We start from the raw sequence: 57,671 nt of genomic DNA, 5'->3' as shown, positions 1-57,671 counted from the left end.
CACCTACCGAGAGATGGCGGAGTCCGTCGGCGACCACGTCTGCGAGGTACTGAGCGTCGAGGAACCGTGCCGGACGGACGAGGTCCCGCTCCCCGGGAGCGCCGACCCCTCGGCGCTCGACGAGTACATGGACGAGTTCGACCTGCGCTCGCCCATCGCCCGCAGGAGCGGTCAGCGACTCGGCGACCGGGCCCCCGAGGTGCTCGACATCGACGGGCCGAACCCGACGCTCTGCGAGTGCGAGGCCGTCACCCGTGCCGAGGTCAGAGACGCCATCGACCAGGTCGGCGCGGACCTCAACGGGGTCCGCCTCCGGACCCGCGCGTCGATGGGGAACTGTCAGGGCGGCTTCTGTAGCCATCGGCTGGGAGCCGAACTCTATCCCGACCACGGAGCCGAGGCCGCCCGCGACGCCGTCGACGAACTGTATCAGGAGCGCTGGAAGGGCCAGCGTCACGCCCTCTGGGGCGAACAGCTCTCGCAGGCCATGCTCAACGCCATGCTCCACGCGACGACGATGAATCACGACGCGAACCACGTCGTCGGCGACGAGGACATCGAGTACCGCGCCTTCGACGGGGGGCGGACCGCGGTCCCGGAGGGCAGCCATGGCGATTGAGAGCGACGTGCTCGTCGTCGGCGGCGGACTCGCCGGGATGGCGAGCGCGGTCGCGGCCGCCCGCGAGGGCGCGACGGTCAGACTGGTCTCCCACAAGAAGACGACGCTCCGACAGGCGTCGGGGCTGGTCGACGCCCTCGGCTACGTGCCGTCCCGGGACTCGGCGGTCGAGGGGACGGACTACGTCTCCCAAGAGCGCGCGGACTTCCGAGAAGTGCGGTCGAACCGGGACGCCTACCGGGGACCGCTCGTCAGACCGACCGACGGATTCGACGACCTCCCGGCGGACCACCCCTACTCGCTCGTCGGCGAGTCCGCCCTGCGAGACGGCCTCGCGCTGTTCGACGACCTCGCGGGCGACGCGTATCTCGGCGGCCACACGGAGCGAAACGCGCTCGTGCCGACGTTCGGCGGCGCGGTGAAGCCGACAGCGCGATACCCGCGCGCCGCGGCCGCGGGGCTGGCGAGCGACGACCGCCCGATGCTCGTCGTCGGCTTCCGGTCGTTCACGGACTTCGACGCCCGCATGCTCGCGGACTCGCTTGAGGCCGCGGGCGTCCCGTTTCCCGTCGCCGGCGTCGAAGTCGAGTTCGCCGAGGAGTTCCGGGCTGACGCGCCGGTGACGCGAATTGCGAAGGCGCTGGACCACGACGAGCGCCTCGACGGGACTCCGGCGAGGCGGGCGCTCGCGGACGCCGTGAAACCGTACGTCGACCGCGCGGAGCGCGTGGGCTTTCCGGCCGTGCTCGGCGACGACCGCGCCGACGCGGTTCGGGCGGCGCTCTCGGAGCGACTCGGCGTCGACGTGTTCGAGATTCCGATGGGACCGCCGAGCCTCCCCGGCCTCCGGCTGGAGGACCGGCTCTACGACGCGCTCGACGCCGAGGGCGTCCTGTACGAGACCGGGAACCCCGTCGTCGGCTACGAGACCGACGGCGACTCGGGGCACGTCGACGCGGTGCTCGTCGACCGGAAGGGCCGGGAGGTGCCGTACGGGGCCGACTCGTTCGTCCTCGCGACCGGCGGCCTCGTCGGCAAGGGCCTCGACTCCGACCGGACGGCGGTCAGAGAGCCCGTGTTCGACTGCCGCGTCCCCCAGCCGTCGGACCGCTACGACTGGTTCGTCGACGACGCGTTCGGGGCGCATCCCTACGCCCGTTTCGGCGTCGAACCGGACGCCGAGATGCGGCCGCTCGCCGCCGACGGAACGCCGGAGTTCGGGAACCTCTACGCCGCCGGCGCGGTGGTCGGCGGCGCGGACGCCGCCCGGGAGAAGTCCGCCGCCGGCGTCTCTCTCGCCACGGGCGTCGTCGCGGGACGCAACGCTGCGAAGAGACTCGGCGACTGACGGCGAGTCGACCGACGACGGAGACTGGACGACCGAACCGGACCGACCGAACGACAACAGACGGCCGAACGACAACAGACGGCCGAACGACAACAGACGGCCGAACGACACCGGACGCGACCCACCACACGAGACTATGACAGCGACCGACGACGGAGACCGAACGACCGAACCGAACCGGACGAACAGCCGCGACCAGGCGACCGAGAGAGGCAGAACGGCCGAGAGAGGCAGAACGGCCGAGAGAGACAGAACGGCCGAGAGAGACAGAACGGCCGAGAGAGACAGAACGGCCGAGGAGGGGAAACAGCGACGGACCGACGGGGAACGACGAGTCACCGACGGCGGCGTCGCGGCCGCGTCAGCCCCCGAGAGCGCCGAGTACGACACCGACCCGGAACTGACCGACGTGTTCGAGGAGGGTGACCTCGACCTCCGCGCGGGCGCGGACGACTGCTACAAATGCACCGCCTGCGACACGTCCTGCCCGGTCGCCGAGGTCGACGACGAGTTCCCCGGACCGAAGTTCCAAGGGCCGGAGCAGTGGCGACTCAAGCGCAAAGAGGACGCCGACATCGACGACTCCGTCATGTCGTGTTCGAACTGCATGCGCTGTGACTCGGCGTGCCCGTCGAGCGTCCCGCTCAGCCAGATGCACAACGAGGCCCGCGGCGAGTACGTGAGCGAGCGGATGAGCGCGCTCTCGCGGGAGTACGTCCGCAACCGCATCCTCGCCAACTACCGGACCTCGGCGGCGGTCGCGTCGGCGGTTCCGCGACTCGCGAACTTCGCCATGAACTTCGGACCGGCGCGCTGGGCGATGGAGAAACTGCTGGGCGTCACCGCCGAACGCGACTTCCCCGAGTTCGCGTCGCAGACGTTCCGGGAGTGGTGGCGCGAACGCGGCGGAGCGCGGGTGGAGAACCCCGAAAAGCGGGTCGCCTACTTCCACGGCTGTTACGCCAACTACAACACGCCGGAGGTGGCGAAGGCGATGGTCCGCGTCTTCGAGCAGTTCGGTTACGAGGTCCTCGTCCCGCCGCAGGGGTGTTCGGGGACGCCGATGTTCGCGAACGGCATGCTCGACGACGCCCGCCGACACGCCGAGACGAACGTCGAACACCTCGCGGCCGCGCTGGCGGACGGCGCGGACGTCATCGCGTCGTGTACCTCCTGTTCGCTGTCGCTTCGGCAGGAGTATCCCGAACTGTTCGACATCGACGGTATCGAGGACGTCTCGGACAACACGTTCGAGGCGCTGGAGTACCTCCGCATCCACGAGGACCTGCGGGGTGCGCTGGCCGACGCCGAACTCGACGGGGAGTCGTTCGGCTACCACGGACCGTGCCACGCTCGCAATCAGGGGCTCCACCGGCAGGTCGTCGAACTGTTCCGCGACGTCGACGGCGTCGAAATCGAGGACGTCGGCGACTCCTGTTCCGGTATCTCCGGCACCTACGGCTGGAAGGAAGAGAAGTACGACAAGTCGATGAAAATCGGCGAGGAGATGTTCGACCATATGCGTCACGCCGAGGGCGACGCGGGCATCACCGAGTGTCCCACCTGCGCGATGCAGATGGAACACGGCACTGGCTACGAGATTCGCCACCCGCTCGAACTGCTCGAAGACGCGCTCGTCGAGTGACGGTCGGGGGAAATCCGACGAAAAATGACCGGGATTTATGTGTCCGCGTGCGGGGGTTACGCACGCATGGTGGAAGCAATCCCGCTAGACGTAGCAACGCAGTTGATCGAAGCGGCCGAGGCCCGGGCCGACGAAATCGAGAACCCGATGGTCGTCACGGTCGCCAACAGCGAGGGGAACCTCATCGCGCAGCACCGGATGGACGGCGCGTGGCTCGCCTCCGTCAGTATCTCGCGCAACAAGGCGTACACGTCCGCCGCGCTCGACATGCCGACGCACGAACTCGCCGAGGCGTCCGAGCCGGGGAACTCGCTGTACGGGCTGGACACGCGAGACGACGGTCGGATGGTCGTCTTCGGCGGCGGCTACCCGCTCGAACGCGACGGCGAAGTCGTCGGCGCGATCGGCGTCTCCGGCGGCGCCGTCTCGCAGGACCGCGACGTCGCCGAGGCCGGCGTCGAGCGCTGGACCGAACTCGTCGAGGCGAACGCGGTTCCGAGCGACGACTGAGCCGTTCCGAGGAAACGCGGGCGACTGACGACTGACCGCGGGAGCGACCGGACTCGGAGGCCGACACCCGACATCGAACGCGACCCTGAGACGCGACCGGTCCGAGTCGTGACCGCGGGTCGAGAACGCTCACGCAGGCACCCACGGGGCGTCTGTCCCGCCTCGCTTTTCGAGACCGCCGCGGCGGCGGTTACAGTCCACATGTCGATATTCCGAAGGTTTTAGACCGGGTGCGAGCGTAGTGGACGTATGGCATCCGTGACCGTATGGAACGAGTACGTACAGGAGCGAACGGACGAGGAAGTCGCCGCGGTCTACCCCGACGGCATCCACGCGGTGCTCGCCGAGGCCCTCGAATCGCGGGGTCACGACGTGCGTGTCGCGACGTTCGACGAACCCGACCACGGCCTCACCGAGGGGGTGCTCGACGACACCGACGCGTTGGTCTGGTGGGGCCACAAGGCCCACCAAGCGGTCGAAGACGCGGTCGTCGAGCGGGTCTGCGAGCACGTCTACGACGGCATGGGGTTCGTCCCGCTGCACTCCGCGCACTTCTCGAAGGCGTTCAAGCGACTGATGGGCACGCCCTGTTCGCTCCGGTACCGCGAGTCCGGCGAGCGAGAGCGGATGTGGGTGGTCGACCCCGGCCACCCCATCGCCGACGGCCTCGACGAGTCCTTTGTCGTCCCGGAGACGGAGATGTACGGCGAACCGTTCGCGGTCCCCGAACCCGACCGTCTGGTGTTCGCGTCGTGGTTCGAGGGCGGCGAGGTGTTCCGCTCCGGCTGTTGCTACCGGCGCGGTAGCGGTCGGATATTCTACTTCCGGCCCGGCCACGAGACCTACCCGGTGTACGAGGTTCCCGCCGTGCGAGAGGTGCTCGACAACGCGGTCAGGTGGGCGGCCGCGGGCGTTGACGAGGCGGTTCCGACGGCGAACCGCGCGGTCGACCCGGTCGAGTGAGCGGCGCGGCCGAGGGTGCTCGGTCGTCACGGGATGGAACGGAACGAGACGGAACGGGACGAACCGAATTCGGGAAGGAACGACCGCCGTCCGAGGTTTTTTCTCGCCGTGAACGGATAGCCGGGTATGGAAAAGCGCTCGCGCGAAGCAGTCGCGGTAGAGGCCGCAGAGACCGGGGCGGAGTACGCCTTCGAACACTTCAGAACGGACTTCGATATCGAACAGAAGGGCGACAAGACCGACCTCGTGACCGAAATCGACCGCGAGACCCAGCGTCGGGTCATCTCGACGATTCGGGAGCGGTTCCCGGACGATGCCGTCGTCGGCGAGGAGGAAGACGAGCGAAAGACCGTGCCGGAGTCGGGCTACGCGTGGGTCATCGACCCCATCGACGGGACGCAGAACTTCACCCGCGGGACGAACGCGTGGGTGACGAGCGTCGCCATCGTCGAGGACATGGAACCGCTGGCCGCCGTCAACGTCGCGCCGGCGACGGGCGACACGTACGTCGCGGCCGGCGGGGGAATCGAACGCAACGGTCGCCCGATAACCGTGAACGACGAACGCGACATCGAGGCGTTCATCGTCGCCTCGACGCTCCGGTTCGGACCCGAGGACCGCCCCGCGGTCGAGACGCTCGCCGGCGAGATATTCGGCCGGTTCGGCGAACTCCGCCGAATCGGAACCACGCAGTTGACGCTCTCGCGGGTCGCCGACGGCTCGATAGACGCGGTCGTCGGCCTCGACGAGCACCCCAACGCGTGGGACACGGTCGCCGGCGTACACCACGTTCGGCGGGCTGGCGGTGTCGTGACTGACATTCACGGAAACGAGTGGTTGCCGGGACGGCCCGGGCTGGTCGCGTCGAACGGTCGGGCCCACCAAGAGGTGCTCGAAACGGCGCAGGCGGCGTTCGAAGCGATTCACTGACGTCGAAGCGGTCGTCTATGCGGGGGCCGTTCGCGGTGTGCGGACTGGGAGCGGTAGTCCATCGGTGCCCGTCGGTCGAGAGCGGTCGAGTCTGGTGCGTCGGTCAGGTCTGGTGCGTCGGTCGAGTCGTCGTCTCAGTCGAGTCTCGCGGCCGGTGGGCGGGCGTCGATCACAGCGGCGGCACCCACGAGGTGTGCGGGAACACGCCGAGCGCCCCGAGGACCGCGACGAGGAACGTCCCGAAGACGATGGCCGCGGCCGGCGGGTCGAAGTGCGTGTCGCCGTGCGCGTAGAAGACGCGCTGGAAGAGTTCGCCGAACAGCGCGCAGACGAGGCCCATGCCCGCGCCGACGAGGACCACCTCGGCGAGCGGCAGCGAACTCACCGCCGCGCCCTCGGGGGCCATCGCGAAAACCGCCGTGCTCGCGGGGAGCGTGATGTGATGGGTGACGGGGAAGTGCTCCAAGCCGATGCTCAAGAAGATGAGCGAGACGGCGCTGATTCCGAACCCGAGGTAGACGCTGCCCGTCGCGTACCCGAGGTACGCCCCGAGCACGCCGACGACGAGTCCGAGCAGAGAGACGTTCAGCCACTTGTACTGCTGCGGCAGCCACGGTTCGACGAGGAACCGGGTCGCCGGCCCCGACTGCGGTTGCCCGCCGTCGGTGGCGGCCTGGGGCGCGTCGCGGAACCGTTCTTCGACGAACGGGCGCATGTTGAGCCGCCCCTCCGCGGACTGGCCGACGAGGTCGTAGCCGAACGCGACGCGGTGGAGCGCCGCCGAGAGGACGACGGCCATCGCGACGGGGTCCCACGGCGCGGCGAACGCGACCATGACCTGCGTCATCAGGTAGCCGGCGATACCGAACAGCCCGCCGACGAGGAGCACGTCCGGTTTCGTGCCGAACGCGTAGTTGATGTTCTTCGCGGGGTGGTAGTCGAACTCCGCGTCCATGTACCCCCGCTTGGCGGCGTAGGCGGAGGCGGCGGCCCCCGCGGCGAAGCTGATGTGCGGGCCGAAGACGGGACCGAACGCGACCGACCCGGTGAGGCCGAGCGCGCTCAGTTGCGCCGGGTCGGCGTTCGTGGCAGCGGCGACGGCCTCGGTCGCGAGGTTGCCGGCCTCGCCCGCGATGACGAGGAAGCCGGTGAAGATGAAGGCGGGTTGACCGCCGATTGCGGCGCCGAACGCGCCGCCGGCGAAGGCGGCGACGAGCATGCCGAAAGAGAGGAACGACAGGTCAATCATCGTATCCCCCTTTCACGGTGTCTTTGCCGACGACGGTCTTCTTGTTCGGTCTCGCGCCCGCGGACTGCGACATGTAGCGGAGGTCCTCCAGCGCCTCGACGCGCTCGTCCCAGACCGCGAACGTCGCCTCGTAGGCATCGGTGTACACGTCGTACCAGCGGCTGTACTGCTGGACTTTCTTCGGCCGCGGTTCGAACGACTGCGCGACGGACGACGTGGTGGCCGCCGCGCCGGGGAGGTCGTCGTAGGCACCCGTGCCGACGCCGGCGAGGAGCGCGGCTCCCTTCGCGCCGAACTCGGTTCCCTCCGGGATGATGATGGTCGCGTTCAGGCAGTCGGCGAACATCTGACACCAGAAGTCCGAGTTCGCGCCGCCGCCGCTGAGATACACCTCGTCGGCGTTCTGCGGGAGGTGCGTGAAACAGTCACGCATGGCGAGCGAGATGCCCTCGTAGACCGCGCGCACGAGGTGTGCCTGCGTGTGCTCTTGGTTCAGACCCATGAACTGCGCCCGCGCGTTGGGGTTGAGGAAGGGCGCGCGCTCGCCCGCAGAGCTGAGGAACGGGTGGTAGATGAGGCCGTCGGAGCCGACGGGAATCGACTCGACCTCCTCTTCGACGAGGTTGAAACTGCTCTTGTCCATAATCTCCTCGATGGCCCAATCGAGGTTCGGCGTGCCGGTCATCGAGGACATGAACTTGGTCCAGAGCCCGCCCTCGACGCCGAGCGTCAGCAGGATACCCGTCTGCTCGTCGTCGTCGGGTGCCTCGTCGAGAACCGTCTGGTTCACTGAGGTCGTCCCGACGATAGAAGAGCCGTCGCCCGGGTTCGCGGCCCCGCTTCCGAAGGCTGACGCGGCGATATCGATAAAGCCGGAAACGACGGGCGTCCCCTCGGGGAGCCCCGTCTCGACCGCCGCGTTCCGGGTGAGACCGCCGACGACGTCGGTGCCCGGAACGAGGTCGGGGCGCATCTCGCCGACCTCCGGCATTCCGACGACGTCCAGAACCTCGTCGGAGTACTCGGCGGACTCCGATTCGACGTACGGGAGCGACGCGTCGCTCGGGTCCGTGGTGAGCTCGTCGGTGAGCTTGTACTTCAGCCAGTCCTTGCAGTAGAAGACCGTGTCGGCCTCCTCGTAGCGCTCGGGTTCGTTCTCCTTGAGCCACCGGAGGATGACGAGGCTGCTCCCCGGGAACTGGGTGCCGCCGCAGATGTCGTAGACCCGCTCGGAGACTCCCGACTGCTGCCACGCCTGCACGACGGAACTCGCACGGCCGTCGGACCAGAGAATCGCGGGACGGACCGGGTCACCGTCCTCGTCGACGAGCCAACAGCCGTCGCCCTGCCCGGTGACGCCGAGCGCGAGGACCTCGTCGTCGTCCAACTGGTCTTCGACCTCGCTGAGCGTCTGTGCGGTCTTCTTCCACGTCGTCACCATGGACTGCTCCGCCCAGCCGGACTCGGGGCGGTCGACCGCGTTTTCGACGCTGCTCTTGTGTAGCTCCTCGCCGTCGAGCGAGAAGGCGACCGATTTAATCACTGTCGTACCGGCGTCTACGCCGATAATGACTTGCGCCATAATAGACCATTATCATTATCATTCTAATATAGGTTTGGATTGCTGTAGAATTGTGGGCGGGCGGACGCCGCGTTTAGTCTTTTCCCGGTCGTACTCGGTGTCGACACAGCATTCACTATTTCCGAATCGGCCGTGGGTGCCGGTCGTAACACCCCAACGTTGCGGGTATCGACGACAGACCCGGACACGGCGATTCAGAACCACCGGGCGAGAGCCAGCGGTTCGAGAGCGACGCGCTTCAGTATGAAGAAACGCGCACCGGCCCAGCGGCACCGATGGCGAGCGAGCGAATTACAGAGCTAATCGCGTAATCTTTGTCCGATACCGGGGCTCCCGCTCCGACTCGCTCCACTCGGTGGCACCGCACGCCGGACCGCCGCTGTCAGTGCTGTTCGGGCGGTAGTCGGAGTAGTCGTCCGGACAAATCGGCCGGAGCAGTCGGCCAGTTCAGGTCAGCGCGTTTGAACCCGAGATAGCCGATGACTAGTGGGATGACCGCCGAGAGGCAGAGGTGACTGGACCACCAACTCGACGTTCCCTCCGGTTATCGGGGCGCTCGCGTCGGGCATCGTCGGGACGGGGAGGCGGGGTTCAATCGATACCTCACTCCCACGACGGAGCACTGAAGGAATTATCCCGCTCGACGACAGAGGTGAGGTATGCAGGTGTTCGACGAACCGACGAACTCGCCCGGGAGCGAGGATGGGAGGCCCGACAACGGAGACCGGAACGAGGTGGTGCCGGCGTGAGCGGAGAACCGCTCCCCTCCGAGCACCACTCACCGCTCGCCACGCTCGTCGACGAGGTGCTCGCAGGCGTCGGATACGAGATGGCAGTCGCCACCGAACTCATCGACGACGCGGTCACCGGCTACGGCGGCCTCTTCGACCCCGCGACCACCCCGGCAGAGCTCCGTCAGGCACTCGAAGAACTCCTCTCCTCGGACCTCGGCCGTCCACCCGTTTCGGAGCCGACCGACCGCTCGTTCATCCTGTACGTCGATGGTAGCTCACGCGGCAACCCCGGTCCCGCCGGAGCGGGCGCTGTCATCGTGGACTCGGAAGAAAATCGGCTTGCTCGTCTCGGTCGCCCCGTCGGCTCGCGGGCGGGGAACAACACCGCGGAGTACGTCGCCCTCCAACTCGGTCTCTCCGAGCTGTTGGCCCGCTACGAGCCACGCAGCGTAGCGGTTCGAATCGACTCGATGACCGTTATCCGCGATGTCTGGGGCGGTAACGACCCGACAGAGCCCGGCGTCGAGACGTACAGCGAGGCCGTCGCCACGGCGCTGGCACGCGTTCCGAACCACTGGTACGAGCATCTGGCGGACAGCGACCCGAACCCCGCCGACGCGCTGGCGACGGTCGGTTCAGATATCGCAGCCTTCGGACCCTGATAAGAGAACCAGAAGAGAGACGCGCCCGGACGGGCCGAGCGCTCTCACAGACTCGAAGCGAACGATTGGTATCCCCTCGGCCGCATCGTATCCACAACACATGGACCCGCTACTCACAATCGACGGCGAGTTACTCACCGGAACTATCGTCGACCGACCGAATCGGTTCGTCGTGCGCGTTCGGTTCGAGGACGCGCCCGAACGCGTCTTTCTCGGAGACCCCGGAGCCCTCGAAGGTACGGTCGAACCGGGAAACGAGATTCTCTGTTTACCGGTCGAGGACCCGGAGCGAGCGACGGACTACGACGCCATCGCGGTCCGCGTCGACGGCGTGTACGTGAGCGTCCGCCCGGCGCTTGCGAACGACCTCTTCGAGCGTGCGCTCGCCCGCGATGCAATCCCCGCGTTCGACGGGTACAGTTGCCTGAAACGCGAGCCTTCGCTACCGGAGCACGGTCGGACGGATTTTCTCGTCGAGACGCCGACCGGCGAGACCGCCTTCGTCGAAATCAAATCCTGCACGCACGTCAAGGATGGCGTCGCCATGTTTCCCGACCGCCAAACCGAGCGCGGTCGGCGTCATCTCCGGAGCCTCGAAGCGCTCTCCGAAGACGGCCACGAGACACACGTCGTGTTCGTGGTGCAGCGACCTGACGTCGAACGCTTCCGCCCCTACCAAGCTGTCGACCCGGAGTTCGCCGAATTACTCGCCCGCGTACGGGAGACCGGGGTGGACGTACACGCGATTACGACCTCGTTCGACCCGCCTCACTACTCGCTTCGGAACGACGACCTGCCCGTCGACATCGGGTGACGAGCGGGACGCTCGGAATCCGAATAGCGTCCAGTTCGTCTGTGTGGAGATGGCAAAGCGATTCGTTCGGGTGCGACAGAATCGGAACCGACCGTCCGACCTCCGGGGGCGACTCGCCGAGCGGCGGACAGATTTGTGTCTGTAGCGAACTACACTCTGCGGAACCAGCCGTTAGTTCAGTTCACTACGACTCGATAATGTGTTTTCATCACAATACGTTTTGAGAAGACTCATGAGATGGCACCACGTCGTGGTGGTTTCTATAGAAAGAGAAGCGACATACCGTAACAATACATTTCGGGGGGTTTTGACCACTAATCGAGGGATAGTTTACGAGTACGTGGACCACATTCGCTTAAATCGACCCATCGTCTCTCAGCCGATAGTAGCGCAAGCTAATCTCAACGTAATAATTTGAATGAGTCGTTCACCTGTTTACCAATGAATCAATCTGAGCCAGCTATTATTGCACCATATGCACAGTAATAAATGGACGGTGATGCGGGCGTTGGAAGTCATAATATTGCATGAATCGTACTGTTTCATTGGTGGACAGTCGGTCGCGTGTGGCTGGACGGCGAGCCCTCCCGAGTTTCCTCGAAATCCGTCGCAAAGCACCCGGTGCGAACTCTGCGGTCGTCATGACCGATTCACTGGACGACCTGCTCGCAGTGCGATTCCCAAACCAGGTCACCTAGACAGTATATGCGTGTTTGACGGGGTCTCCCAGCGAGATTCCGCACATTTACACTTTACATGCAGGGTGCGAGTCCCCGGCGTGGGAAATCGGGACTTACACTCGTGACCGGGGGTGCGCGGTCGGAGAGGAGAGGAGAGGAAAGGGGGATTACGCGAGATCTTCCAGCCGGCTATCGCGGAGCACGGATTTTAACACGATACCAGTGTCCTGAACCAATCGATGCTCCAGATAGCTTCCTTCTCCCCTCCCACCACCCGTACGAGTCGACTCTACGACGCCGAGGAACGCCTGTTCCTTCAACAGTTCGTAGACGCGGTGTTCGCTCAGAACCTTCGCATCGACCGTCTCAGTCGTGTTCTTGTATCGCTTGTAAATTCGGCTCGTCGAGAACTCGTCTTCGTTCGAACTCTCCTCGGTCAGCAGCGCGAGTGAGTAGAGAATGAACTTAACTTGGGTCGTCGATCCGCGAAGTAACTCCTCGAATCGGTCGACTTCCGCCCACTCTTGGGCATCGCGGACGTGCTCCGCGACGACCTGGTCGGCGTTCTCTCGTTCAGCGAGTTCGCCCGCGTGTCGGAGAATTTCGATTGCCTTTCTGGCGTCGCCGTGTTCCTGCGCGGCGAGCGCCGCAGTCAGCGGAATGACGTCATCAGAAAGAACGCCATCGTGGAACGCATCGCGCCGATGCTTCATAATCCCACGGAGTTGATTCGCGTCGTAGGGTTGGAAGACGAACTCCTCTTCGCGGAGACTCGACTTGACACGCTCGTTCAACTGATCGCGGTACTCGATTTTGTTACTCACCGCGATAACGCCCAAGTGACAGTCGGCTTTCCCGGACTCGCGGGCCCGTGAGAGTTGCATCAGAATATCGTCGTCGTCGAGCCGATCGACCTCGTCCAGAATGATGATGACCGCATCGTAGGCGAGGTTCAGAATCTCCCAGAGGTAATCGTAATACTCACCACTGCCAATCCCCGCACGCGGGACGTCGAAATCAGTTCGCTCGGTCTTGTTGAGTTCCCGCGTCACTGTACGGGCAACGCGGGTCTGCGTGTTGTGCTGTGCACAGTCGACGTAGACAGTCCCGACCGAGACACCGTTCGATTCTGCGGCCCTGCGGGCACGCTCCGTAACATGGCGAGCGACCAGCGACTTGCCCGTCCCCGTCTTGCCGTAGATCATGACGTTGTTCGGCGGGTCGTCTTGCACGATGGGCCTGAGTTCCGCGGCGATGTCCTTGATTTCCTCATCACGGCCGACGATTCGGGCACTCTCCGGGACGTGACCGACCTTCAGAAGCTCCTTGCGAGTGAAAATATCGACCCGGTCGGGATCGTCTCCCTCGATATTGAACAGCGGATCCTCAGCCGGGTCTTCGTACCGGTCGTCGAAGTCGGAGAGTTGCGACGGGTCCTTAGCCATCGTTACAAGATATCCCGCTACCCGGCTACTTAATTATTCGCCCACCTCGACAAGAGTGTAAATCGTCCCGCAGCAGAGACCTACTGCGCAGTGCGTCCAATGTCAGTCGAGAAGGGGTAGAGGCTATCCAGAGTGAAAGACGACCCACCCGTGCAGGTGCTTCGCACGAGGGCACACCCCTCGTCCAGAGTGAAAAACGAACAGAAGCCAATATCTGGCCACCCCTCGTCCCGAGTGAAACGCCGCGATTCGCCGATTGCCTCGGAGGACACACCCCTCATCACGAGTGTAACTCAAACCGAGTCCAGACAATCGCACAACGCGGGACACGAGCGGCGTCTGACGTGCGGCAGACACCCCCCGTCAAGAGTGAAAACAGTCGTGAAGTGAGTCGACTGGCGGTTCGGGGTGGTTCCCATCCCCAGTCGGAGTACGGACGTAAATCACAGTCGTCAACCTCTATTCTGAACCAATCCCAACCTGAACCGATTTAACGGCTGTCGAGAATATTGAATATCGAGGGAATCATCACATTCAAATCACGACGAAATGAGACCCACCCACCCCTCGTCAAGAGTGAAACTGAAACGAAGAGAGCCCGGTGCTAGACGAGAATCGAACGACCGGACCGACTGAAAACGCCGTGAATCCGGGGCAGACGTAGGAACGCTGCTGTCGAACACTCGTAGAACCGATTCGAACCAGCAACTAGTCACATTCTTTAGTATGATATAGAAGTTTTATATTCTATAAACCCGAACAGTCCACTAAGTATATTCTACCTATTAAATAAGACGAATTATTATTCGTCTGTGTCTCGCGAAGCGTTACTCGTCTTTTTATCTACATTCTGTTGTCAATCTCCGTTTCAGGGGCTCTCTCCGTGGGTTCGTCGTTTTTCTCTCCTCACAAACCCCCGTTTCCCGTGGACAGTCCCCCCACCCTTTCGACCGTTTTCACTCTGGACGAGGGGTGTGTGTTCCCACAGGGTTCGTCTACTTCGGAGTTCGAGTCCAAGGACGTCGAGCGATATCATCTGGGCGACCGACGGGCTCTCGGAGGAGGACGTCCGTTGTTCGTTCTGGGGCTCTCTCGATTCCCTCCCCACCGCTGATTGTGTGACTCTCTCGCTGCGGGCCGGACTACTTGCTTTCGACGTGAGTGAATCTCGTATCAGGAGAGCGAGCGTTCGTAGATATCTCCCTCGTTGACGAATCGATACACATGAGCAAGACAGAGACGCTTCGAAACGCAGTCATCGGTGCTGTCGTCACAATCGTTCTCGCGTTCACCACTGTCTCGCCGGCGATTGGTGGGGCCGTGGCCGGCTACCTTCAGCGCGAACCTCCCGTGGGAGGTGCGAGTTGGGGCCATCTCCGGCGCGATAGCGAGCGTCCCGTTCCTCCTCGTACTCGGCCTTGGGGTCGCCGTGTTCTTCGGGACGGCTCCGGCAGGCGGGTTCGGTGCTCCGGGAGGTGTGGAGCTAGCCGTCATCCTGCTTTTCATCGTCCCTCTCGGCGTGCTCTGGAACGCCGGCTTGGGCGCGGGGGGTGGCTACGTGGGTGCGTACATTCGCGCGCACGCCGGTTCCGCGGAGTCGACGATGTCTGAACCCGGTCACGAGGCAAGATAGCACAGCTACTTGCTGGGGAGGTATACGGTGGTCAGAACGCTCCTGTGGCGTACTGAGCGCACCACTAAGTCCTCACAGTGCGATTACACTATATGGCTCCTTCGGAGAATATCGAGCGTTATCGTCGCAATCGGCAAGACGAACTCGACAGTGCGACGGTCTACGCGGCGATGGCTGACGCCGAATCGCAACCGCAGGTCGCAGAAGTGTATCGGCGACTTGCCGACGCGGAGCGAGCCCACGCAGACTTCTGGACAGAGAAGATTCGCGAGGCCGGTTCCGACCCGGGAGAAGCCAACCCGTCCCGGAGAGCCAGAACACTCGCATGGCTGGCCGGTCGATTCGGGCCGGGATTTGTGATCTCCTCGATGAACGCGGGGGAAGCCATCGGCGCGGACGACTACGCGACCCAACCGGAGGTCATAGGAACCGGGATGGCGGCCGACGAACGCTCGCATGATCGTCTCCTAGCGGCCATCGCGGAAGCTCCCGGGCGTGGTGCGCAGGGAGAGGTCCTCGCCCGACTCGAAGGCCGCCACCGAGCGACCAGTGGCAATGCCCTCCGTGCCGCAGTGCTCGGTGCGAACGATGGTCTCGTCTCAAATCTCAGTCTCGTAATGGGCGTCGCCGGCGCGGCATTAGATTCGACGGCGATTCTGATTACCGGCTTGGCCGGACTTCTCGCCGGGTCTGGGTCGATGGCGATGGGCGAGTGGCTCTCCGTCCAGAGCTCTCGGGAACTCTACCAACGGCAGATCGGAATCGAGGCCGAAGAACTCGCCGAAGTCCCCGAAGAGGAGGCAGAAGAACTGGCGCTCATCTACGAGGCGAAAGGGCTCTCGAAAGAACGCGCCAGAGAGGTGGCCGAGCAGTTGATCGCCGACGAGGAGATGGCGCTGGACACGCTCGCTCGCGAGGAACTGGGAATTAATCCGGAGGAACTTGGTGGCTCTGCTTGGGAAGCGGCCACCACGTCGTTCGTCCTCTTCGCGCTTGGAGCCATCGTCCCGGTACTTCCGTACTTCGTGTTGAGCGAACTGGTCGCCGTGGGTGCGAGCCTCGTGTTGAGCGCGGTTGCCCTGTTCGTCATCGGGGCGGGAATCACGCTCCTCACGGGGCGGTCCGTGCTCTTTTCCGGACTGCGTCAGGTCGGCATCGGCCTCGCCGCTGCGGTCCTCACGTACGGCGTCGGGAGCGTGATCGGGGTGACGCTGGTCAGCTGACGGGACCGAAAATAACTGTCATTTCGTACATGTCTCCTCGTATGGCAGCAGGAGTACGACGAGTCGACTGATGTGTTCGAAGCGATGACCGAGACCGTCCGCGGGACCGGTGGCGCGCTCACCGGGAGTATGTGATTAGTGACCAGATCTCTGACTCTGTCGGACCTGTTCACCGTTGACATTCGGAAGGACCTTCGTTCCAATTTATTAGACAGTGATGATATCCCCAATGAATGAGGTAATATGATGTCACGAGCCACTTGATAATAATGTCGTCATGGTTAGCAAAACACGGGCAGACCGAGCGCAGATATTCAACGAAAGTATGGGCGTTTTCGCAGATCAATCGACTGCCTGAAACAGTAGGGTATAACGTAGCGTATGCCCTCCTCGCTGTTGCAATTGCTCGCTCACGGCTAGATTTAGGCCTCGAAATAGAGAGTTTGATACAGATCTCAGCCACATTTAGTGCGGCGATGCTAACGAAAATGCAGGCGTCAGTCGCAGACGTCCTGCACGATTACGCCGTTGACAAAGAAAATCCTGAGAAACAACAGAACGCGACCGCAGTCGATGAAATCGGATACGAGAGTGCGCATACTATCCTCGTTATTGAACTCACAGCCGGTCTGTTTCTTTGGATGTGGGTCTCACTACAGACGTCGTCACTACTGTTCGCTACTGTCGGTGCCCTGTTTTCGATATCTGGGTTCGTATACTCATACCCGCCCCGAATTAAGGAGCGAGGGATACTGAACCACCTCGTAACGACGGGTACCGACGTCGGGTTCGTCGTCCTTCCGCTCGTCATACTAGCAGGAACTCCCTCAGTTGAGTATGCGGCTACCGCTCTCGGTGTTATTCTTCTCTATACGTTTGGGTATCATACACTGCATCAAGCCGCGGATACGTACTATGACCGGCAAGCAGGAGTACGGACGTTCACACAGAACCTTGGAGTGTCAGCGAGCGTATTACTGTCAGCGATCTGTACGGCCATGGCTGGCGTTGGTGCAGGCATACTCCACGCTCTGGGAGGTGCGTTTGCGATGTTTCTCGTTGCTGGCCGTTACGTGTGGCTCTACTATCGAGTACGAGAGAAGACCGAGAAAGAACAAACAGACATTACGGCACAGCGGTTCAATACGGCCTACGTTGCGACGTTCTTGAACGCAGCGTTCGCACTCAGTCTGTTAATATAATTTATTTGATGTCGGATATCGACTGCGCCAACCCTGACGTTTTAGTGTTGGCGAAATTTGACTTATAATTATCATGACTGGGTCGCTGGATACTAATCTCTCGAAGGTGCTTGCGAAGCGGTTTGAGATCTTACACACGCTTAACGAGCAACCGCAGCGGAAACCGGAACTTGTCGAGTCCGTCGACTGTTCGCGGTCGACCGTCGACCGGGCGATCACGGAGTTACTCCAGTATGACTGCGTCGAGTCTCATAATCGAGAATATCGAACGACCCCGCTCGGGCGAGCCTCACTAAATATTCGACAGGAGTATCTCGATAAGATACACGACGTGCAGCGTGCTAGCGATATACTAAATGAAAATCCAAATCTGAAAGAGCTCCCGTCAGTGTTCCTTCGTCAAGTGACGGTCTCGACGGCAGATCCACAGTTCCCGGAATCTGCGCTCAGTTCGAGTACTGCGCGGTTACGACAGTCTGAGCGGATGGTCGGCCTTGCACCTGTCGTTCTCAAATCATATATCGACGATGTTGAGGCTGCTGTTCGAGAGACGCAATGCACGGCAGAGATTATTGTATCCGAGGACGTTCTACCCGAGTTGGTTGATTACCGTGAGTCGTTTACTGAATTGGTCGACTCCGGACGGGTGGTTCTCCTTGTCACGGGTGACGAACTCCCCTACGCACTCTGGATCATGGAAGGAGTAGACGGGGAAGTCGCTGGGATAACTGTCCATCAACACGGTGGCGTACGGGGAATGTTGACGAACACCGCACCGGAAGCTGTCAAGTGGGCGCGTGAGCAGTATGAGTCGTTCAAAGCGGATGCGACTCGATACCAGCTCGCAGAGAATTGACGATGAGTAACAGCAGACAACAAGCCCGACTCCACGAGGTGAAGTAGTCGTATGAGTAACCGCGATACCCGCTCACGTACTCGGAAAACACCGCCTGAGCCACCCTCTCCTCCGATTGTCGGGCACACCTATCAATTCCTCCGTCGTGACCCGCTCGATTGGTTCACGGAATTAAACGAAGCGTATGGGCCAGTCGTTCAGCTTCGAGTTGCTGGGCAGCGACTCATCCTTCCGACAGAGCCGGACGATATCGAACGGGTTCTTCTCACGAATAGTGAGAACTACGAGAAAGGTGGGTTCCAAAAGATGGTGACCCGGTCACTACTCGGCAATGGGCTTGTTATCGCGGAAGGCGACGAGTGGCGGGCAAAGCGCCAAGGGATCGAGCCAGTCTTCCACCCGAAGCGGATGGCGGAGTACCAGTCAGTAATCACGTCACACACCCAGTCGACGATCGAGCGGATTTCGTCGGGAGAGACAGTCGACTTAGAACAGGAGATGAAGCATCTCACGCTCAATATTATCGTGGATGCGCTCTTTGGTGTTGACCTCTCCACAGAAGACTGGGACTTAGAACCCGCCTTCAAGCGAATCTTAACACATTTCGAACGCATCAGCCAAACGTACCTGTATCTTCCAGAGTGGATTCCGACCCCTGAAAACAGAGCATACAGAAGTGCGATTAGCACGCTCGACTCCGCCGTCGAGGACCTAATAGCGGCTCACCGAGCGGGAGATATCGACGGGCCAACGGTCCTCAATTATCTCCTTGAGTCGGACGAAGACTGGGACACGAAAGACCTCAGAGACGAAATCGTGACGCTGTTACTCGCTGGTCACGAGACAACTGCGCTCATGCTCACGTTTACTGGTGACTTATTGGCGAGACATCCTGACGTCCAAGAGACTGTGGCGCGTGAGGTCCGAGAGAAGCCGCTTTCTTACTTTTTCGGTTATAACGACGAGTATTCCGAACTCGACAAAGTAATACAGGAGTCGCTACGCTTGTACCCTCCAGTCTATGGGGTTTTTCGCCAACCCATCGAGGACGACCAACTGAGCGGGTTCCATGTCCCATCGGGGTCCATTATCGCGCTCAATCAATGGGTTGCTCACCGGGATTCTCGTTGGTATCAATCACCGACACAGTTTAATCCAGGACGGTGGTCGAAGGAGTTCGAAAAATCAGTGCCGACAGGTGCGTATTTCCCGTTCGCTGCGGGTCCACGCCGATGTGTAGGTGAGAGATTTGCAAGGTTAGAAGCAAAACTGATCTTGATTAATGTATTGAGGGAGTTCAGATTAACAAAATCAGTTGATGAGAGCCTCGACGTGATTCCGTCGTTAACTACCCAACCAGCGGAGACGGTTAGCGTCACGTTCAGAGACCGATGACGTCATGCTAGTTTGTACATACGTGTTCGATACGGGTACTGCAGTTCGTACAAATCAAAATCAGCTCATTTGACGAACAGTGTGGCATACTACTGGTTAGTAAGCAACGTTGTCACGTGCAACAGTCTCCCGTGAAATCGGGTCTACTGTTATACAACCAGCATCACGGACGGCCATTGTACAGCGCGAATTTGTGGGAACATTCCGGCACGTTTCTCAACACAGTATCGGTTGTTTGCAGGACTTCAATATATCATAAGTACGTATATTGCCGAAAGTATCCCGACACTGAGTAAAACCCGATATACAACGTCAGCTGTTCGATTATTCTGGATTAGCCCACTGGCGGCATAACCAAACACGATGGCAATTACAGATAGAAGAAGTTGCCAGTTCGGGATCATGACTGTGTGAATTTCTCACGTGTTGTAGCTACAAGCCTGTTTGCACTCCGACGCTCCCCCACCGAATACAGTCCATTCGTCAGTCACTACTGGCAGTCAGGACTGGGCAGCGAGTTCTCGCTCAACACGGTGTTCTGAGGTGGGCTCTTCGCTGGCTATCTCGCTAGCGCGGCAGCGACGAAAATAGATGCTTCGAGTGGGGCAGTCCGCTTTGGTTCCGTGTCGTCGCGGTTTTGGTGTTACCGTTGGCTTCACAATCATTCATCACTCGCACTTGGAACCGCCCCGAATCGAACGAAGGAGTATATTTCACACTCGGCGGTTCGAACAACCGCTCGTCGAGACGCTCTCTATCGGTTCACTCGACCGCGTTCCTCGTTGCTCCCTCGCCAGAGGGCTTTGAATCTTCTGTCCCACCGGCCCAGTAGTCGGCTAGCGGACCATCAACACCGGTTAATTGGATCCACGCCTGCGAGGTAATACCGAGAATGACGATCGAGATGATCGAAGACTCCACCGAGAGTGCCACCTGAGTGAGTAAGAAGGTCGGTGAACTGAACGTCGCATCCGGCATGACCTGTCCGAGAAACATACTGAACGCCATATTGATTCCGTAGGGAACGATGAGGGCTGCACCCAGTCGGAGGCGGTTCCCAGCGACGGTGCGCCAACTTTGGACGAACGCCGTCGGGACTGTCGCGTCGCGAACGGCGATCTCTTGGTCGACAAACGCAAACGTCAACAGGACGAACCCGACTGGCAGCAGACCCACCAATATCGCTGGAACAACGAGGATAGGTGTGTACCACGCACCGACGAGTGTCGTCTGCAGTGATTCGGGAAGCACGGTGAAGATCCCGATCGCCCCGAGGATGGCGACCATCATAACGAGGAATACCAGAACGAACATGGCCAGCACCCTGAGCAGCGTGGCGATGAACAGCCGCAGTGTCGCCCATCCAAGATTTCGAAACACCAGCTGTTCCGGGAGGTGATCGCGCCCGTCGTCGACGAGCGAGCGAACCGCAACGATCTGTATCGGGACCGTCAGCACGCCGCCAGTGAGCCCGCCGAGGAGTGCGGCGCTCGCTGACACCAGCGACGGGAGGGCCGTCCCGGGTGCCGGCGTCCCAGGTGGTGACGCCGATCCTGGCATCCCGAGCGGGACGTACGTGGTCGCCAACAGCCAGACAAACACGCTTTGGAGAACGGTTGCAACGAAGAAGGTCGTCATGAGGAGCGCGCCATTTCGCGTGAGAACGCGTCCGAGTCCGTCGGACACGATCTGTCGGACGTGGAGGACCATACACCGCGATTCTTCGTGCCGTGAGTTCAAACCCACGGGTGCTTTTCTGGTTCGGAAAATATCGCGTGCGGGGGGTGCAGGCCGGGGGCTTGGGCAATGGCAGGAGGGCCGATACGGGGACCGGCACGTGGGACGATGACAGCGAGACGCTAAATTGGGGCCGTCGACTTTCTGGCTTGGAAAAAGAGTAGAGGGTATTAATTACTCCGCCCTGAAGTATCCGACGTGAGTGAGGATCCCTCCACCGAGGAAATCTTCGCGCTCCTCGATGACGAGTACGCGCGTGCGATCCTCGCTCAGACGAGCATCGAACCGATGTCCGCCAAAACCTTGAGCGATCGATGTGATGCCTCCCTGCCCACGATATACCGGCGCACGGAGAGGCTCATCAACTGTGACTTACTCGCAGAACGGACCGAAATCGGTGAGAACGGCCACCACTACAGCATCTTCGAGGCACGACTCGACAGTCTTACCGTCGAAGTTGACGAGGGAGACATCTCAGTGAGCCTCGACACGGGGCGGGCCGAAGACCCGGCCGATCGCTTCACCGACCTCTGGGAGGGAATCTGAGATGGTTCAACCCAGCATGGACCTGTACGTGAACTACCTCGTGTTGCTGGCGGTGACGTTACTGGCGTTGGTTCTCAGCCTTGCCATCGTCTTTCAAGCCTACCGCGGGTACCGACGCAATCGAAGCCAGCCGATGCTGTGGCTCGCGGTCGGACTGGTCCTCCTCACGGCCGTGCCGTTCGTGGTATCGTTGACGGTCGCATCGGCCGGAACCGCGCTCGGGTTCGGCCCGGTTGTGTACACGTACTACGCCCCCATACTGAACAGACTCATCGAAGTCGTCGGGCTGGTCTGTATCCTCTATTCGCTTTATAGCCGATCCTGAGCCACTGCTATCGCTTCGGGTTCCGCTCGATAGTGCCTGTAGTCGCGGAGGTGTGACGTCGTTGTATCCACCAACAGGTGATACTCCCGGAGGTCGTCCGACAGACAGAGAACGTACCTCTTGCGGGATTTGTCTCAATTATAGACAGTACGAGACGGCCACGGTCAACGGAAAGAACACAACCGCAACGAGAGCCGCCGGTAGAAAGAGAACGAAGAAAGCAACACCGTCCATGAAATGACAATGTCGCGGGACACGGCCAAAGTTCGTTCGTCGCGATATACACCTGAGGCCGATGCGCGCTTTCGAGATCGGAAATCCGTCGAAACCGCTACGCTGAGAAGATCAATAATCTGTTCCACCAGACGGGAGCAGAGTTCTTGAGGGCAAACGAACGACTGCGTAGTGCGCCGTCGTTCACCCGGTCAGTTCGTCGTAGACGGCGACGGAGAACGTGAGCATGAACGCCGACGCGACGCTACCGATGACCGCCGCGAGGACCCCCACGACGACGAGTAGGGGCGTCGAGAGCGTCGGCAGGCCAGCCGTCGAAGCGGCCTCGGGACTAGCCAAGAGCGAGACGCCGGCGTAGACACCGCCGGAAAGCGCGCCGATGACCATTGTGAGAAGCATGTAACCGAACGTCGCCAGAAGGTTCTCCCGGACGACGCGATAACTCCGCTTGAACGAGTCGATTGCGGACGCACCGTCGATGACGATGGCCTGGCCGTAGAACTGGACGAAGAACGCCACGGCGAGATACAGGAGCCCCGCAATGGCCACCAGACCGATAAACACCGTCCCGATGGAGCCGTGAGCCAGGAACGCCCCGAAGCCAGCCGCAACACCGACTGCACCGATGACACCGTTGACGACGAGCAAGAGTACGTAGGCGATCAGCAACGAGAGATAGTTGGCCTTCCCGTCGGCGATGAAACGTGATAGCGAGCTGCGGGTGGTAAGGGCTTCGTCCGCCATCCCGAACATGCCGCCCTGGATGAAGGGTGTCACGAGGAGGAGAACTGCGGAGATGCCCAACGAGTAGAACGTCGAGATGAGTGGGTACGACGACTGCAACAGCAGTTGGGGTACTAGCAGTACGAACACGATCAGTTGTGGGACCAGCAGACCCGGAGCACGCTTGAGCGCACCCGGTGTCCGTCTGAGGGCTTGGAGGACTCCCATGGATGAGAGAAAGCGGCCCGATGGTATAACCGCCAACGCTGGTTTTCTGGCTCAGAAAATAAGTCATCAGTGCCGTTGTTTCGAGAGAGGAGAACGCCACCGAGGAGGAAGGTGAACGGTCTCGACGTGAGTACTGTCACATGATACGGCTCATTTTAGAGGTAGCGCATGGGGACGTGCCCAACCCCGCATCGGCGTCCTCGCTGAAAACAGCGACCGGGTCGTCCTCGCGATTAACGAGCGACTGCTCGAACTCGGGCTCGCTATCGTCAAGCAGGTTGCCGAGGCCCACCGGTGGAGCGTTAGCGTCACCGAATCTGATGCCGGCGGGGCACGGTTCGAGATTACGGGAGTCACGTTCGCTGATATCGACGACTGAGCCCCCACGAACTGGAATGGGTCTGAGACCGTCGTACGGTGAGCTTATTCGGGTCAGCATCGGGGTGCGTGTTCGCCGCGCCGGAAGTTTTTACAGGTCCCGTGCGGACCGCTGTCACATGTACGATCACGGCGAACTCGGCAGCGCGGCGCGGAGCGTACGATGACGATTACGAGCGACTGGGGCGAATGGTGGGCTCGGGAGGAACTCAACGGCGTCGACGTCGAGGAAGGGGTCTCGCTGTGGTATCTCGGGGTCGCCGGCTGGGCGATACGGACGCCGGAGACCGCCATCTACATCGACCCCTACTTCAGTACCGAGCGGGACCGCGAGTACGTCGCGCGGATGTCGCCGGTGCCGATGGAGCCGCAGTGGGCGGACGCCTGCGACGCGGTCTTCTGCACCCACGACCACCGCGACCACTTCTGGCCGCCCTCGTTCGGGCCGCTTCTCGACCACGGCGGCTCCGTCCACGCACCCGCCGAGTGTTACGAGAACTTCGACGTGAGCGCAATCGACGAGGCGAAGCGGACGGTCGTCGAACCCGGCGACAGCTACGAGGTCGGCGACCTCACGGTCCACGTCAGAGGCGGGTGCGACCCGGACGCGGACGGCACGGTGACGTACGTTATCGAGCACGAGACGGGCACCGTCTTTCACGGCGGCGACAACCGACCCTGTGAGGCGTTCCACGAGATCGGTTCGGAGTTCGACATCGACCTCGGAATGCTATCTTACGGCACCGACGCCCGCCTCGTCGAAGACGGCGAGGTCGTCACGCGCAAACTCTACAACGACGCGGACGAGATCGTCGAGGCCGCGAACGCGCTCGGCATCGACCGCCTGATTCCCGAGCACTGGCGGCGCTGGCGGTCGATTCACGCCGACCCCGGCGCACTCTCGAAGGCCGCGACGACGTTCGAGTACCCGCACGTGATCGAGGAGGTCGAAGTCGGTGACCGCTTCCGACTCGGCCGACCGGGTGTCGTCCCACCGGCGCGCCTCGGCGGTGAGTGAATCTCCAACCCGTCACCGCATTCTTCTGCCCTCACGGCGACGTCGCGCGGCGTCTCCACCCCAAGGGCGGTGTCGTACTGTCCCACAGAAACCGCAGTCGAGTCAGTCGGCGCGCGGGAGTTCAACGACGAAGACGGCCCCCGTCGGTTCGTTGTCTTCGGCCCGGACCGACCCGCCGTACTGCGTGACCAGAGTGTCGACGAGGTAGAGCCCGAGACCCGTCCCGGGGCTCCCGAGACCTCGCTCTCCTTTCCCGAACGCGATGTCTTTCTTGTCGTCGGGGATTCCCGGCCCGTTGTCGGCGATTCGAATCTCGACGCCGTCCGCTCGGGCCGTACACGAGACCTCGACGCGAGGCGCGTCCTTGTCGTTGTGTTGGACGGCGTTGTTCAGGAGGTTCCGAAACACGGAACTGAGCATGCTATTCCCGGCGACCTCGACGTCGGGGAGCGTTCCCTCGACTACGAACGCCGCCTCCGGGAAAGACTCCTCGCGAAGTGATAGCTCGGTTTCGAGGACCGAGCGAAGCGGGACCGACTCGACGGTGAGACTGTCGTTCGATGCGACCGTATCCACGTAGTCGCGCGCGACCTCGGTGAGTTCGACGACGTGCTCACCGCTGTCGAGGATTTTCTGGAGGTACTGGCTCCCGCCGGCATCGACGTGGTCTTCGAGCATCTCGGCCCAGCCGAGTACGATTCCCATATCGTTGCGGATGTCGTGGCGGACGATTCGGTTCAGCAGTTCGAGCTCTCGCTCCCGTCGTTTCTGCTCCGTGATGTCCGTACAGATACCGACGACCTCCGAGACGTCGCCATCGTCATCGCGGAGGAGCACCTGTCGCGTCAGCACCCAGCGAATCGATCCGTCTGGTCGGACGACACGACCCTCGTACGCCTCGTCGTGGGCCCCTTGGGCCGAGGCCTCGATGTTCCGTCGCACCCGGTCGCGGTCTTCTGGATGGATGGCGTCGAGCAACCGCGTGACGTCATCCACGACGTCCTCGGGGGGAATCCCCCAGATGTCTTCGAAGCCGGCACTGATGTAGTCGAACTCGCCGGGGGTGGACACCGTCCAAAGCGCGACCCCGTCAAGCTGGTCGAACAGGTCCCGGAAATCGCGCCGGCGGCCAAGCGAGCTGTTACTCATGCGGGACTGTTTCGGGCCGAGTCGAATAAGTACCGGCCCCGGAGTAGACGGCGGAGTAACCGGCGTCAAAGTCACAACGAGCCGGCGAACCTGTTCGTCGCGGGCTTCATCAGCTCGTCGTCGATGAACTTCGCCGAGGCGACGGTCACAGAAGACTCGCTTTCGACGGCGAACTTCTCGCTCGCGTCCGATCCGGCGTCTATCGAGGCTGTGGACGTGGATGACGAGGTAACCGTCGGAATTCGTCCCGAAGATATCTATCCCGGCGGAACGCGCGTCGAAGTGGAAGACCCTTCTTCGCTCATTTCCACGCGCGTCGATATCCTCGAACCGATGGCCCCCGTATCCGGGGCGGAGATGTCTCGGTTGGCCCGATAACGTCGCATTACCAAGCCATCCACGTGCCGAGGCCGACACACTCGTCGCTGGTCACGTCGGGGTGGTATCGAAGCTCACTTTTATACGGACCTCTGACACTGTCGTGCTGAGCGCGGCAGCCCGTGAACACTTCGGCTGTCCCGTCGCTCGATGGGAATTGCTACCTCGTGGACCTTTTAGGATAGCTGAGCCGTTCGACGATGTGCGGGTTAATACCGAGATGGTTGGCAGCGTGATGCCGCTGGTTGCGGGCGGTTTCGAGTGCCGATTCCGATTCAGTCTAGTCTCCCGACTCGTCGTTGACCGTGTCGGATTTCGATGTTATAGTCATTCGAGCGGCATTCGTCGGTTTCGTATCGGGCCGCTACAGTCGGGACACTGACCCGGGCTATCCTCCGCGATGATGATCTTTCCACACTCGAAGCACTCGTAGGGCGCCTCTTCGTCTGATTCAGTGTCGACATCTCTCATTGTGAGTTCACGAGTACCAGCTGGGAATCGGTACTCTATATGGGAGTAATAGGTGTATAAGGGAATATCTGGTTGTTAATCACCCAACCACCTCCAAAAACTATGGTTAGTTATTGAACCCCGTAGGTCACGGAATTGAGACGTTGTTCTCCTCGAAGAGCGTTTCGAACAGTTTGCGCTGGACGGTCCGGGAGTGCTTATAAAACGCCGGTGGGGAGATTCCGAGTGTCTCCGCAACATCCTCGCCCGTGTTCTCGCGTGGTGACTCGAAGAACCCGCTGTAGTATGCCGTCTGAATGACTTCGAGTTGCCGCGAAGTCAGCTTTTCGAGGAACTTCGAGTACAAGTCGCGTTCCAAGGACTGATTCAGAGCCTGTTTCGAACGGAGTTCGACAGTGGAGAACGTGTCCCGGACGAGTTGTGTGATCGTCCGGACGTCGATACCATCCGGGATGTCGATGATGAGGGTCGTGGACGCTTGGTCGGCAGTTGCCTCGCGGAAGACGGCACCATGATCGGCCAGTTCCAGGGCAAGAAACGGCTGTGTGAGCCGAAGCCGTAGCACACCCTCCTCACCATCCACACTAATCTGTTGGACCTCATCAATCCCGACCAACTTCGAGGCAGCGTCGGCAACGGCAGTTACCGCTCCGTCGTCGACAGTCACAAACACGTAGCTTCCCTCTGTGGATTGCTGGACGCCGCCCTGATACGAGAGTGTACACTCTGCATCTTGAGCGAGCCTTGAGAGGATGAATGCCGAATCATCGATATCGAACTCAACGCGCGTCATCGACGTCGTGAGCAGTGCATTCTTTCGTTCGATAGCACTGAGCGCAGACGCAATGGTCTCGCCGAGTTCAGCAAGGACAGCTTTCGTCGTGTCGTCGAACGCGCCTTGACGCGGTGCGTAGACAGTCAACACCCCGTATGTGAGGTCGTTGTAGACGAGAGGGATACTCAATACGGAAAGGTAGTCACGAGCGAGTGCGGCCTTCCGCCACGGGTCCTCACGAAGCCTGGCGGCGACGTTTGTCACCATCGTCACGTCGCCAGTGGCCGCGGTTTGGCCGGCTGGCTCTGCACCCGGCTCGCCGATGGCGAATGATTGGCTGTCAAGATACCCCTGTTCGTTGCCCGCCCAGGCCCGTGGCTCGACGGTGTCGGTTATCCGGTCAATCGTGCCGATCCAGGCGAACCAGAACCGGTCCTCGCCGGTCAACCGCTCGCAGACCGTATGATCGATTTCCTCTCTCGTCTCGGCTTGCACGAGCGCTTGATCGATCTCTCGGATGGTCTCGTTGATGCGATTCAGCGCGGTGAGCTGTTCGTTTTGCTCCTGAAGTGTGCGATCCTGCTTTCGAAGTCTGGACTCCCGCGTGACGCGGTCCAGGGCCGCCTCAGCGGTTGCAGCGAGAAGGTCTGCCAGTTCCCGGGCTACGTCGTCGAAAACGCCGACTCGGTCCGAGCCAGCGACGAACACGCCGTGGTTGCCGAGTGGAATGTAGGCTGTACTGCGAAGGTCAGTCGCCCGGTTTTCGAGCCGGTCTGCCCCGTGAACGTCGTCGAAGAACAGCGCCTCATCCTCGACGAAACTATAACTCGGTAGCGTTTCGCCGTCGGCGTGAACGATGGGGAGCGGACCGTTGAGCTCCTTCATCGTCGCCGAGCGGGCCGCGGGTTGGAGTTCATTGGCATCAGCATCGAAGAGATAGACCGCACTCGCATCCAGATCGAGGACGCCGGGTGTGCCGTCGACGACATGCTGGGCAATCTCTTGGTGCGTTTCGGCGTACAGGAAATCACGGGCGGTCTCTTGGAGGGTTGCGAGCGCCTCCTCGCGTTGCTTGCGTTTCGTGATATCCCGACAGCTAAACAGGAGCGTCCCGTCTTGAATCGAGACTTCACGAACATTGACGAGGAGGGTGTGTTCGCGACCCGCCTTGTCTGTCGCAGTCGTCTCGATGTTCTTGAGAACTCCGTCCTCTGCGAGCTCCTTACGGTCGAAGAGATCCGCGCCAAGGAGATCGTCGATCGTCCTTTGCTCGTGGATTTCTTCGGCCGTATAGCCGAAGATAAAGTGGACGTTGGGACAGACGTAGGTGTACTCGCCGTCTTCGTTCGTGATGAGAACCGTATCGGTCATATTGTTGAGCGTGACACGATGGAGCTCCTCCGATTGACGGAGGTCGCGTTCGAGATCGACACGCGCAGTGATGTCGACGCCCTCGACGACGATCGAGACGATGTCACCACACTCGTTCTCGACCGGGTGTACGGAGAGATCGATGACGCGTGGATCCTCGACGTGTGGTGGCTGTGTGACGACGGCATTGCCGAGTTTCCCATCGAGTCCGTTCTCCACGATTTGTTGTACATCCGCGTTCGTTGAATCGGGGGCCGCCCACCACGGAAGCGTCCAGAAGGGTTCACCAACAATCGTTTCAACGTCCGCTTCGACCATCTCCCGTGCTGTCTCGTTCACGCGGGCAAGTGAACCATCCAGATCAAGTACCCACGTCGCGGTCCGCGAATCGTTGAACATCGCGTCGAACTGTCTGGCCCGTTCCTGTCTCGTGGCCGACCGCTGTACAGTTCGGATGGCGCGTTCAGTTCGTTCGATGAGGTCGTCTGCCATCTGTTCTATCGGGTCTGTGAGTGCGACGTAATCGGTGACACCGGCTTTTATTGCCTCACTAGCGAGGGTTTCGCTCCCTGCGGCGGTACAGAGTAATACTGGAAGCGTTCTGGTTTCAGTCCGGATGTCTCTGAGAAGTTCGAGTCCGGTTGCCTCTTCGAGTACGTACTCGCTGATGAGACAGTCAGTGGTCCGCTCTCGGACCATCTCAAGGGCTTCTTCCTTGGTGCCAACTGTCCGTACCGTTGCGTCAGTCCGAGACTCAAGCGTCGCGGCGAAACGCGTGAGCCAGTCGTCAGTACCGACGAGTAACACAGTCGACGAATCGGTGATAGGAAAGGAAGTGACCATTATTTGTCCATAAGGCCACAGTACACAGTCATCTCGGTGCCAATTCGGACTCGCTCCCCGTCCCGCTTCGGACCTAGGTCGGAACGCTCGCACATAGCTAATTAACTATCAAACTGGGAGCGTACAAAATGGTTCGTTATGTAACCCCAATGGGTATGGGGAGCGGTACGTAATATGCCAAGACGCTCTTCTCTGGAACGACTCTCTCAGTTCAGGTTGGGGCAGTCGCCTGTTGATCGGGGACGTACCGTTTGTGGAGGCCAAGTCGGAGCACCGACTAAGTTCTGCGGCGAACACCTCTCCAAGCACGTCTAAAAAGGATTCACCTGTTGTAATCCCCTTTCCCAACCCGGGGTGGCCGTGATTTTCTTGTTGATGATATCCAGCCTCTATGAGATATAAAGACGGTGGGAGTGATGCCCGATAAATATATATTTTAGACAAATTCAGTCTGGAAAACACTTTTATGACGATAGTTGGATTTCTCACATGTAGACGATGGTTAAACGACGTTCGCTGCTGAAAGGCGTTGGAGCATCGATCGCACTAAGCGGGATTAGTGTGGTGAGTTCTGGTCAGCAAGAGAAGGGTACAAAAAACAAAGCACCTCCGGGTACTGGTAGTGTAGACAACGAAAACCGATTGCCGATATACGCCAAGGGGAAAACAAAGCATAAAATCAAGCCAGATCCCGATTCTAAAGGTAAGTATATTTATAAACGTACTTTCAAAAGCCCAGACCTTGCCGAACGGTATGGTGATCCCGTCTTCCGGTTCGAACCAATCTCTGTTCCTGAAGATCAGGTGAAAGAGGAAGTTCGATCCGGGAAGAAGTCCACCTATATCGTGAAGGAACGAAACGTGATTGGGACCAAAGAAGAACAAATGAATTCAGAAGATAAAATTCATAAAGCTAAGGGTGGGGGGTCCCATGTACTGCATGTTCCAGATATTGAGGGAAACGTTCCATTGTATCATTACGCAAAAGAATCAGATGCGGAGAATATGCAAAATCGGGGGGCTCCCTTGAACGTTGCATGGGAGACAGAGGACTCACAGTCAATAAAGAACCACATGGAAAACGGCGATGGTGGCGGACGTTGGCTTCCCGGAAACATCATCCTCGCAATTCATCGCGAATCCAGATACGTTAATCTTCCCGACGGAGATACGAAAAGTAATGATAAGCACGTAATGAGATTCATTCCCAACCCTATCTGTACTACTAGACAGTATCACGTTAGATTGTACGACGTTCCCTTCGATGATATTGCCGCGATCGGCCAAGCTCATCGAGACCCCTGTGACCACGGGCTAATCCCGTATCTTGACACAAATTTCAAGATTGACCAAGCGAGGCAAGCGGTAGTCGATTTCTGGGAGGACGGTCACTCTAGCATCGATCACGAAAGCACGGATGTCGGAAATACGAGTCAGGACTACAACTCACACAGTGGTACTTGGGCGTATTTTGATGAATCATAGTCATATGGAACGAGAGTCCACCAACTAGCACCGCTAATAGAATATTCAGGCTCTGTTGAAACCCTGTTTCAGTCTTGCGATTTGTTGAGAGACTAGTTTTCACTGTGACCCACGGAAACTAGCCAGATGGAGCGCTCTCTTCAATGTCAACGCTGAAGGATTTCAATAGAGCCAATATTCATTATTCTTCCACTATGCTATACAAGGTTATACGACAAATCATCAAGATGACAAATGAGAAAAAATATAGCATTGCGGTCACATTTCACGATTATGATTGACTGGTTTACTAGTCAATATACTAACCCGCTGTCCGTAGCAATCATACTTGGACTCAGGTTTCTCTCATACTTTCTGTATTCCGGGCTTGTTGCCGCCGCCCGAGGGATAAAGTCAAAACTCACGACGATTAGTTTTTCGTTCGCAATATTATCTATCGCTATTACCTTCTCGGTCATTCATCCGGACGGGGTCTCAAAAGACTTCGCGCTCGTTGATTTCCTTCTCCACTTTTCGTTTCCGATCATCGCCGGATACGCAGTTTCCTCAAACCCGTCCAATACTCGCTGGATTAGCTTTTCTATCTTACTGGCATCCACGTTTTTCTTCCTGACGTTGCTAATAGTGCTCTACGGCAGTGGTCCCTGACCATCGAGAGTATTCCCGTACCCGCTTCTATCAATGCGGTATTCGTTTTGACCCGAATCATAGGAAATTAGTACTGTGCACGGTTTACAGGTTTTCACCAGAATGTCCTATCTGTCTATATGCTATTCAGAGTCTGGAAGTGGGTGTTCGAAAAGCCGTTCGCCGGACTCCTCACAACTGACCGCGATGACCCTGTGAGAACTACAGCACGACTCGACGACTTCCTCGCCGAGTTGGATGTCGCCACCGGTCGTCGGACACGTTTCGAGGAACATCCGCAAACTGTTGAGAATCGGTCCTCGTTCTTCTGCGTCGAAACTGTTCCATCCCGGGACCCACGATTGAAGGACACGACTGGCTGCAATATCTGCGATAAGGGCTGCACGGGATGGCCACTGGCCAACCCATTCGGAGTCGGACTGAAGAATCTGCGCCTCGTCTTGTTCGACGAGTTCGAACGCCTCGTGCGTATCTGCCTCCATCCCGAAGGTCTCTGCGACCAGTTCTCCTGTGATGTCCGAGTCGAGTAGTGGGTCGGTCGCCGCAGTCCAATCTGCCTCGAACTCATCGGTCAAACAGAGGTCATCCGCGTCCGTACAGGGCTCAAGGATACCATGATCCAAAAAGAAGGTCTCAAGTTCTTCTCCCGAAGAATCGGACTTTGACTCGGCTGTGCGATCTGCACCATTTGTCGACTCATCGTCGACCGCTGACGTGGGCTGGGTGGTTGATTGTGACTGGTCTCCTGATGACGGCTGCGGTGCCGTGTTGTCGCCTCCAATGCCAGTCGCTAACTCTGGCCCCGGATCTTTTCCGAACCATCGGAGTACTGCTGGCGGAAGATAGCGCTTCGTTACTGTTGGTGTACCTGGAACAAGGTATCCACGGAGATAGATCAGCGCAATCGAGATACTAACTGCGACTGCGCCGCCAAGTTTGGATTTCCGTGCGATAACTGAACCGAGTATCGCGGCGATGACGAGATTCAACAGCGTACACGGCTCACATCTGTTCTCGCCGGTATACTCCGGTTGTCGGAGTGTCTCCAGTACAGCAATTTGCATGTACTCTCAAGGAAGAGTCAATCTGTTATCTATTTTTTGTTGCATTATCGCTGGCACACAGTTTAGCAACTCTCAACTGAGCTGCCAACATTCATAATTCGCCGTTTCAAACGACTCTGTAAGCAGTTCTAGGTCAAGCAAAGCACTAAATCTACGAACTGCTCGCTTCTCAAACTGGCCTAACTAGACAGTACCTATTTGTGCCAGTGTTCAATATTAGTTAATATGGCGACACGACGTGGGTTGCTCACCATGCTTGGGTCAGGTGTGTTGGTGCTAACCGCTGGATGTTCGACGACCAGTGATCAAGAAACCCGGAACACAATCGATATTATCGTGAATAACAACCGTCGGGAATCGCCAGCTGCAGTCACTGTCGAGCTCTTGAAAGACGATGCGACGGTATTTCACCAATTTGTAACACTCCAAGCAGGGCCGGATTCTGTGTCGAGGTCTATTGGTGCGGTTCGGGCGGTGCAGGACGAAGCTGAGGTGACTGTCAAGGCGAGTCCTGAATCCCCTGCTAAAGAATCTTCTAAGACGATTACTGCAGGATGTCTTCCAGATGATACACACACCGAAGTCATTGTGACAATCGCACCGGGAGATAATATCGAGATCTCCTCGAACGGTTGTGACCGATGAAAATACGACCGTGAGTGCGGTTAGACCGATTCAAATTCGGGATAGAGTGGTGTCCCTGGTACGGTTGTGTACGTTTTCCAATCGAAGTTGTCACAGCTACATGGGCTAGCATCAATCTGCTCTACAACTTCGAACGTATATTCTGGGTTGAATATGAGTGAGTAAGAATCACCTGGCGGCATGTCGTTGAATACTGTTAGATGAGTTTGGGCGGAATGAGCCCCATCACTTTCTTTCTGGGGTAGGTTATCGTATTCTTTCTTTAGAGGAATATCGAATACAAACTCAGTGTGATTCTCGGTAGGCGTTACATCGGTTTCTTTACCATCACCAGTTAGGAATTTGACAATTGCGGCTCCAACACCCACATATACATTTGAGGACGTACCAGCGATGTCAAGAACAGTCTCAAACCAGTCGTGACTTTTGGTTACTGTTTCGTTATTTTGTGGCTTAGGACGATCTAAGCTGATTTCATCGTAATTTTGGTCTCCGTTGTAGTAGTCTTTTGCCTGAATATCAAACTGGAAGTTTACTGGGCGAGGTCGGGAGTCCTCCATTGTATTACCATTGTCACAGAATCTGAACATGGGTGATTCCGGAAGCTCGGAGAAATGGCAGAAGAACTCCCACGGGTTTGATTCATGAGACTCAATTTGATCGTAGCTTTTCGGACTATGACCTGCAACACCGGCCTTCATTTCGAAAGAATGTGAGACACTGCTATCGCAATCACTGTAACTTCCGAAAGTGTTGTCGCTCCACTTCGTCTCTGCTAGAATTCCGCCTTCGTTCTCAGTCATTGGCCATCACCTTTGATTGAATACAGTGGCGAGTTATCCGCCAGCTTAGTCAACCGTTTAAGCCCAGTATCCGTTGGAAGACCTCTCTTTGGGATTGTGAAGTCGTGTTGCGAGTTGGTCCAGTGGGGACGCATTACATGCTTTTCCTGTGCGAGGTCTGGGTCTCTATGACCATCGTCAGCATAGAGGTTGAACCCAAGGTGTCCAAACTTCCCCCCTGGTCGGGAAATCATTCCATTGAATTGATCATAGAGTTTTGTTAACGTTACTCGTAGAGGAGTTTCATCTTTCTCATATTTCGGATCAGTTAATACCCCGTAATAATCATCTGCAGGGTGAGAGTTCTCCGTCATTTGTAGCTCTTTGAGAGGAATGTTGAATCCAGCAATTTTGAGTTCGCCTCGGAGATCTGTCCCATCTTGGACGATGTTACCACTGACACGACCTGCTGATTTGTGTGTTAATGTATCATAGCTGTGTCCAGTGTAGTCACCATCTGGCGTTGCGGAAGCAGAGGAGCTACCAGCTACTACCAACGCGCTACCTGCTGCCATATTTTTAAGTACTGTTCTCCGGCTCAGGCTTTTTTTCTTTGAGCCATCGATTTACTACCCGATCGTCCAGATAATAAAGTTAGTGCCATAAAATATATTATATCAGAAATTAAAATGCATTGTCATTATTTGCCTCAGTGAGCGCGGAGGGAGATCATTCCTTTGTATGAACTATCACTAAGCAACGCTGAGGAGCGACATCACATTACAAGCCACTTCCAAGCAATTGAGGAATTCTCAGAAGATGATTTAGTGGTTCTATTGACTATAGCGCTACCCCATCAAGTAACTCAGATCGTAAGCAACAGCAGACCCCCCAGCCGGACTATGCGAACGCTTCTTTCGCGTTCCCAATGAGGTCAAACATAAACGAGAGGATTGCGCAGAGGATAGTTGTGACAACATAGAGTCCAAATCCAACCAAGCCAAGCGTTTCAACCACCCAGGAGGCCGAGATGAATAAGGCGATAGTCAAACCACCGCAGAGAAGACCAGTCACGAGAACGAGCAGTGAGCCATAGACTCGTACTGCCTGCCTTAGATTAGTCGCCATACGCATAGAGTACATCCCCATCGCGTATATATGTGACCCAGTAATTGTTGCGAAAACTTATGTGAGTGGACTATCACGAACCGAATGCAGATGACAGATGACAAACCTAATCGGCGCAAGGTACTGAAAGGCATGGCAGCACTCGGTTCGGTCGGTATCGGATCGACGCTCAATGTCTCGGTCGCAGCTGCAAACGGAGATAACCCGGATCCGGTCACAATCTACGACGGCAAGAAGAAAAAGAAGGTCGCACACGCGATCGCAAAGACGGATGCGTTCAAGCAACTACGACAAAAGGCGGAAGAGCTCGGATACTCGTTCAGTTGGGGGAAGACCGAACTCAATGTCGGTGGTGTCGACGCGGAGAACTTCAAGCGAGAGGTCGCCTCGTACGAACTGCAGGGTGCAGAGGAAAACACCCGTGCGGGCATTATCCTCGGATGGCACTCTGAGTCTCACGAGACAGTGGTCGCGGAACTCGACATCGAGCATTACCACAAAGATGGTGTGTTCAAGAAACTCGAACGGTACGACCTCATGGGCAACGACTCCTCTGCAGCGGCCCCGTCCGTCGCTTCAAGCAGTCCCAAAGAGACTGATGGTCCATTTACGAAGACGACAGCGGAACCAAACGAGAAGGCAGTTCGGACGCTCATCGATGATCTTAGTGAGACGCAGAGTACACAAGCCGTCTCGACACAGGACGTCAGTACGCAGATCGACTACCCGGACCTCCCGGACGTATTAAACATCAGTTCGTGCAGCGGTTGTTACTACGCTTCGAAACTCATCTGTCGGAACGTCTGTGGCGCGTTCGGTGGGTTCCTGTGTGGACTCCTCGGAATCAGCGTCATTGGGGCAGTTGGCTGTGTTACGTTCGTCAAGGCCGTCTGTTACGTCGCTGAGAAAGCGTCGGGATGTGGAGACGACCTCGCCGCGACGATCTGTAAGTCGTCTGGACTTGATGTGTGTGGGCCGAACGAGAGCGGGGATATTATTAACATAGACATCCCGTATATCTAATACGGGCAAGGTGAGCTCTAAACAATGGCAACTGTCAAAACTGGATTTGGAACACGCGTCTCTGCAGGAGTGGCGGCTCTCATCGTTGCCGTGGTGTCGTCTCTCCTCCTCCTGGCGGCCTTCGTCGCCCTTGGTCGCGACCCGGCCGTAAGCCTCGTCGAGGTGACAATCGGCGGAATCATCAGCGGTGTCGCCTACTACGCAGGTGTCTCCGTTCGGTCCGATGGATAGCTGAAGCGCACGGCAGATAGTAGTGTGTCGTGCGCTCTCAACAACGTCGGTCCGTTTTTGCTGTCGGTGCTGGTCGGTCACCTGTCGTGTGGTTAGCTGTCTTAAGCCAAAGTAATGTTGGGAGATTATCGCTAGCGTGTCCTTTGCCAGTTCTCAACTGAATTTTGTAACTATGAATCGAGTAACGGTAGATGGACAATTGAAGGGGCTCGTTTCGTGGTTATTTCATCACAGAACGGGCACAATATCATCAGTCGGGTTAAAATTACAGACATAGGTATGTAACACAATCGTCTTACCGAACTGTGACGAAAACATCAGCAGTGGAAGACTCGTATGTGTGTGAAGTGATGAGGGACCTGATTATTGAGAGTCTTTCAAAGTATGGAATGAGTGCCGTTTTATAACCAATATCTCAATTATCGGTGCCATCGGAACGAATCAACAAGTTAGTGAAGGACTGCATCTCTCTTTGGGATGGCAACCTCAGTTGGTGCAACCCCAGAGGAAGCATCATTACATCGCGTGGAAAAAGCCTCGGACAGCGGTCAAGCCTTCGCGGTCTTTTGCCGAATACGCGACGGGAGTTAGCTGTCGGTCTGTTTCTCGGTGGGTGTACGCGTTCTGGGGGGTCACACGCCGACTCGCGGTATCTCGACTGTTCTTCCTTTCAGAACGACTATCCGCGATTCGATACGAGTACGGCACCTCCCAGAGCGGGGCTCTGCTCCCACCCGTGACCCTTCGTCCGAGGCCACGAGTTAGCGCGTGGCCGAAACCAGTCTCCGTAGCGCCTTATTCGCAACTCCACTATCTCCGAGATGAATCACCAAGCGAGTTCGCCGTTCGTGGGGGGCGTGCCGATAGGTGCGGTCGGAGAATCCGATGCATTCTGTCATCCTGCGCGTATCGGAACTCTCGACGCAGCGCTCTCTTCAGCGCCTAAAATGTCGATATTCGGATGAGATCAGCCCAGTCAATTACACAAATAATTGTGTAACGCTTATTTGTGTGCGGCCGATGAAAATTCTCAGATAGCAAACGAGATGTTGGCAATCGATGCCGCTAGTCGAGGGGTCGCTTTCAATTTCGCGTGAGTCGGCTAGAGGTGGTCTCGAAGGAGAACAGAATCGATGGTGATCCGTCTGCTCACGTGCGTACTTCACCAACCGAACGGTCCGTGGTTGAGTTCTCTCGCCGGGCAAGAGATACTTACTGACGACTCCGGGAGACGAGGTTCACCGAGTAGTGACGGTGACGAATCCGTCGAACTCAAGGATGACTCGCTGCGTGGTGTCACCGAAGATAGCCTTACCCGCCGGCGACCGTTGACGTCCGGAGAGGAAGATATGGTCGCACTCGTTTTCGACTGCCGTATCGAGTACTTCGGCGGCCTTGTCGCCGAGGGACCCGACCGCCCGGTACTCCACCTCGAAATCAGCGAGCACTTCGCGTCCGAGGTCGTGAACGAACTTCGTCGCCCCCTCTCGCGCGTCGTCGTGTGTGTAACTCCTCGAAGCGCTCAGGAGCGTCTCCATCGTCCCGCGTCGAGCTTTGTACTCGTCTTCCGTCGTCACGTGGATGAGGACCACTTCGGCATCCATCTGTTCGGCCACCGAACCGGCCTCGCGGACGACCTTCTTCGAGGTCTCCGATGGGTCTACGACGGCTAGGACTCGTTCCATACCTCCTACACGTGGGCCGACTTTGAAGAAACCACGGGCAGCGACTTCGCAGATTACCTCAGGGAACAATATATTTCTCCGAACAGTACACATAATCAAGCAGTGAAACATAGTAACAATTATTAACTAACATGATTGATCGGAAGACGGATCATGACGGTGGAGTTCGTCCATAGTCCGCTACTTACGTTCGTAGTCGGGCTCATACTAGTTGTACTGTTCCTCGTCGTGTGGGACCTCCCCGCGTTCGTGGGGTTAGGACTCGCCGCGTTCTCCGTCGGCATCGTCAACTCGGTGTTCGTCTCGGACTTCGCGCTCGTCGATGCGGCGACGAGAACGGCAGCGGCGTTCGGAAACGGGATGGAAGGCATCGGTATTCCGATCCTCATGGCGGCGATCATCGGCAAGTCGATGCTCGAAAGTGGGTCCGCTCAACGTATCGTGCGGACGTTCCAATCGCTCGTCGGGAGGGAGAACTCGGAATTTGCGCTGTGGGGGAGCAGCACGGTCCTCTCGATCCCGGTGTTCTTCGACAGCGTCCTGTTCCTTTTGGCTCCGCTCGCACGCTCGATGCGTGCACGCCGCGGAAAGAACTACGCGTTGTACCTCATCGCCGTGGGCGCCGGCGGCTCTGCGGCGCACGTGTTCATTCCACCGACTCCGGGGCCGCTGGCAGTCGCTAGTCAAGTGCGCGCCGACCTCGCCATGACGATGGCTGTCGGCGTGGCCGTCGCGATTCCCTCGGCGACGATGTCCGGGCTCGTCTTCGGCCATTGGGCCAACGCTCGGATGGAGATTCCGCTTCGAGACTCGATGGGAACGACGACCGAAGAACTCGAAGAACGGGCACAGCAGAGCAGTAGCTCGCTTCCGGGGACGTTCGAGGCCGCGCTCCCGATAATCCTCGCGGTCGCGTTAGTGAGCTCGCTTACGATTCTCAACACACTCGAACCGCTCTATCCGTCGCTCGCGGTCGTCAGACCGGGAATCGCATTCGTCGGAGATAAGAACGTCGCCATGACGATTGCTGGGCTTACAGCGGCGCTCACGTACCTTCGCTGGTCTGACCTCTCGCGTTCGCTGTGGGAAGACGAGCTTACTGAAGCACTCAAGAGCGGTGGGAACATCGCTGCAATCACCGCGATGGGTGGCGCGTTCGGTGCGCTGCTCGCTGCGTCGGGAATCGGTCCGTACATCGCCGATAGCCTCCGCGGGATTGGCATCGGACTGCTGGTGACCGCGTGGCTTATCGCCGCTATCGTCCGCATCGCACAGGGGTCGGCAACGGCCGCGATGCTGACGACCGCGGGTATCATGGCCCCGCTGACGAGCCAGCTCAACGTACACACCGCATACCTCGTTATGGCAATCGGCTCGGGCGGCATCATCTGTTCGTGGTACAACGACTCCGGTTTCTGGCTGATGAAAGAGATCGGCGGTCTGACGCAGATGGAGACGCTGAAAACGTGGACGGCGCTGACGACGATTATCTCGGTCACGGGAATCGCTTCGGTGCTCGTCTTCTCGACTATCGTTCCGCTCGCGTGAATTTCGGCCGTCGAAACCGAGCGTCAAACGGAAGTGATGCACGCACCGAGACCACAACCGCGTAATCTCTGGGTGTCTTTTTCCTCCGTCGCTCGGCAGTGAGCCGCTGTGGACTCCGGAGATGTACGGCGTCGGCGCGTCGTTCGTCACCGACCACCTGCAGTACGCCGACGAGGGCGACGCCGTGCTGTGAGTCCGGTCAGGCGCTCGGTCAGACCGAGGTGAACGTCCACCGCTGGTGTGCGCCGCCGTTGTCGCTCCACTGCTGGACGTTGTCGCCGTCGGCGGTGCCCGCGTTCGCCACCTCGGCGAGCAGCCCGCTGTTCGCGTTGACGAGGCGGTACTCACCGCCGCCCGCGTCTTCGATAGTCCAGGCCTGAGTCGGGTGGGTGGTGTTGCTGTACTGCTGGATGTTGTCACCCTCTGCCGTGCCGGCGCTCGCGACCTCCAGCCAGAGGCCGCTGTTGACGTTCGTGATCGCGTAGGTACCGTCGCCGTTCGCCGTGACGTCCCAGTCCTGACACGCGCTCCCGGTGTCGGCGTACTGGCGCACGTTGTCGCCGTCGGCCGTTCCGGCGTTGGCAACTTCGAGCAGTTTGCCGCTGTTGACGTTCGTGATCGCGTAGGTGCCGTCCGAGATGGGACCGCTCTCACAGCCCGAGGGCTCGCCTGGGACGGGGGCCTCGCTGCTCGGCACGCCGGTGCAGGCGATGACCGGCCAGTCGTTGTTGTCCCACTCGATGCGGTCTTGCATCATGTAGCGCGTCTCGTCGTCGGCGGTCGCCTCCACGTGGTAGAAACACCACCAGTCGCCGTCAGGTCCTTGGAAGACGTCGTTGTGGCCCGGGCCGGTGAACTCGCTGTTGCCCTCCAGAATCGGGACGCCCTGGTGGGTCTCCGTGAGGTCCCGCAGGTCCGTGCCGTTCTGGTTGTAGTAGGGCCCCGTGAACGACGTCGCGCGGCCGCATTCGAGGCGATAGGTGCTGTCGTACCCCTCACAGCACTGCCCCGAGGAGTAAAAGAGGTACCAGTACCCGTTGTCCTGGAGCATCACCGGTCCCTCGATCATCTGGCCCGCCATCTGGAACTCGGTGCCGGGGACGATATCGTCCATCGCGCCGTTCATCTGGACGGCGTAGATGCCTTCGTAACTGCCCCAAACTAGCCAGGGTTGCCCGTCGACGATTACCGTGTCCGCGTCGATGCAGTTCGTCAGGTCGAGGTCGCCGCTCTCGATGACCGGTCCCTGGTCGGTGAAGGGGCCGTCGGGTGTGTCCGAGGTTGCGAGGCCGATTCCGGCGTTGTCGCTGCCCCAGACCGACAATGAGTAGTAGAGGTGGTACTGGCCGTCGTGGTATCGGATATCCGGTGCCCAGCAGCCCGGGTCCGATTCCGTGGGGTGCCAGCCCGGCGTCTCCGTGAGCGCCGGCGCGATGTACGACCAGTTGTACATGTCCGTCGACTCCGCGATGGGGATGATGTCTTGGGGCGTCTCCGTTCCGTAGGCGTAGTAGGTCCCGTTGTCCTCGATGATCGACACGTCGCCGAAACCGATCGGCCCGACCGGGTTGTGGTAGTGCGTGGAACTCTCGTCCGCACTGACGGTCCCGCTCAGTCCGAGGCCGCCGACGGTCGCCACCGCACCCGCTCCGAGCGATTTGAGCACTGTCCGTCTATCGATATTGTTGCTGCCATGACGTTTAGTCATGTCTCCTAGCGTACAGATGGCGGGTATATAATGCTTGTTGGTAACATTTGTGACGGCTCGGTCAGCGCCGCGGTGAGAAGACCGAACGGTAGGCTGAACAGCAGACCGAACAACAGACCGGACTGCAGTTGAGAGAAGCAGCGAACGGTATCGAGTTGAACAGCCGGGGATACCGACGCGACTGTTTGCTCTGCGACGGTCGGGCCGACTCCAGAATCCGGTTCGGCTCTCAGTGCCGAGTTTGCAACGGTTCCCCTGCCGTTACGGCTGAGAAAACGAGAACCGAAGCCGGAAGAGCTGAGCCAGACAATAACAGCAAAAAGCATTATGTATATGTGACTATATTTTGGCAGTTGCATGCCAGAAGATGACAGTGGCGTGAACAGGCGGAACGTCTTGAAAAGCATCGGTATCGGCGCTCTCGGCTCGACTCTTGCAGTTGCGGGGAGCGGGTCAGTCTCAGCGACGACGGACGATTCGACGCACTACCACAACGCGCTGTACGGCCCTCACTTCCCCGACCCCACGATTCATCGGGCGGGAGACGGAACCTGGTGGGCCTACGGAACGAACATGAATCGGAACAGCGACTCCGACGAGTTGCTCGTCCCGATTCTGCGCTCTGACAACCTCCACGAGTGGACCTACGTCGGGGAAGCCTTCGACTCCCGTCCGGGCTGGACGTACGGGTCCATCTGGGCACCGGACATCCACTACTACGACGGCGAGTGGGTGATGTTCTACTCGCTTTCGCCCCGCCCGTGGGAGAGCGGTGAGTTCGGTATCGGCCTCGCAAAGTCCGACACGCCGGACGGCCCCTTCACTGACTACGGCCAGATTATCGGTGACAACGACCACGCCGGCGGCGGGTCCATCGACGGGTACTTCGTCGACTACAACGGCACGCCGTATCTGTTCTGGGGGAGTTTCCAGGGAATCTATCTGATGGAACTCACCTCGGACCTCCAGGACTGGAAGACGGGGACGCTCCAACAGGTCGCCGGTGACGCCTACGAGGGGACGACGGTCTTCTACCGCAACGGCTACTGGTACCTGTTTGTCGCAACCGGGACCTGCTGTAACGGCTACAGCAGCACCTACGAGGTAGAAGTCGGGCGCTCGACGAACTTCTTCGGGCCGTACACCGACGTATCCGGTACGGACATGATGAGCTACAACAGCGACAACGCCGGCATCGCGCAACTCACCTCGAACGGTCGGTTCGTCGCGCCCGCCCACGGAGACATCACCACGGACGACAACGGGCAGGACTGGTTCGTGTATCACGCCTACGACCGTACTGGTCCGGAGTACGTAGACGGCGTTCCGGCCCGGCAGTTCTTCATCGACCGCGTCGAGTGGACGGACAACGATTGGCCGGTCATCGCCGGCGATAAGACGCCCAGTCTCCAGTCGGTCGAACCGAACACCAACGACAGCGGCGTCCTCGCCGACGGCATCTACGAGATCCAGAACGTCAACAGCGGGAAAGTGATGGAGGTCGCAGATGCCAGTACGAGCGACGGGGCGAACGTTCGGCAGTGGACCGCGAACGACTGCACCTGCCAGCGATGGTGGGTCGAGTACATCGGTGGCGACGAGTACCGCATCGTCAACGAGAACAGCAACCGCGCACTCGACGTGCCGGACGGGACGACCACGGACGGCGCGAGTCTCCAGCAGTGGCCGTGGTTCACCGGTGCCGCCCAGAAGTGGAACATCATCGACAACGGTGATGGGACCTACCGCATCGAAAACGTCGCGACTGGTGATGTAGCCGAGGTGTACAACGCCGGGACCGCTGACGGAGACGACGTGGTCCAGTGGCCGTGGAACGGCGGGGACCAGCAGCGGTGGAACTTCGACTTCATCGGCGGCGTCCAACCCCTCTGGGACGGTCGCCCGTGGTGATCGGCAAGACAACACCACAACGACGCTGAGCCAGCACGCAGCTTCTGACCCCGTTGCAACGACAGTCGCTGGGCATGGCTCGCGGTTCGGCGTCTCGTCGTTGCAGCGACGCACCTTTTTCGAACGTGGAATCCGCCCCGAACTCTACTACTGGCGCTCGGGCGCGTCTGCTTTAATACGCCACAGGCAGTGGTTCAGCAACTTGGGATTGCTATCTTAGTGATAGGCGTCGGTGTTGTGGTTTGGGCAAGAGATATTCTATCGTTGATACTCGATGCGAGGAACTGAAACCCCCGACACTTAGCGCGGAGACGCTGGCTATGACGACCGACTTGTAAGTTCAGCACGGCCCCTAAAACAGTCAACATAATGGTACTTTAACGGGGTCGTAGGTCTGAAGTTCACGAACCCACCTTGAGGCAACGCCGAAGCGGGTTGCGGTCGACGAAACCGCTGTCAAAATCAATGACGAATGGTCTTGGTTGTGCGCTGCAATAGACATCGGGACAAAGCTGATTCTTGACGTCGAGTTGTTTGGACGACATGGTACTGATCCGGCTGCTGCGCTTCTCCATCGACTCTCGGAGAAACACGATCTCTCAGACGCGGTGTTTCTCGTTGATGGTTACGGCTACCAGACTGCAGTCTCTCGATTAGGATTGAGCGGTCGGCTTGACTACATCGAGCGAAATCTCATCGGAAGTGGTTTCACACCCTCAAAATGCGAGTCGACCGCTTCCATAATTCGTGGATTGGTAGCCGTGGAGTCGCCTGCGACTATTTCATATGGTTTGTACAATATAAAACATTCAAAGTCCTTGCCGAGCCCTCGATGGATAAATACTCGTAGATGAGACCACTAAATAGGCATTCGACTCCGTTGAAATTCTTCAACGTTGATATTAGAAGAGCTACTCTTCCAACCGGTTTCGTCGGTTCGGTTAGAAACGAGCCTCTCAGCAACTCGACAGACGTGAAGTGGGTTTCAACAGAGCCAGCCATTCTTAAATCCGATATCCGCTACTAGCTTGTGACTGTCTAGAGTCACACTCCCGATGTCATTTTTGAATATCCACACAGTGGAGTGTTCACTCCAAGATTTCAAGTTGGAGTGGTCACACTATTGATGATTAATGCCGGCGTCGAGGACACATGCACTTTAGCCCGGCACGCGGTCGAGTGACGGAGGAACGAGACCGCGACAGTCCGAAATGGTCGGTCGCGAGCGAAGCGAGACGCGACCGCAGAGAGCGTCTCGATGCGAACGGCGAGCAGCGCGAACCGTGAGCAAGCGGAGGGCGGCGAGCGGTGCGAGCCGTATCGTCCCACACCAGCCACCCGATGGCGTGCGTTGATTCCGCAACGAACTCCAGGCGGGACAGAAAGGGGCCGGGGTTCGAAACCGCAAGCGAACGCATATGTCTCCGGCCGCCGCAGCATCGCTATGTCTCTCTCGTTGAGCTGTTATCGTTGCGGGGAGCGCTACGACGACGGTACCCCGGTCAGGTGCGACTGCGGGGAACCGCTCTGGGTCGACACGGAGCCGACGGCATTCTCGTGGGGCGACTGTCGAGATCGGGGTGGGATGTGGCGGTACGAAGCGCTGTTGCCGATCGATCGCCCCGAGGGCGTCGCGCGGGCCGCAGGCGGCACACCCCTCGTCAGGAGCCCCGGACTCGACGACGCCGCGGGCGCTCGGGTGTTCGTCAAAGACGAGGGTGAGAATCCAACTGGCGCGTACAAGGACCGCGGGAGCGCGGTGGCCGTTCCTCACACGGTCGCGACCGGCGACGACGTCGTTGGCACGGTCTCGTACGGGAACATGGCGATCAGCACCGCTGCCCACGCGGCGAGCCTCAATCGGGAGTGCGTCGTGTTCGTCCCGGAGCGGACCTCGTCAGTGCGGCTGGAACTCATCGCTCAGTACGAGCCGACTATCGTACAGGTCGCCGGCGACTACGGGAAGCTGTACGGGGACGCGCTCGACCTGTCCGAGCGCCTCCCGATCGACGTGCTCGTGAGTGACGCGCCCACCCGCATCAGCGGATACAAAACGGCACTGTTCGAGATCTACGAGTCGCTCGCCCCGGCGACGCCCGACGTGATCGCGCTACCGGCGAGCTCCGGTGGCTTCGCTTCGGGGATCTGGCTCGGAATCCGGGACCTAGAGCGCGCGGGACTGATCGCGGAGCCGCCGCGCCTGTGTCTCATCCAGACCGCGACGGCCGACCCGCTAACGCGGGCGTTCGAGGCCGGAGAGACGAAGCCGACGCCGCTGTCGCCCGACGAGACCGGCGAAACGATCGCTCACTCGATCGGCAACCCGGACCCGCCGAGCGGCGCTCGCGCCCTCGCCGCGGTTCGCGACACTGCCGGCGTCGTCGTCTCCGTTACCGACGACGAGATACGGACCGCTCAGCGCCGGTTCGCCGTCGACGGTGGGTTCTGTGTCGAGCCGGCGTCCGCGACGACGCTAGCAGGCGTGTCACGCCTCGCGGAGCGTGGCGATATCGCCGCTGATGAGTCCGTCGTTCTCGTGCCGACCGGAACGGGGTTCAAGGAGATGGGAACCGGCGATGCTGAGGTCGTGACCGAGACGGTCCGCAGGGACACCCTTCGGGATCGGCTCGAATCGTTGCTCGCCCCGTAGCGCTCGTGGTTCGACGCGAGGGAAATATGTCACTTAACGTTGATTCTTGACAACAGTTACATCGAACTTGCCACGCCAGCGGTATCGCCGACCACCCCAGACGAACGTCCGACGGATGAGCGCATAGAAAAGAAGGGGCACGAACACGAACACCGCCGGGTAGGCGAGTACGGCCGTCCACCGACGGACGCCTAACACTTCGTTGATGGCGAGGTGGAGCACCGTCAGGACTGCCGCTGTAGGGAGCGGGGCTCTGATTGCACCAGTCAGGACGACCAGCGAGATTGCCAACGTCCCGGCGATGGCACTGGGAAAGTGCCACCGGAGAATTTGTGTCCATCGGACCGGGCGCTCAATCGCCTCACGGATGGTCCCTCCGATGGGAACCGTGCGCGTTCGACTGACCGTCGTCACCTCAAGGTATTCCATGAGGAGACCGTCGTCGCTGACGGTCCGCCGAAGCTCATCGAGGAACGCGACCTCGTCGATGTCGTTCCGGCTGAATATTACTGCGCCGCCCCAGATCTGGTTGCCGAGGTAGAGACCTAACGAGCCAGCAGAGGCGTACAGTGGTTCGAGCAGCACCGACAGGGGGTCCCGTCCTATGAAGTACGGCACTTCCGAGGTCGGCCCGTGGGATTCGTAGTCTGCGTTGAGGGTCGCCAGCCAGTCTGGGGGGTGATGATAGTCGTCGTCCGTCCAGACGAGGCGGTCATGGCGCGCCGCCCCCATCCCGGCAGCGATGGCATTGGCTTTCCCGGAACAGCCCGTCGGCTTACCGGCAGTGATGATTCGGACTTTCTCGTGGTGGGGCGCCTGATCAGCGACGGGGTCGTTCGGGCAATCGTGAATGATCAACAACTCGTCGCCATCGTTAAGCTGGGCGGCCAGCTCGGCGCATGTGTCGGTCCACCGCGTGGTCGGGAGGAGAACGCTCGTCGGCGGTCGGTCGGACATGTCGTTATTCTTCCTCACCTATGGCGATGAATCCGCTGCCGGCCATCCATGGACGCTTATGGGGGACAGCGTCTGGAGCCTGTCGGCCGCACGCCCGCAGGCGATTGCCATCGAGCCACGCGTCGTCACTCCGAATTGCCGATGATTCCAGCCGTCATTCGCCGCCAGATCGACGGGAACCAGCGGGTGAGCGCCAACCCGACTCGCGTCGTCAGGTCGGGTGTGATTACCGGTCGGGTTGAGTGAATCTTATCGGCCAGTTTGCGGCCGACTTCCTCGGGTTCGACCGTCATCCACTCGGGATAGTCGATGTCGGCGGTCATCCCTGTATTCGTGGACGGCGGAATCATCAACGTACAGGTGACGCCCGTGCCACGGAGTTCGAGCCGGAGCGAGCGGACGAACGCCTTGACGGCACCCTTGGTCGCGGAGTACCCGGACAGGCCGGGGTGTCCGGTATCGGCTGTCCCCGAGCACATGTTGTGAATAAGACCGGACCCCTGCGCTCGCATGTGCGGGAGGACCGCCCGAATCAGACGCTGATAGCCGAAGAAGTTGACCTCGAACTCACGACGCGTCTCAGCCATCGGCTGTGACTCGAAAAACCCGGCTTGAGCGACACCCGCATTGTTGACGACGACGTCGATCCGGCCCCACCTCTCCACGATGTCGTTCACCGCCGTGGTCACGTCGTCGGTGTCGGCGACGTCGCACTCGTGGTATCGAACCCGGGCAGTTACGTCGTCTCGGGCGTCAAGCACGTTGTCCCCGGCCACGTCGAGTGCAGCGATCAGACGGTCTTCCTCGGCAAGCGCCGTCAGCAAGTGATAGCCGATCCCTTCGTTCGCACCGGTGAGAACGATAACCTCTTCGTCGGTCGGTGTTGTCATACACGGACCCAACAGATTTCTCGTCTGCAACGGTTTACACGCTTCAGCGCAGGGCCATCACAGTGGTTGTGGAACCGAGTCCGACGAGCACCGAGGGCGTTCGCTCGCTCGGTCCCTTCGCCGGGAACTGAGTCCACCGTCTCTCTCATCGCGTCTCCGAATTCCATCGGGTAGATCTCTTCACCCGGAGATGGTGAGCGTGCTGCCGGCGATCCACGGACGCTTATGAACACTGGTTTTATGGGCGGCGACCCATCGTGACGCATGCGCTATGTCACTCTCGTGGCTTACCCCGACGAGGACGGGATCAACCGGCTCGACCGGCGAGTCATGAATCTTGACCTCGAATACCGCGCGATCCACCGCATGGAACTCCTCGACGACGATACCGTCGCCATGTTCGCCGAGGGGCGCGGCGACGTGGAGGGACTCCGTCGGGTGCTCTCGGAGTCGTCTAAGGTGATCGAGTTTACGATATCCGGTGACGACGGTGGTTTTTTCTCGTACACACGCTACGCGGCCGACGACCTGACAAGGACACTCATGGAGGGCCGACGTGAATCATCGTCCCTCATCGAGATGCCGGTCGAGTACACCGACGACGGCGGCCTTAGAGCGACCTACATCGGAACAGAAGCGGCCTTCGTCGACGTATTTACCGAACAGCCCGAGGGTGTCAGGATCGAAATCGAACGCACAGGACGATACACACCCGGCCCACGCCACGTCGTCTCCCGCCTGACCGAGCGACAGCGCGAGGTACTCCGGGTGGCGATCGACCTCGGCTACTACCGGGAACCCCGCGAAGCGACTCACCACGAGATCGCGGCGGCGACCGGACTCGCCGGGACGACCGTCGGCGAGCACCTCCGGAAGATCGAGGCGACGGTGTTCTCGTCGCTACACGTCGGCACCAGCGATCGCTGAAGCCGCCGATGTTTCGGGCAGCCACGTTGGTGCGAATTAACCACAGCCGTGGTTTCTCGCCCGAATTGAACCGCTCCGCTCGCAGTCCTGTTCTCGTTCGTGGTCCGATTCGCGTGGGTTGCACAGCAAAATACGTCGGTCGCTCCGTTCGCTACTGGTGACGAGTCACCGTTCTGAACAGACTCGATGACTGTCGAACGGGGCTAGCTGGGACTGCGGTCCCTGCTGAATTGACTACTCACCGTCAACGACATCAGGAAGTGAGTCGCGCAACCAGTGAACCGAACAGACGCTTTCGTTCGACTGCTGTGGAGTCTGTGTTTGGTTGTTCCTCCTCGTCGCCGGCTACGTCGGCCTCGACATCGTCTCGTTTCGATGCTTCGTACTCGGCAATCAGATGGGGGACGTGTCGATTGCACATGTATCGACAGATGCGTCCGAAACACATAGTGAGTTGCCAATTGATAACACACAAATCACGTCGGGCGTTGTAGAAGGTCGTCACTCGGGTACACTCGATACGTTCGACCCTGTCGCTCACGATACAGCAACCCTCGTTTCTCTAGTTCGCTCACCGTCTGACTCACTTTGCTCTTCGAGAAATCGGACCGGTCTCGCAGTTCAATTTGCGTGATTCCCGGCGACGTGAGGACAGGTTCGAGAATCCGTCGTCCGTCCTCCGGCAAGACGTCGAGGACCGGTTCTCGACGGGCAGGGGGGGTATCGCCCTCCGCTGCTGATTGCGCTTCTGGATTTTCGGGATTCGTCTCCGCCACGTTCTCCGGTACCGGACCCGCTCCTGTTGATTGGCGTTCCTTGGAGAGTTCGACTAGCGAGCGACGGAGGCTAAGATATATTCCCCCAAGTGCGCCCGTAACGATGAGTGTCCCGAGGATGTACCACACCGGACTCGTTCCATGGACACCTGTCATTGATGTCCCATCATCGAACCCATCATCTGGTCGAACGATTGTTGTTGCTGGTACGCTTGCCAGCTAAGTAGCCTCCTACTGTCAAGAGAGAGACGAGGGCGAGTCCGACGACGGTGTCTGTTTGACGTCGGTTCGTGTCTGTTTCCCTCGTTGGAGTGAGTGTATCCTCATGAGCAAATATCCGACCTCCATCGTCGTACGTATTTTGACCTGTCCCATGTAGTGGGTGTTGTATTCGAAATTTCCAGCACGGACTTCACTCGTTCTGCCGTGCCATACTTTGACTTTACAGATTATGTGGGTGAATATGATTCTATCATCTAAGTTCGGGTCCCTCATTTCATTATATTCAAATTTGAAATGTGAAAAAATCTGGAACGGTTATCTTGCTTTGGCAGTCTGTGAGCGGCTAATTACCGAATACGGTTGTTCTGGTTTGAAATCCGAAAGCATATAAATAGACGCCAACGTCCGCGATAGCCGCTGCTTTGTGATTTGGACACCCTTTCTCTTTCCCGACGTTATACGCGTGCTCGAAACACGAGGACAACAAGGACCCGATGCCGTTTCGTCAGTACGCTGGGGTGGGGACTGCAATCGTCGGTGTAATTGGGTGTTTGGAGTATGAGAATGAACAGCCACCGTTCGACGGTACACTTACGGTTACGACGGCAACGCAATTCAGTTCGCCGGGGTGCAGTTGCTGTAGAGAGTACGCGACGAATCTACGGGAGTGTCTCGATTTCGAGCTCGTCGAGCGTTCCCCGAACGACATCAGCGGTATCAAACAGTAGTATGGTTCCCGACGAAGTTCTCAGTTGTCACACGTTGGTTCTCGATGACCTCGTCGTCGAAGGACGCTCCCGGTCGATACTATCGTAACAGCATTTGAACAGCAGTCGCTTTCGGGTATCGCGTTACCCGGTATGCCGGCTGGTTCAACGAGAATGCCTGGTGAACAGACCGCACCGTTCACCAGCTACGAATTTGCGAGCGGAACAGTGAGGTGTTCACTGAACTGTAACCGAGTGCGTTCGATTCATTTCGTGTGACGGTGGTTAGTGATGGTCGTGACTCTGTTCTCGACCTTCCTCCCCAACAGTCGGTTGGACGTGTGAGAATTCCGATGGCTGTTCTTCGAACGACCGCTTGCATCGCTTCGAGCAGAAATAGTACGTCTCACCGTCGTGTGTTAGACCCGGCCCGTTGTCATCGGTCCGCATTCCACAGACTGGATCACGGTACTGCCCGGGTGCACCGAGTCCACGTCGGTAGACGTAGAGGAGGAACCCTGAGAGTACGAACGCGATTGTGTTGAGGTAGAAGGTGTAATTGAACTCGAAGTACGTCTGCTCTGACGCGGTCTGCCCACCCGCCAAGTTCGGAACGATGCCGAGGATGTTGAACAGTTCCTCCATGAGGAAGCCGGTGAACGCCATCGTCACGAAGAAAATACCGAGGATGTACAGCATGACCTTCCAGCCGTAGTATTTGCGGTAGACGTTCAGGACGGGTATCGTGATGAGGTCGGCGTAGACAAATGCGATGACGCCAGCGAAACTGATACCACCGCCCCACAGCGCAACGGCGAAGGGAACGTTCCCCATACTGCCGACGAAACTGATGACCGCGATGGCGACACCCATAATCGCGTTCTCGGCGCTCACTAACAGACCCTCACCCCGCAGGAAGAGCGCGTTCCAGACCCACTGGGGGACGAACACGATGACGAACCCGGAGATCAGAAAGCCGGCGATCACGTCTTTCCAGATCATCGACCACTCTTTGCGATACTGGTTGCCGACCTTGTACCACCCGCCCCACGAGAACAGTTCGTCGCGCCACCCCCCGCTACTGGCGGCTTCCTGCTGGTAGGTTTCCATACAGCCCGCCGAACAGAACTTCAGAGTCTCACCGCCGTCGGTTGTCAGCGAATACTCGTCTTTCCCTTCCATCCCACATGTCGGGTCCTCAGTAGTACCGTGTTCGTGGTCGCGCTGATTCAGTTCCCGTCGAACTTCGTCGAAGAGGTTCTCGGGGAGCGTCACGTGGACGAGTATCGCCATCACGGCGATGAGGATGACGCCCCCGAGGAGTTCGGCAACGAGGAACTCCCACCCGAGGAGGATGAGAATCATCAGGCCGAGTTCGACGATGAGATTCGTCGAGGCGAACATGAACGCGAGGACGTTCACCGCGTGCGCACCCTTCTTGAACAGTCCTTTCCCGATGGCAACCGCTCCGAAACTACACCCGCTACTTGCGGCGCCGAACACCGTCGCTTTCGTGAGGCCGCTCAGGTTCTCGTCACCGAGTACGTTGGCCATCCGCTCCTTCGAGACGTAGACTTGGACGAGGCTCGTAATCATCAGTCCCATGATAATCGCCCACGCGGCGGTCCAGAGGAAGCCGACACCGATGCGTAACGATTCGAGGACCCCGTCGATGAGCGTCGCTGGCATATCTAGACAATCACAGCCATTCGCTTTGTCAATTGTCCTTACAATAGTGAGGAAACAGCGACTCGAAATTTCGCATTCGAAAGTCCGGTCCGGGGTCGACAACTGTATCTCACTCGCGACTGTCGTTCTCGTGCGTGGGCCACCGTGAATCCTCGGTCCTGTCTGTAACCACGCGGATGGGGTCGTCCCATCGAAGAGAGCGATGCAAGCGACCGCGTTCCTCGTCTGTGTTAGTCGGGCAAGTCCCGAGGGAGGCGATTGACAACCCCCCACGTCAGAGCGAAGCTGAGAGCGGTGAGTGACACGTCCCGAACTGCGTGGACCACGATACTGTTCGGTTCGATAATGAAGTGACTCTGATGTATCGCGATAGTCACCAGTACCGAGAGTGAGGCGGCGAGAGCGATCAAGAGCATCGGAACCGTCGAATGCCGTGGCGTAGATCTCTCCGCGTCCCAATCGGCAGGGGGTGTCTCATCAGACCCACCGATGATACGCCGGGAGCGGTCCGACTCCGTTTCGAGCGAGTTGCTCACCACGACGAACCACCCGGTTACGAGGCCACCGATGAGCGACGGTACCCAGAACGCACTCGCTCGATAGAGGAGAACCGCCGCCCCAGCGATGGGTGCGGTCACACCGGCGGTCGAGACGAGTAATACCGTCAGCAGGGCCTCCGAGCTTCCGAACCCTCCCGGTGTCGGAGCGATGCCGGCGAGTTTCCCGACAGGGATAATCAGAAGCACAGTAGCGACAGGAGCGTCGAATCCGAGCGTTGCGAGGGCGATCCAGAGGGTGGCCGCCACCGCGAGCTGCCCGACGATGCTCAGGGCGAACACGACCGCAAGACGGCGGGGGTCCGATGCGATGCGGTCGATCGACCGGATAAATCGGTTCCCTCTTCGTTCGAGACCCTCGCGTGTGGGGGGGTTGAGGGAGGGGACGAACCGCGCGCAACCGCGGACAGGCGGCACAACGGCGGACACGAGTATGCTGACGAGGCGGTGTCTGTACCGCCAGCCCACAACTAGTCCGAGTGCGATTCCGACCGAAATGCCAGCTACCGTCACCGCCGCGTTTCTGAGTGTCCCCGCAACCGTGACGCGCGACCCGAGATACCCAACGCCGAGTAGCCCCAACACGACCGCAGCAACTCGGTTGAGCGCGTTTAGGCTTCCAATCGCGGCCAGCCCCGTCTCGAAGTCGGTTCCGATCGCTCGCCTGAACAAGACCGCAGTTACTGGGTCACCGCCGACCTGCCCGAACGGCGTGATTCCGTTCAGAAATCCCGAAGCGGCGTATAGCCAGGTCGAGTCCGAGAACCGGAGTGAGACACCAAGCCGACCGAACACGAGCGAGAGTCCGAGCCCCCAGAAGATTAGCGGAACCACTCCGACGAGTAGTAACGAGGAAATCCGCGCTGGCGGGACCGACTGCAGCACGCGTTGAATCTCGGTGAGTCCAACGATGTTGACGTATACGACAAGTAGTAGACCACCCAGTAGCAGTCCACCGATTGTTCGCTGTAACCGACTTCCTGATAGCTGGTTTTGAAACGGGGCCACGGGAATTGTAGACGTCTGTGAGTTGCGTTCGAGTACCTAGCTTGGGCTTAATCGACGAGGCTCCCGAGCAGTTCGTAGTCGTGATCAGGGATGTACCGAGGGAACGACAGGCTGTTCGAGAGCACCGACACGCTTGAGAACGCCATCGCACCTATCTCTTCGGGGCTTGCTACGCAGGCCGACACGGCCGGTGCTGAGAGACCGACGATGTCCGCGATGTCGCTGTAGAGACGGCGGGCGTTGGACATCGATAGCTGGACGGTCTGGGGGTCTATCTCGTCCAAATCGCGCATGGGCCAGCTACGTGTTCAAACCACTAAAACCGACTAGCCAAATTCACTTTGGATTCCAAGATATCCATGCGTCCTAGAATTCGAATCGAAGGGGAAATCTGCATAAGAATAGCGAACAAATGTATGACTGCATGTCGACAACCATCACCGTCGAAGGAATGACTTGCGGACACTGCGAACAGACCGTCGAAGCGGCGCTCGCTGGCGTGGCCGGTGTCACCGGTGCGACTGCTGACCGCGACGCGAACGAAGCGAGTGTCGATGGTGACGCCGACGTCGACGCGCTCGTCCAGGCGGTCACAGAGGCGGGGTACACCGCGCACGCCTGAACCACACACGGTCGTTGTATCGAACGAAAGACGACTCCGTCCACACGCTCACGAGTTCCTCCTCCCGCGTCTCTCGCGTCGGCTATCGGGGCTGGTTGGATTCATGTGGGCGAGTGACAAATAGTAACACAATCCATGAACGACCATCCAAACCACGACGACTCGCCGGACCGCGAAGACCGCGATTCGGACGACTCCCCAGCGAGCGAGGGGCAACCAGAGGCCAATTCGCACCACGACCACGGTGCATCTAACGCTCACGACCCCTCCACAGGTGAACACGCCCACCAGTCAGAGCACGGCCACACACGACATACCGAAGGGGAACACGCTCACCACCCGCCTGGCGACCCGACTCGCGAGGGTCGCGTCCACGGGGGTAGTGTTGAGGAACACGACCACGACGGCCACAGGGCTCACACCGACCACTCGGGACACGAACAGATGTTCCGCCGCCGGTTCTGGGTGTCGCTCGTTCTCTCGATTCCGGTTATCTTCTTCAGCGAGTTCATCCAGAGCGTCTTCGGCTATACGGCACCGACGTTCCCCGGAAGCGTCTGGATTACACCCGCCCTCTCGATAGTTATCTTCGCGTACGGCGGGGTGCCGTTCCTCTCGATGGCTCGGACCGAACTGGAGAACCGCGAACCGGGAATGATGATGCTCATCTCGCTGGCGATAACCGTCGCCTTCGTCTACTCCATCGCCAGCCTGTTTCTCGAAGGGACGACGCCCTTTTTCTGGGAACTGGTCACGTTAATCGACATCATGCTGCTGGGCCACTGGATGGAGATGCGTTCGGTCCGGCAAGCCTCCGGCGCGCTCGACGAACTGGCCAAACTCATGCCCGACACCGCCGAACGAATCACCGACGACGGGGATACCGAGGAAATCCCCGTCTCCGAACTCTCCGAGGACGACGTCGTGCTCGTCCGCCCCGGGGCCTCGGTTCCAGCGGACGGTGAAGTCGTCGAGGGCGAGTCGTCGGTCGACGAGTCGATGATTACGGGCGAGTCCCGACCAGTCGACAAGGGCCCCGGGTCGGAAGTCGTTGCCGGCACGGTCAACCAGGACGGCAGCCTTCGCGTCCGAGTGACGAAGACCGGAGACGAGACGGCCCTCGCGGGAATCATGCGCTTGGTCGACGAGGCACAGCAGTCGAAGTCCCGCACGCAGTTACTCGCCGACCGCGCGGCTGGGTGGCTGTTCTACATCGCTCTCGCCGTCGCGGGTATTACAGCCGTCGCATGGGTCATCGCGGTTGGATTCAACATCAGCGTCCTCGAACGGGTCGTCACGGTCCTCGTCATCGCCTGCCCGCACGCGCTCGGCCTGGCCGTCCCCCTCGTCGTGGCCATCAACACGTCCACCGCCGCTCAGAACGGGATGCTCATCCGTGACCGCATCGCCATGGAAGAGGCTCGAAACCTCGATACGGTGATGTTCGACAAGACTGGGACGCTCACCAAGGGTGAACAGGGCGTCGTGGGCGTCGTGACGACGGGCGACTGGGACGAAGACCGTGCGTTCGAGGTCGCTGCGGGCGTCGAGGGCGACTCCGAACACATGATCGCGCGTGCCATCCGGACCGCCGCAGAGGAACGCGGTGTCCAGTGTGCAGGCGTCTCGGACTTCGAAAACCTCCGCGGGCTCGGCGTGCGGGCCGTCGCTGATGGTGACACGGTCCACCTCGGCGGGCCGAACCTGATCGAGAAACTCGGTATCGAGCGATCCGACGAAATCGTCTCCTTCGCCAACGAGGCGGGGTCGAACGCCCAGACCGTCATCTACCTCATCCGAGACGAATCTGAGGTCGTGGCGGCGTTCGCCCTCGCGGACGTGATTCGCGAGGAGAGCCGACAGGCAATCGACGCCCTCCACGCGATGGGTATCGAGGTAGCGATGCTGACCGGCGACTCCGAGGACGTCGCTCGCACCGTCGCCGAGGAACTCGGCATCGACCAGTACTTCGCCGAAGTGCTGCCCGAGGAGAAAGACACCAAGGTGGGGCAACTCCAGACAGAAGGGAAACTCGTCGCGATGGTCGGCGACGGCGTCAACGACGCCCCCGCTCTGACGAGAGCCGACGTCGGTATCGCCATCGGGTCAGGCACCGACGTCGCCATCGAGTCGGGGGACATCATCCTCGTCGACAACAACCCGCTCGACGTCGTCCGTCTCGTCCGGCTCTCGAAGGCGAGCTACCGGAAGATGCAGGAGAACCTCGTCTGGGCGACCGGCTACAACGTCTTCGCGCTCCCACTTGCCGCCGGGGTTCTCGCACCCGTCGGTATCCTCCTGTCGCCGGCAGTCGGCGCGGTGTTCATGTCGCTGTCGACGATCATCGTCGCAATCAACGCCCGCCGGCTCAGAGGGGTCGATCTCTCGGCATGACGACGCTGATCGTCGGAGGCTACGGGTCGGTCGGTCACACGATTGCGGAGGAACTAGCCACAGCATCCGAGGGACCGAGCGCGGTGATCGTCGCTGGCCGCGACGGGGCGAAGGCGAGCGCTGTCGCAGCCGAATACGGTGAACACGTCTCCGGTGCCGCGTTCGACCTTCAGGAGCCGGACTCGTACGCTCGTGTCCTCGAAGGTGTCGACCAAGTAGTGATGTGCGTAGACCAGTCGGGAACGGCATTCGTCGAAGCCTGTCTGGAGCGAGGCATCGACTACATCGACGTCACAGCCTCGGACGAGTTCTTCCGCGAGGTCGAACCGCTCGACGACAGCGCCCGCGATGGCGGCGCGACAGCGGTACTGAGCGTCGGACTAGCGCCCGGCGTTACGAACTTGCTTGCGAAACGAATGGTTGACAAGCTATCTACTGTCTCGGAGATCCGAATCGGAGTGCTCCTCGGTCTCGGGGAAGCGTTCGGGCCCGCGGCGAGTCGGTGGACGATGGAGCGAATCGGTCGGGAGTTTACGATACCCGCTTCAGATGGCACCCGTTCGGTCCGTGGCTTTACTATACCGGAGGCAATAGAATTTCCTCGGTACGGTCGCCGTCGGGCCTACAGCTTCGACCTCGCGGATCAGCACGTCCTCCAGCGGACGCTCGACGTGCCAGCGAGAACGTTCCTGTGTTTCGACTCGCGGGTGATCACGTCCGCAGCATACGGCCTCTCGCGGCTCGGGTT

General features: G+C 59.4%; 45 protein-coding genes and 5 pseudogenes (2 of these 50 only partly in view). 29 read left to right on the top strand and 21 right to left on the bottom strand.

Annotated features, from left to right (window positions below; all coding sequences use genetic code 11):
* The 6 genes from glpA to FY251_RS10695 all read left to right on the top strand — a co-directional run.
* Positions 1-619, top strand: partial view of an anaerobic glycerol-3-phosphate dehydrogenase subunit GlpA gene (glpA, locus tag FY251_RS10720; protein ID WP_148414726.1) — the 3' portion only. 1,073 nt of this gene lie to the left of the window's left edge; the window shows 619 of its 1,692 coding nt (coding positions 1,074-1,692); the start codon falls outside the window, past its left edge; the stop codon is at positions 617-619.
* Positions 609-1,967 carry a glycerol-3-phosphate dehydrogenase subunit GlpB gene (glpB, locus tag FY251_RS10715; RefSeq protein ID WP_148414724.1) on the top strand — a complete coding sequence of 453 codons (1,359 nt, stop codon included), beginning with the start codon at positions 609-611 and terminating at the stop codon, positions 1,965-1,967. Before glpA ends, glpB begins: the two co-directional genes overlap by 11 nt.
* A 136-nt stretch (positions 1,968-2,103) precedes the next feature.
* Positions 2,104-3,612, top strand: a complete 1,509-nt coding sequence (locus FY251_RS10710; protein WP_148414722.1) for an anaerobic glycerol-3-phosphate dehydrogenase subunit C — start codon at positions 2,104-2,106, stop codon at positions 3,610-3,612.
* Positions 3,613-3,678: 66 nt separating this feature from the next.
* The gene (locus FY251_RS10705) at positions 3,679-4,122 is read left to right on the top strand and encodes a heme-binding protein (protein ID WP_042663094.1); all 444 of its coding nucleotides are present in this window, start codon (positions 3,679-3,681) and stop codon (positions 4,120-4,122) included.
* A gap of 249 nt (positions 4,123-4,371) precedes the next feature.
* A complete protein-coding gene (locus FY251_RS10700) occupies positions 4,372-5,085 on the top strand; it encodes a ThuA domain-containing protein (protein ID WP_148414721.1) in 714 nt (237 codons plus the stop codon).
* A 126-nt stretch (positions 5,086-5,211) separates the two neighbouring features.
* Positions 5,212-6,015, top strand: coding sequence for an inositol monophosphatase (locus tag FY251_RS10695; protein WP_148414719.1), 804 nt, complete (start codon positions 5,212-5,214; stop codon positions 6,013-6,015).
* Positions 6,016-6,184: 169 nt separating this feature from the next.
* On the opposite strand, the gene FY251_RS10690 is transcribed toward FY251_RS10695, so the two are convergent.
* Positions 6,185-7,264, bottom strand: coding sequence for a hypothetical protein (locus FY251_RS10690; RefSeq protein ID WP_089780615.1), 1,080 nt, complete (start codon positions 7,262-7,264; stop codon positions 6,185-6,187).
* Complete coding sequence (locus FY251_RS10685; protein WP_148414717.1) at positions 7,257-8,846, bottom strand: FGGY-family carbohydrate kinase; 1,590 nt, start codon at positions 8,844-8,846, stop codon at positions 7,257-7,259. The genes FY251_RS10690 and FY251_RS10685 overlap by 8 nt, the downstream gene beginning before the upstream one ends.
* A gap of 745 nt (positions 8,847-9,591) precedes the next feature.
* Between FY251_RS10685 and FY251_RS10680 the strand changes: the two genes are divergently transcribed.
* On the top strand, positions 9,592-10,242 hold the full coding sequence (locus FY251_RS10680; protein ID WP_148414715.1) for a ribonuclease HI family protein: 651 nt from the start codon (positions 9,592-9,594) through the stop codon (positions 10,240-10,242).
* Between the two features lie 100 nt (positions 10,243-10,342).
* A complete protein-coding gene (sfsA, locus tag FY251_RS10675) occupies positions 10,343-11,056 on the top strand; it encodes a DNA/RNA nuclease SfsA (protein ID WP_148414713.1) in 714 nt (237 codons plus the stop codon).
* An 847-nt stretch (positions 11,057-11,903) separates the two neighbouring features.
* Here the strand turns inward: sfsA and FY251_RS10670 are convergent.
* The gene (locus tag FY251_RS10670; protein WP_042663107.1) at positions 11,904-13,181 is read right to left on the bottom strand and encodes a Cdc6/Cdc18 family protein; all 1,278 of its coding nucleotides are present in this window, start codon (positions 13,179-13,181) and stop codon (positions 11,904-11,906) included.
* A 1,725-nt stretch (positions 13,182-14,906) separates the two neighbouring features.
* On the opposite strand from FY251_RS10670, the gene FY251_RS10660 reads away from it, so the two are divergent.
* From FY251_RS10660 to FY251_RS10645, 4 genes are all read left to right on the top strand, one after another.
* Positions 14,907-16,037, top strand: a complete 1,131-nt coding sequence (locus tag FY251_RS10660) for a VIT1/CCC1 family protein (protein WP_148414711.1) — start codon at positions 14,907-14,909, stop codon at positions 16,035-16,037.
* Positions 16,038-16,378: 341 nt separating this feature from the next.
* The gene (locus FY251_RS10655; RefSeq protein ID WP_394349427.1) at positions 16,379-17,239 is read left to right on the top strand and encodes a UbiA family prenyltransferase; all 861 of its coding nucleotides are present in this window, start codon (positions 16,379-16,381) and stop codon (positions 17,237-17,239) included.
* 73 nt (positions 17,240-17,312) lie between these two features.
* On the top strand, positions 17,313-18,095 hold the full coding sequence (locus FY251_RS10650; RefSeq protein ID WP_148414708.1) for a winged helix-turn-helix domain-containing protein: 783 nt from the start codon (positions 17,313-17,315) through the stop codon (positions 18,093-18,095).
* A 51-nt stretch (positions 18,096-18,146) separates the two neighbouring features.
* Positions 18,147-19,490 carry a cytochrome P450 gene (locus FY251_RS10645; protein WP_148414707.1) on the top strand — a complete coding sequence of 448 codons (1,344 nt, stop codon included), beginning with the start codon at positions 18,147-18,149 and terminating at the stop codon, positions 19,488-19,490.
* Between the two features lie 762 nt (positions 19,491-20,252).
* On the opposite strand, the gene FY251_RS10640 is transcribed toward FY251_RS10645, so the two are convergent.
* Entirely contained in the window at positions 20,253-21,200 is a 948-nt protein-coding gene (locus tag FY251_RS10640; protein ID WP_148414706.1) for a hypothetical protein, read from the bottom strand.
* 225 nt (positions 21,201-21,425) lie between these two features.
* Between FY251_RS10640 and FY251_RS10635 the strand changes: the two genes are divergently transcribed.
* Positions 21,426-21,773 carry a helix-turn-helix domain-containing protein gene (locus FY251_RS10635; RefSeq protein WP_042663114.1) on the top strand — a complete coding sequence of 116 codons (348 nt, stop codon included), beginning with the start codon at positions 21,426-21,428 and terminating at the stop codon, positions 21,771-21,773.
* 1 nt (position 21,774) lies between these two features.
* A complete protein-coding gene (locus FY251_RS10630; protein WP_148414704.1) occupies positions 21,775-22,098 on the top strand; it encodes a hypothetical protein in 324 nt (107 codons plus the stop codon).
* A 417-nt stretch (positions 22,099-22,515) separates the two neighbouring features.
* Here the strand turns inward: FY251_RS10630 and FY251_RS10625 are convergent, their stop codons facing one another.
* A complete protein-coding gene (locus FY251_RS10625; RefSeq protein WP_148414794.1) occupies positions 22,516-23,223 on the bottom strand; it encodes a hypothetical protein in 708 nt (235 codons plus the stop codon).
* A 313-nt stretch (positions 23,224-23,536) separates the two neighbouring features.
* On the opposite strand from FY251_RS10625, the pseudogene FY251_RS24235 reads away from it, so the two are divergent.
* Together FY251_RS24235 and FY251_RS10620 are read left to right on the top strand one after the other, a co-directional pair.
* A pseudogene (locus tag FY251_RS24235) lies at positions 23,537-23,662 on the top strand (sensor histidine kinase); the annotation flags it as partial.
* A gap of 162 nt (positions 23,663-23,824) precedes the next feature.
* Positions 23,825-24,679, top strand: a complete 855-nt coding sequence (locus FY251_RS10620) for an MBL fold metallo-hydrolase (protein ID WP_148414702.1) — start codon at positions 23,825-23,827, stop codon at positions 24,677-24,679.
* Between the two features lie 102 nt (positions 24,680-24,781).
* Here FY251_RS10620 and FY251_RS10615 read toward each other — a convergent pair whose 3' ends face one another.
* A complete protein-coding gene (locus tag FY251_RS10615; protein WP_148414700.1) occupies positions 24,782-25,828 on the bottom strand; it encodes an ATP-binding protein in 1,047 nt (348 codons plus the stop codon).
* Between the two features lie 72 nt (positions 25,829-25,900).
* On the opposite strand from FY251_RS10615, the pseudogene FY251_RS10610 reads away from it, so the two are divergent.
* A pseudogene (locus tag FY251_RS10610) lies at positions 25,901-26,164 on the top strand (ABC transporter ATP-binding protein); the annotation flags it as partial.
* A 52-nt stretch (positions 26,165-26,216) separates the two neighbouring features.
* Here FY251_RS10610 and FY251_RS23100 read toward each other — a convergent pair.
* From FY251_RS23100 to FY251_RS10595, 3 genes and pseudogenes are all read right to left on the bottom strand, one after another.
* Positions 26,217-26,537: pseudogene (locus tag FY251_RS23100) on the bottom strand (Glu/Leu/Phe/Val dehydrogenase dimerization domain-containing protein); the annotation flags it as partial.
* Positions 26,534-26,677, bottom strand: a complete 144-nt coding sequence (locus tag FY251_RS10600) for a rubrerythrin-like domain-containing protein (RefSeq protein WP_128081438.1) — start codon at positions 26,675-26,677, stop codon at positions 26,534-26,536. The pseudogene FY251_RS23100 and the gene FY251_RS10600, both read right to left, overlap by 4 nt.
* A gap of 127 nt (positions 26,678-26,804) precedes the next feature.
* A complete protein-coding gene (locus tag FY251_RS10595; RefSeq protein WP_148414698.1) occupies positions 26,805-29,666 on the bottom strand; it encodes a bacterio-opsin activator domain-containing protein in 2,862 nt (953 codons plus the stop codon).
* Between the two features lie 498 nt (positions 29,667-30,164).
* On the opposite strand from FY251_RS10595, the gene FY251_RS10590 reads away from it, so the two are divergent.
* A complete protein-coding gene (locus tag FY251_RS10590; RefSeq protein ID WP_255516667.1) occupies positions 30,165-31,151 on the top strand; it encodes a hypothetical protein in 987 nt (328 codons plus the stop codon).
* A 770-nt stretch (positions 31,152-31,921) separates the two neighbouring features.
* Here the strand turns inward: FY251_RS10590 and FY251_RS10580 are convergent.
* Complete coding sequence (locus FY251_RS10580) at positions 31,922-32,863, bottom strand: hypothetical protein (protein ID WP_148414695.1); 942 nt, start codon at positions 32,861-32,863, stop codon at positions 31,922-31,924.
* 225 nt (positions 32,864-33,088) lie between these two features.
* Here FY251_RS10580 and FY251_RS10575 point away from each other — a divergent pair, with 225 nt between their 5' ends.
* The gene (locus FY251_RS10575; RefSeq protein WP_148414693.1) at positions 33,089-33,508 is read left to right on the top strand and encodes a hypothetical protein; all 420 of its coding nucleotides are present in this window, start codon (positions 33,089-33,091) and stop codon (positions 33,506-33,508) included.
* 20 nt (positions 33,509-33,528) lie between these two features.
* Here FY251_RS10575 and FY251_RS10570 read toward each other — a convergent pair whose 3' ends face one another.
* The 3 genes from FY251_RS10570 to FY251_RS10560 all read right to left on the bottom strand — a co-directional run bounded on the left by FY251_RS10570 (position 33,529) and on the right by FY251_RS10560 (position 35,418).
* On the bottom strand, positions 33,529-34,311 hold the full coding sequence (locus FY251_RS10570) for a hypothetical protein (protein WP_148414691.1): 783 nt from the start codon (positions 34,309-34,311) through the stop codon (positions 33,529-33,531).
* The gene (locus FY251_RS10565) at positions 34,308-34,865 is read right to left on the bottom strand and encodes a hypothetical protein (RefSeq protein ID WP_148414689.1); all 558 of its coding nucleotides are present in this window, start codon (positions 34,863-34,865) and stop codon (positions 34,308-34,310) included. The genes FY251_RS10570 and FY251_RS10565 overlap by 4 nt, the downstream gene beginning before the upstream one ends.
* 325 nt (positions 34,866-35,190) lie before the next feature.
* Positions 35,191-35,418, bottom strand: a complete 228-nt coding sequence (locus FY251_RS10560) for a hypothetical protein (protein WP_148414687.1) — start codon at positions 35,416-35,418, stop codon at positions 35,191-35,193.
* A 90-nt stretch (positions 35,419-35,508) separates the two neighbouring features.
* On the opposite strand from FY251_RS10560, the gene FY251_RS10555 reads away from it, so the two are divergent.
* Both FY251_RS10555 and FY251_RS10550 read left to right on the top strand, forming a co-directional pair.
* Positions 35,509-36,441, top strand: a complete 933-nt coding sequence (locus FY251_RS10555) for a halocin C8-like domain-containing protein (protein WP_255516666.1) — start codon at positions 35,509-35,511, stop codon at positions 36,439-36,441.
* Positions 36,442-36,465: 24 nt separating this feature from the next.
* Positions 36,466-36,672: a hypothetical protein gene (locus FY251_RS10550; protein WP_148414685.1), complete on the top strand. Its 207-nt coding sequence runs from the start codon at positions 36,466-36,468 to the stop codon at positions 36,670-36,672.
* A 1,238-nt stretch (positions 36,673-37,910) separates the two neighbouring features.
* Here the strand turns inward: FY251_RS10550 and FY251_RS10545 are convergent.
* Positions 37,911-38,357: a universal stress protein gene (locus FY251_RS10545; protein ID WP_148414789.1), complete on the bottom strand. Its 447-nt coding sequence runs from the start codon at positions 38,355-38,357 to the stop codon at positions 37,911-37,913.
* A 153-nt stretch (positions 38,358-38,510) separates the two neighbouring features.
* On the opposite strand from FY251_RS10545, the gene FY251_RS10540 reads away from it, so the two are divergent.
* A complete protein-coding gene (locus tag FY251_RS10540) occupies positions 38,511-39,905 on the top strand; it encodes a GntP family permease (protein WP_148414684.1) in 1,395 nt (464 codons plus the stop codon).
* Between the two features lie 211 nt (positions 39,906-40,116).
* Here the strand turns inward: FY251_RS10540 and FY251_RS10535 are convergent, their stop codons facing one another.
* Positions 40,117-41,613, bottom strand: coding sequence for a family 43 glycosylhydrolase (locus FY251_RS10535; RefSeq protein WP_255516664.1), 1,497 nt, complete (start codon positions 41,611-41,613; stop codon positions 40,117-40,119).
* Positions 41,614-41,970: 357 nt separating this feature from the next.
* Between FY251_RS10535 and FY251_RS10530 the strand changes: the two genes are divergently transcribed.
* The 3 genes and pseudogenes from FY251_RS10530 (at position 41,971) to FY251_RS10520 (ending at position 46,174) form a co-directional block, all read left to right on the top strand.
* Complete coding sequence (locus FY251_RS10530) at positions 41,971-43,524, top strand: family 43 glycosylhydrolase (RefSeq protein WP_255516663.1); 1,554 nt, start codon at positions 41,971-41,973, stop codon at positions 43,522-43,524.
* 416 nt (positions 43,525-43,940) lie between these two features.
* Positions 43,941-44,364 (top strand): annotated as a pseudogene (locus FY251_RS10525) (DDE-type integrase/transposase/recombinase); the annotation flags it as partial.
* A gap of 745 nt (positions 44,365-45,109) precedes the next feature.
* Positions 45,110-46,174, top strand: coding sequence for a threonine synthase (locus FY251_RS10520; RefSeq protein WP_148414783.1), 1,065 nt, complete (start codon positions 45,110-45,112; stop codon positions 46,172-46,174).
* 33 nt (positions 46,175-46,207) lie between these two features.
* On the opposite strand, the gene FY251_RS10515 is transcribed toward FY251_RS10520, so the two are convergent.
* Both FY251_RS10515 and FY251_RS10510 read right to left on the bottom strand, forming a co-directional pair.
* A complete protein-coding gene (locus tag FY251_RS10515; RefSeq protein ID WP_148414682.1) occupies positions 46,208-47,131 on the bottom strand; it encodes a glycosyltransferase family 2 protein in 924 nt (307 codons plus the stop codon).
* A 125-nt stretch (positions 47,132-47,256) separates the two neighbouring features.
* Entirely contained in the window at positions 47,257-48,021 is a 765-nt protein-coding gene (locus FY251_RS10510; RefSeq protein ID WP_148414680.1) for an SDR family oxidoreductase, read from the bottom strand.
* A gap of 264 nt (positions 48,022-48,285) precedes the next feature.
* Here FY251_RS10510 and FY251_RS10505 point away from each other — a divergent pair, with 264 nt between their 5' ends.
* Positions 48,286-48,948 (top strand): helix-turn-helix domain-containing protein, encoded by a 663-nt coding sequence (locus FY251_RS10505; RefSeq protein WP_148414678.1) that lies wholly within the window; start codon positions 48,286-48,288, stop codon positions 48,946-48,948.
* A gap of 476 nt (positions 48,949-49,424) precedes the next feature.
* On the opposite strand, the pseudogene FY251_RS10500 reads toward FY251_RS10505, so the two are convergent.
* The 4 genes and pseudogenes from FY251_RS10500 to FY251_RS10480 form a co-directional block, all read right to left on the bottom strand.
* Positions 49,425-50,061, bottom strand: a pseudogene (locus tag FY251_RS10500) (MarR family transcriptional regulator).
* Positions 50,062-50,938: 877 nt separating this feature from the next.
* Entirely contained in the window at positions 50,939-52,342 is a 1,404-nt protein-coding gene (locus FY251_RS10490) for a permease (RefSeq protein ID WP_148414674.1), read from the bottom strand.
* A gap of 230 nt (positions 52,343-52,572) precedes the next feature.
* On the bottom strand, positions 52,573-53,907 hold the full coding sequence (locus FY251_RS10485; RefSeq protein ID WP_187367389.1) for a lysylphosphatidylglycerol synthase transmembrane domain-containing protein: 1,335 nt from the start codon (positions 53,905-53,907) through the stop codon (positions 52,573-52,575).
* 47 nt (positions 53,908-53,954) lie between these two features.
* Entirely contained in the window at positions 53,955-54,200 is a 246-nt protein-coding gene (locus FY251_RS10480; protein WP_148414670.1) for a hypothetical protein, read from the bottom strand.
* A gap of 131 nt (positions 54,201-54,331) precedes the next feature.
* Between FY251_RS10480 and FY251_RS10475 the strand changes: the two genes are divergently transcribed.
* From FY251_RS10475 to FY251_RS10465, 3 genes are all read left to right on the top strand, one after another.
* Positions 54,332-54,529, top strand: coding sequence for a heavy-metal-associated domain-containing protein (locus tag FY251_RS10475; RefSeq protein ID WP_148414668.1), 198 nt, complete (start codon positions 54,332-54,334; stop codon positions 54,527-54,529).
* A 135-nt stretch (positions 54,530-54,664) separates the two neighbouring features.
* Entirely contained in the window at positions 54,665-56,923 is a 2,259-nt protein-coding gene (locus tag FY251_RS10470; protein WP_187367388.1) for a heavy metal translocating P-type ATPase, read from the top strand.
* On the top strand, positions 56,920-57,671 hold the 5' portion of the coding sequence (locus tag FY251_RS10465) for a saccharopine dehydrogenase family protein (protein WP_148414667.1). The gene runs 355 nt beyond the window's last position; 752 of the gene's 1,107 nt are visible here — the first part of the coding sequence; the start codon lies at positions 56,920-56,922; its stop codon lies off the right edge, out of view. The genes FY251_RS10470 and FY251_RS10465 overlap by 4 nt, the downstream gene beginning before the upstream one ends.

The sequence above is a fragment of the Haloferax sp. KTX1 genome (assembly GCF_902410085.1).
Lineage (GTDB): Archaea > Halobacteriota > Halobacteria > Halobacteriales > Haloferacaceae > Haloferax > Haloferax massiliensis.
The sequence above is the reverse complement of the archived record's forward strand: the minus strand, read 5'-3'. Positions and strand labels throughout refer to the sequence as shown.

Coding starts and splice junctions, on each gene's coding strand:
- FY251_RS10510 (WP_148414680.1), bottom strand. CDS start 48,021: ATGACAACACCGACCGACGAAGAGGTTATCGTTCTCACCGGTGCGAAC.
- FY251_RS10685 (WP_148414717.1), bottom strand. CDS start 8,846: ATGGCGCAAGTCATTATCGGCGTAGACGCCGGTACGACAGTGATTAAA.
- FY251_RS10555 (WP_255516666.1), top strand. CDS start 35,509: ATGACAGATGACAAACCTAATCGGCGCAAGGTACTGAAAGGCATGGCA.
- FY251_RS10705 (WP_042663094.1), top strand. CDS start 3,679: ATGGTGGAAGCAATCCCGCTAGACGTAGCAACGCAGTTGATCGAAGCG.
- FY251_RS10600 (WP_128081438.1), bottom strand. CDS start 26,677: ATGAGAGATGTCGACACTGAATCAGACGAAGAGGCGCCCTACGAGTGC.
- FY251_RS10575 (WP_148414693.1), top strand. CDS start 33,089: ATGGCGACACGACGTGGGTTGCTCACCATGCTTGGGTCAGGTGTGTTG.
- FY251_RS10520 (WP_148414783.1), top strand. CDS start 45,110: ATGTGGCGGTACGAAGCGCTGTTGCCGATCGATCGCCCCGAGGGCGTC.
- sfsA (WP_148414713.1), top strand. CDS start 10,343: ATGGACCCGCTACTCACAATCGACGGCGAGTTACTCACCGGAACTATC.
- FY251_RS10505 (WP_148414678.1), top strand. CDS start 48,286: ATGCGCTATGTCACTCTCGTGGCTTACCCCGACGAGGACGGGATCAAC.
- FY251_RS10630 (WP_148414704.1), top strand. CDS start 21,775: ATGGTTCAACCCAGCATGGACCTGTACGTGAACTACCTCGTGTTGCTG.
- FY251_RS10490 (WP_148414674.1), bottom strand. CDS start 52,342: ATGCCAGCGACGCTCATCGACGGGGTCCTCGAATCGTTACGCATCGGT.
- FY251_RS10480 (WP_148414670.1), bottom strand. CDS start 54,200: ATGCGCGATTTGGACGAGATAGACCCCCAGACCGTCCAGCTATCGATG.
- FY251_RS10540 (WP_148414684.1), top strand. CDS start 38,511: ATGACGGTGGAGTTCGTCCATAGTCCGCTACTTACGTTCGTAGTCGGG.
- FY251_RS10670 (WP_042663107.1), bottom strand. CDS start 13,181: ATGGCTAAGGACCCGTCGCAACTCTCCGACTTCGACGACCGGTACGAA.
- FY251_RS10470 (WP_187367388.1), top strand. CDS start 54,665: ATGAACGACCATCCAAACCACGACGACTCGCCGGACCGCGAAGACCGC.
- FY251_RS10700 (WP_148414721.1), top strand. CDS start 4,372: ATGGCATCCGTGACCGTATGGAACGAGTACGTACAGGAGCGAACGGAC.
- FY251_RS10565 (WP_148414689.1), bottom strand. CDS start 34,865: ATGGCAGCAGGTAGCGCGTTGGTAGTAGCTGGTAGCTCCTCTGCTTCC.
- FY251_RS10695 (WP_148414719.1), top strand. CDS start 5,212: ATGGAAAAGCGCTCGCGCGAAGCAGTCGCGGTAGAGGCCGCAGAGACC.
- FY251_RS10545 (WP_148414789.1), bottom strand. CDS start 38,357: ATGGAACGAGTCCTAGCCGTCGTAGACCCATCGGAGACCTCGAAGAAG.
- FY251_RS10645 (WP_148414707.1), top strand. CDS start 18,147: ATGAGTAACCGCGATACCCGCTCACGTACTCGGAAAACACCGCCTGAG.
- glpB (WP_148414724.1), top strand. CDS start 609: ATGGCGATTGAGAGCGACGTGCTCGTCGTCGGCGGCGGACTCGCCGGG.
- FY251_RS10590 (WP_255516667.1), top strand. CDS start 30,165: ATGGTTAAACGACGTTCGCTGCTGAAAGGCGTTGGAGCATCGATCGCA.
- FY251_RS10580 (WP_148414695.1), bottom strand. CDS start 32,863: ATGCAAATTGCTGTACTGGAGACACTCCGACAACCGGAGTATACCGGC.
- FY251_RS10475 (WP_148414668.1), top strand. CDS start 54,332: ATGTCGACAACCATCACCGTCGAAGGAATGACTTGCGGACACTGCGAA.
- FY251_RS10660 (WP_148414711.1), top strand. CDS start 14,907: ATGGCTCCTTCGGAGAATATCGAGCGTTATCGTCGCAATCGGCAAGAC.
- FY251_RS10640 (WP_148414706.1), bottom strand. CDS start 21,200: ATGGTCCTCCACGTCCGACAGATCGTGTCCGACGGACTCGGACGCGTT.
- FY251_RS10570 (WP_148414691.1), bottom strand. CDS start 34,311: ATGACTGAGAACGAAGGCGGAATTCTAGCAGAGACGAAGTGGAGCGAC.
- FY251_RS10620 (WP_148414702.1), top strand. CDS start 23,825: ATGACGATTACGAGCGACTGGGGCGAATGGTGGGCTCGGGAGGAACTC.
- FY251_RS10710 (WP_148414722.1), top strand. CDS start 2,104: ATGACAGCGACCGACGACGGAGACCGAACGACCGAACCGAACCGGACG.
- FY251_RS10650 (WP_148414708.1), top strand. CDS start 17,313: ATGACTGGGTCGCTGGATACTAATCTCTCGAAGGTGCTTGCGAAGCGG.
- FY251_RS10560 (WP_148414687.1), bottom strand. CDS start 35,418: ATGGCGACTAATCTAAGGCAGGCAGTACGAGTCTATGGCTCACTGCTC.
- FY251_RS10515 (WP_148414682.1), bottom strand. CDS start 47,131: ATGTCCGACCGACCGCCGACGAGCGTTCTCCTCCCGACCACGCGGTGG.
- FY251_RS10690 (WP_089780615.1), bottom strand. CDS start 7,264: ATGATTGACCTGTCGTTCCTCTCTTTCGGCATGCTCGTCGCCGCCTTC.
- FY251_RS10550 (WP_148414685.1), top strand. CDS start 36,466: ATGGCAACTGTCAAAACTGGATTTGGAACACGCGTCTCTGCAGGAGTG.
- FY251_RS10530 (WP_255516663.1), top strand. CDS start 41,971: ATGCCAGAAGATGACAGTGGCGTGAACAGGCGGAACGTCTTGAAAAGC.
- FY251_RS10615 (WP_148414700.1), bottom strand. CDS start 25,828: ATGAGTAACAGCTCGCTTGGCCGCCGGCGCGATTTCCGGGACCTGTTC.
- FY251_RS10595 (WP_148414698.1), bottom strand. CDS start 29,666: ATGGTCACTTCCTTTCCTATCACCGATTCGTCGACTGTGTTACTCGTC.
- FY251_RS10535 (WP_255516664.1), bottom strand. CDS start 41,613: ATGACTAAACGTCATGGCAGCAACAATATCGATAGACGGACAGTGCTC.